The 57,671-nt window shown below is 38.9% G+C and carries 31 protein-coding genes (1 of these 31 running past the window's edge); 29 read left to right on the top strand and 2 right to left on the bottom strand.

Annotated features, from left to right (window positions below; all coding sequences use genetic code 11):
• A protein-coding gene (locus HT730_RS01080) for an EcoRI family type II restriction endonuclease (protein ID WP_023934038.1) crosses the window boundary here: on the bottom strand, window positions 1-321 show its start. The gene continues 519 nt to the left of window position 1, outside the view; the window shows 321 of its 840 coding nt (coding positions 1-321); its start codon is at window positions 319-321; the stop codon falls past the left edge of the window.
• 317 nt (window positions 322-638) lie between these two features.
• On the opposite strand from HT730_RS01080, the gene glpK reads away from it, so the two are divergent.
• From glpK to adcA, 12 genes are all read left to right on the top strand, one after another.
• Window positions 639-2,147, top strand: coding sequence for a glycerol kinase GlpK (gene glpK, locus HT730_RS01075; protein ID WP_049511829.1), 1,509 nt, complete (start codon window positions 639-641; stop codon window positions 2,145-2,147).
• 41 nt (window positions 2,148-2,188) lie between these two features.
• Window positions 2,189-4,015 (top strand): type 1 glycerol-3-phosphate oxidase, encoded by a 1,827-nt coding sequence (glpO, locus tag HT730_RS01070; protein ID WP_173306547.1) that lies wholly within the window; start codon window positions 2,189-2,191, stop codon window positions 4,013-4,015.
• Between the two features lie 69 nt (window positions 4,016-4,084).
• Complete coding sequence (locus HT730_RS01065) at window positions 4,085-4,789, top strand: MIP/aquaporin family protein (protein WP_173306546.1); 705 nt, start codon at window positions 4,085-4,087, stop codon at window positions 4,787-4,789.
• A 228-nt stretch (window positions 4,790-5,017) separates the two neighbouring features.
• Window positions 5,018-5,149, top strand: coding sequence for a teichoic acid D-Ala incorporation-associated protein DltX (locus tag HT730_RS01060; RefSeq protein ID WP_000813667.1), 132 nt, complete (start codon window positions 5,018-5,020; stop codon window positions 5,147-5,149).
• A gap of 20 nt (window positions 5,150-5,169) precedes the next feature.
• Entirely contained in the window at window positions 5,170-6,720 is a 1,551-nt protein-coding gene (gene dltA / locus HT730_RS01055; RefSeq protein WP_173306545.1) for a D-alanine--poly(phosphoribitol) ligase subunit DltA, read from the top strand.
• Window positions 6,717-7,961, top strand: a complete 1,245-nt coding sequence (dltB, locus tag HT730_RS01050; protein WP_173306544.1) for a D-alanyl-lipoteichoic acid biosynthesis protein DltB — start codon at window positions 6,717-6,719, stop codon at window positions 7,959-7,961. Before dltA ends, dltB begins: the two co-directional genes overlap by 4 nt.
• A gap of 13 nt (window positions 7,962-7,974) precedes the next feature.
• Window positions 7,975-8,214, top strand: coding sequence for a D-alanine--poly(phosphoribitol) ligase subunit DltC (gene dltC, locus HT730_RS01045; RefSeq protein ID WP_173306543.1), 240 nt, complete (start codon window positions 7,975-7,977; stop codon window positions 8,212-8,214).
• The gene (gene dltD, locus HT730_RS01040) at window positions 8,207-9,475 is read left to right on the top strand and encodes a D-alanyl-lipoteichoic acid biosynthesis protein DltD (RefSeq protein WP_173306542.1); all 1,269 of its coding nucleotides are present in this window, start codon (window positions 8,207-8,209) and stop codon (window positions 9,473-9,475) included. Before dltC ends, dltD begins: the two co-directional genes overlap by 8 nt.
• A 152-nt stretch (window positions 9,476-9,627) precedes the next feature.
• Window positions 9,628-10,068, top strand: coding sequence for a zinc-dependent transcriptional regulator AdcR (gene adcR, locus HT730_RS01035; protein ID WP_001249314.1), 441 nt, complete (start codon window positions 9,628-9,630; stop codon window positions 10,066-10,068).
• Complete coding sequence (locus HT730_RS01030; RefSeq protein ID WP_001269496.1) at window positions 10,068-10,772, top strand: metal ABC transporter ATP-binding protein; 705 nt, start codon at window positions 10,068-10,070, stop codon at window positions 10,770-10,772. Before adcR ends, HT730_RS01030 begins: the two co-directional genes overlap by 1 nt.
• Entirely contained in the window at window positions 10,765-11,571 is an 807-nt protein-coding gene (locus tag HT730_RS01025; protein WP_000950030.1) for a metal ABC transporter permease, read from the top strand. The genes HT730_RS01030 and HT730_RS01025 overlap by 8 nt, the downstream gene beginning before the upstream one ends.
• A 9-nt stretch (window positions 11,572-11,580) precedes the next feature.
• On the top strand, window positions 11,581-13,086 hold the full coding sequence (gene adcA, locus HT730_RS01020) for a zinc ABC transporter substrate-binding lipoprotein AdcA (protein ID WP_173306541.1): 1,506 nt from the start codon (window positions 11,581-11,583) through the stop codon (window positions 13,084-13,086).
• A 1,536-nt stretch (window positions 13,087-14,622) separates the two neighbouring features.
• Here adcA and HT730_RS01015 read toward each other — a convergent pair.
• A complete protein-coding gene (locus HT730_RS01015; RefSeq protein WP_173306540.1) occupies window positions 14,623-15,396 on the bottom strand; it encodes a DeoR/GlpR family DNA-binding transcription regulator in 774 nt (257 codons plus the stop codon).
• Between the two features lie 175 nt (window positions 15,397-15,571).
• Between HT730_RS01015 and HT730_RS01010 the strand changes: the two genes are divergently transcribed.
• From HT730_RS01010 to HT730_RS00930, 17 genes are all read left to right on the top strand, one after another.
• Window positions 15,572-16,975 carry a rhamnulokinase family protein gene (locus HT730_RS01010; protein ID WP_173306539.1) on the top strand — a complete coding sequence of 468 codons (1,404 nt, stop codon included), beginning with the start codon at window positions 15,572-15,574 and terminating at the stop codon, window positions 16,973-16,975.
• Between the two features lie 28 nt (window positions 16,976-17,003).
• Complete coding sequence (locus HT730_RS01005) at window positions 17,004-18,296, top strand: ABC transporter substrate-binding protein (protein ID WP_050220529.1); 1,293 nt, start codon at window positions 17,004-17,006, stop codon at window positions 18,294-18,296.
• A gap of 86 nt (window positions 18,297-18,382) precedes the next feature.
• On the top strand, window positions 18,383-19,312 hold the full coding sequence (locus HT730_RS01000; protein WP_078140508.1) for a sugar ABC transporter permease: 930 nt from the start codon (window positions 18,383-18,385) through the stop codon (window positions 19,310-19,312).
• A 2-nt stretch (window positions 19,313-19,314) separates the two neighbouring features.
• Window positions 19,315-20,154, top strand: coding sequence for a carbohydrate ABC transporter permease (locus HT730_RS00995; protein WP_049522255.1), 840 nt, complete (start codon window positions 19,315-19,317; stop codon window positions 20,152-20,154).
• Window positions 20,151-21,470: an alpha-L-fucosidase gene (locus tag HT730_RS00990; RefSeq protein ID WP_173306538.1), complete on the top strand. Its 1,320-nt coding sequence runs from the start codon at window positions 20,151-20,153 to the stop codon at window positions 21,468-21,470. Before HT730_RS00995 ends, HT730_RS00990 begins: the two co-directional genes overlap by 4 nt.
• Window positions 21,471-21,475: 5 nt before the next feature.
• On the top strand, window positions 21,476-23,347 hold the full coding sequence (locus HT730_RS00985) for an alpha-N-acetylgalactosaminidase (RefSeq protein WP_173306537.1): 1,872 nt from the start codon (window positions 21,476-21,478) through the stop codon (window positions 23,345-23,347).
• Between the two features lie 21 nt (window positions 23,348-23,368).
• Window positions 23,369-25,582, top strand: a complete 2,214-nt coding sequence (locus tag HT730_RS00980; protein WP_173306536.1) for an alpha-galactosidase — start codon at window positions 23,369-23,371, stop codon at window positions 25,580-25,582.
• A gap of 13 nt (window positions 25,583-25,595) precedes the next feature.
• The gene (locus HT730_RS00975; RefSeq protein ID WP_173306535.1) at window positions 25,596-28,613 is read left to right on the top strand and encodes a glycoside hydrolase family 98 domain-containing protein; all 3,018 of its coding nucleotides are present in this window, start codon (window positions 25,596-25,598) and stop codon (window positions 28,611-28,613) included.
• Window positions 28,614-28,627: 14 nt separating this feature from the next.
• The gene (locus tag HT730_RS00970; protein ID WP_173306534.1) at window positions 28,628-29,356 is read left to right on the top strand and encodes a class II aldolase/adducin family protein; all 729 of its coding nucleotides are present in this window, start codon (window positions 28,628-28,630) and stop codon (window positions 29,354-29,356) included.
• Window positions 29,357-29,368: 12 nt separating this feature from the next.
• Window positions 29,369-31,135, top strand: coding sequence for an L-fucose isomerase (locus HT730_RS00965; protein WP_173306533.1), 1,767 nt, complete (start codon window positions 29,369-29,371; stop codon window positions 31,133-31,135).
• Between the two features lie 145 nt (window positions 31,136-31,280).
• The gene (locus HT730_RS00960; protein ID WP_173306532.1) at window positions 31,281-32,432 is read left to right on the top strand and encodes an iron-containing alcohol dehydrogenase; all 1,152 of its coding nucleotides are present in this window, start codon (window positions 31,281-31,283) and stop codon (window positions 32,430-32,432) included.
• 129 nt (window positions 32,433-32,561) lie between these two features.
• The gene (locus tag HT730_RS00955) at window positions 32,562-33,461 is read left to right on the top strand and encodes an SPFH domain-containing protein (protein WP_316043876.1); all 900 of its coding nucleotides are present in this window, start codon (window positions 32,562-32,564) and stop codon (window positions 33,459-33,461) included.
• Window positions 33,462-33,663: 202 nt separating this feature from the next.
• Window positions 33,664-38,613: a ZmpA/ZmpB/ZmpC family metallo-endopeptidase gene (locus tag HT730_RS00950; protein WP_173306531.1), complete on the top strand. Its 4,950-nt coding sequence runs from the start codon at window positions 33,664-33,666 to the stop codon at window positions 38,611-38,613.
• A 430-nt stretch (window positions 38,614-39,043) separates the two neighbouring features.
• Window positions 39,044-42,832 (top strand): sugar-binding domain-containing protein, encoded by a 3,789-nt coding sequence (locus HT730_RS00945; RefSeq protein ID WP_173306530.1) that lies wholly within the window; start codon window positions 39,044-39,046, stop codon window positions 42,830-42,832.
• A 1-nt stretch (window position 42,833) separates the two neighbouring features.
• The gene (locus tag HT730_RS00940) at window positions 42,834-44,522 is read left to right on the top strand and encodes an alpha-L-fucosidase (RefSeq protein ID WP_173306529.1); all 1,689 of its coding nucleotides are present in this window, start codon (window positions 42,834-42,836) and stop codon (window positions 44,520-44,522) included.
• A 100-nt stretch (window positions 44,523-44,622) separates the two neighbouring features.
• Complete coding sequence (locus tag HT730_RS00935; RefSeq protein WP_173306528.1) at window positions 44,623-45,498, top strand: Rpn family recombination-promoting nuclease/putative transposase; 876 nt, start codon at window positions 44,623-44,625, stop codon at window positions 45,496-45,498.
• A 701-nt stretch (window positions 45,499-46,199) separates the two neighbouring features.
• Window positions 46,200-57,533, top strand: coding sequence for a DUF1542 domain-containing protein (locus tag HT730_RS00930; protein WP_173306527.1), 11,334 nt, complete (start codon window positions 46,200-46,202; stop codon window positions 57,531-57,533).
• Window positions 57,534-57,671: the final 138 nt, after the last annotated feature.

Genomic DNA, 57,671 nt, shown 5'->3' with positions numbered 1-57,671 from the left:
AACTACACGCCAACTGCCTGAATCATCTTTTACCTCAATGATACCGCCGTCAGGAATAATACTTGCATTCTGTGTAAATAAAGTTTTTCCTAAATCTTTATCCAGCTTACTAAGATAATGATTAATCTCCTTTTTACTAACTGATTTTCTAAATCTAAACTCTAACATCGGATATAATTCCTCTAGTTTCGATTTTACTAGATGAGAGATAGTGCCTACGGCAATATCATGAGATTTTGCATCTTCTCCGAATATACCTACTACTCCTCTTGAATCTTTATGTTGGTTAGTTAGACGATTAGATTGATTCTTTTTAGCCATAAAATTCTCCCCTTTTTTATATTTTGAGGTGTTTTTAGTTATTAACAATATTATATCACACTATGAATGGGTATTAAATAATTGCATTATGTAAACTTTTCATATCGTAAATCTTAGCAAAAATACTCTTATTAGCTACTTCTTCATTAAAATAGGTTATTAAATCTAACTTTTGAGGTCTTTTTTGTGAAATTCACACAATCTCCTCACATTTTTTTAAAAATTAAAAAAAGTTGATGAACAAGAAAGCGCTTTATTTTGTATACTAGTTAGTGTAAAGAGGAAACACCTCAAGATCTTTATCAGGAGGACAGCACATGTCACAAGAAAAATACATTATGGCCATTGACCAGGGAACTACAAGTTCTCGTGCCATTATTTTCAACAAAAAAGGAGAAAAAGTTAGCTCGAGTCAAAAAGAGTTCACTCAGATTTTCCCTCAGGCAGGTTGGGTTGAGCACAATGCCAATGAAATTTGGAACTCTGTTCAGTCAGTTATTGCAGGTGCTTTCATCGAAAGTGGTGTCAAGCCAAATCAAATCGAAGCAATCGGGATTACCAACCAACGTGAAACAACGGTTGTCTGGGATAAGAAAACAGGACTTCCTATCTACAACGCAATCGTTTGGCAATCACGCCAAACTGCTCCTCTGGCTGAACAACTGAAAAGCCAAGGTTATGTGGAAAAATTCCATGAAAAGACTGGTTTGATCATCGATGCTTACTTCTCTGCTACCAAGGTTCGTTGGATTTTGGATCATGTAGAAGGCGCTCAAGAGCGAGCAGAAAAAGGGGAATTGCTCTTTGGTACCATCGATACTTGGTTGGTTTGGAAATTGACTGACGGTGCGGCTCACGTGACGGACTACTCAAATGCAGCTCGTACCATGCTTTATAACATTAAAGAACTCAAATGGGATGATGAGATTTTGGAAATCCTCAATATTCCGAAGGCTATGCTGCCAGAAGTTCGTTCTAACTCTGAAATTTACGGTAAGACAGCCCCATTCCATTTCTACGGTGGAGAAGTGCCAATCTCAGGTATGGCTGGTGACCAACAAGCAGCCCTCTTTGGACAGTTGGCCTTTGAACCAGGTATGGTTAAAAATACTTACGGAACAGGTTCTTTCATCATCATGAATACTGGTGAAGAAATGCAGTTATCTGAAAACAACCTCTTAACAACCATTGGTTACGGAATCAACGGCAAGGTTTACTATGCCTTGGAAGGTTCTATCTTCATCGCAGGAAGTGCTATTCAGTGGCTTCGTGATGGACTTCGCATGGTTGAAAATTCACCAGAATCTGAAAAATACGCTCGTGATTCTCACAATGATGATGAAGTTTATGTCGTTCCAGCCTTTACAGGACTAGGAGCACCATACTGGAACCAAAACGCTCGCGGTTCTGTCTTTGGATTGACTCGTGGAACAAGTAAAGAAGACTTTATCAAGGCAACTTTGCAATCTATTGCTTATCAAGTGCGTGACATCATCGACACCATGCAAGTGGATGCGCAGACAGCTATCCAAGTCTTGAAAGTAGACGGTGGTGCAGCTATGAACAATTTCCTCATGCAGTTCCAAGCTGATATTTTGGGAATCGATATCGCACGCGCCAAAAACTTGGAAACAACAGCTTTGGGGGCAGCCTTCCTAGCAGGTTTGTCAGTAGGTTACTGGAAGGACTTGGATGAGTTGAAACTCTTGAATGAGACAGGAGAACTCTTTGAACCATCTATGAATGAATCTCGCAAGGAACAACTCTACAAGGGCTGGAAGAAAGCTGTGAAAGCAACCCAAGTCTTTGCGGAAGTAGACGACTAATACTGGAAGAATAAAGCGACTTAGTTAGAAAGTGTGTAAATATGGAATTTTCAAAGAAAACACGTGAATTATCAATCAAAAAAATGCAGGAACGTACCTTGGACCTCTTGATTATCGGTGGAGGAATCACCGGTGCTGGTGTAGCTTTGCAGGCGGCAGCTAGTGGTCTAGATACTGGTTTGATTGAAATGCAGGACTTCGCAGAAGGGACATCCAGCCGTTCAACAAAATTGGTTCACGGCGGTCTTCGTTACCTCAAACAATTCGACGTAGAAGTGGTATCAGATACAGTTTCTGAACGTGCTGTAGTTCAACAAATCGCACCACACATTCCAAAACCAGATCCAATGCTCTTGCCAGTTTACGATGAAGATGGAGCGACTTTTAGCCTCTTCCGTCTTAAAGTAGCTATGGACTTGTATGACCTTTTGGCAGGAGTTAACAACACACCAGCTGCTAACAAGGTTTTGAGTAAGGAAGAAGTCTTGGAACGCCAGCCAAACTTGAAGAAAGAAGGTTTGGTAGGAGGTGGGGTTTACCTTGACTTCCGTAACAACGATGCGCGTCTCGTGATCGAAAACATCAAACGTGCCAACCAAGATGGTGCCCTCATTGCCAACCACGTGAAGGCAGAAGGCTTCCTCTTTGACGAAAGTGGCAAGATTACTGGTGTTGTAGCCCGTGATTTGTTGACAGACCAAGTCTTTGAAATCAAAGCTCGTCTGGTTATCAATACGACAGGTCCTTGGAGCGACAAGGTACGTAATCTGTCTAATAAGGGAACGCAATTCTCACAAATGCGTCCAACTAAGGGAGTTCACCTAGTCGTGGATTCAAGCAAGATCAAGGTTTCACAGCCAGTTTACTTTGATACAGGTTTGGGTGACGGTCGTATGGTCTTTGTTCTCCCACGTGAAAGCAAGACTTACTTCGGTACAACAGATACAGACTACACAGGTGATTTGGAACATCCAAAAGTGACTCAGGAAGATGTAGATTACCTACTTGGCATTGTCAATAACCGCTTCCCAGAAGCTAACATTACCATTGATGATATTGAAAGCAGCTGGGCTGGTCTTCGCCCATTGATCGCAGGCAATAGCGCTTCTGACTACAATGGAGGAAATAATGGAACCATCAGTGATGAAAGCTTTAACAACTTGATTGCGACTGTTGAATCTTATCTCTCTAAAGAAAAAACGCGTGAAGACGTCGAGGCTGCTGTCAGCAAGCTTGAAAGCAGTACCTCTGAGAAACATTTGGACCCATCTGCAGTTTCACGTGGTTCGAGCTTGGACCGAGACGATAATGGTCTCTTGACCCTTGCTGGTGGTAAAATCACAGACTACCGTAAGATGGCTGAAGGAGCTATGGAGCGCGTGGTTGACATCCTCAAAGCAGAATTTGACCGCAGCTTTAAACTGATCAACTCGAAGACTTACCCTGTTTCAGGTGGGGAATTGAACCCAGCAAATGTAGATTCAGAAATCGAAGCCTTTGCGCAACTTGGAGTGTCACGTGGTTTGGATAGCAAGGAAGCTCACTACCTAGCAAATCTCTATGGTTCAAATGCACCGAAGGTCTTTGCCCTTGCTCACAGTTTGGAACAAGCGCCAGGACTCAGCTTGGCAGATACCTTGTCCCTTCACTATGCAATGCGCAATGAGTTGGCTCTGAGCCCAGTTGACTTCCTTCTTCGTCGTACCAACCATATGCTTTTTATGCGTGATAGCTTGGATAGCATCGTTGAGCCAGTTTTGGATGAAATGGGACGATTCTATGATTGGTCAGAAGAAGAAAAAGCAGGATACCGTGCGGATGTCGAAGCAGCTCTCGCTAACAACGATTTAGCAGAATTAAAAAATTAAGAAAAAATAAAAGAGGTGGAGGGTAGGACTCCTTGTCGCCCGCCCCTTCTTTTTAATGGAGACAGAAAGATGATGAATGAATTATTTGGAGAATTTTTAGGGACTTTAATCTTGATTCTTCTAGGAAATGGTGTTGTTGCTGGTGTGGTTCTTCCTAAAACCAAGAGCAACGGCTCAGGTTGGATTGTGATTACTATGGGTTGGGGGATTGCAGTTGCGGTTGCAGTCTTTGTATCTGGCAAGCTCAGTCCAGCTCATTTAAACCCAGCTGTGACAATTGGTGTAGCTTTAAAAGGTGACTTGCCTTGGGCTTCCGTTTTGCCTTATATCTTAGCCCAGTTCGCAGGGGCTATGCTCGGTCAGATTTTGGTTTGGTTGCAATTCAAGCCGCATTATGAGGCAGAAGAAAATGCAGGCAATATTTTGGCAACCTTCAGTACTGGGCCAGCCATCAAGGATACTGTATCAAACTTGATTAGTGAAATCCTAGGAACTTTTGTATTGGTATTAACAATCTTTGCTTTGGGACTTTATGACCTTCAAGCAGGAATCGGAACATTTGCGGTGGGGACTTTGATTGTCGGTATCGGTCTATCACTAGGTGGGACAACAGGTTATGCCTTGAACCCTGCACGTGACCTTGGACCTCGTATCATGCACAGTATCCTTCCAATTTCAAACAAGGGAGACGGAGATTGGTCTTACGCTTGGATTCCTGTTGTGGGACCTGTTATCGGTGCAGCCTTGGCAGTTCTTGTGTTTTCCCTTTTCTAGTTTAGAAAATAATTATGTTGATAAGAGCTTGAGATGAAAATCTCGGGTTCTTTTCTTTTAAAATATGCATAGAAAAACCGTATAATCCTTAAAATAAACTGAAATCTACTGAAAATCTACGGCAAACAATTGAAAAATTACCCTAGAAAGTGGTACAATAGTAGAAAAATACTATAGTAAGAGTCTATCTTATTTAGCAAAAATTACAGAAATGAATGGTTTTTCTTGATGAAACAGAGAAAAGAATTGTACCTCTTTCTTGGTCGGACAGCCTTGTATTTTCTTATCTTTCTAGGGCTGCTTTACTTCTTTAGCTATCTTGGTCAGGGTCAAGGAAGCTTTATCTATAATGAATTTTAACTTGAAGGAGAATCCCTATTGTGTCAAATAAACCAATAGCAGATATGATTGAAACCATTGAGCATTTTGCTCAGACACAGCCTAGCTATCCTGTCTATAATGTTTTGGGTCAGGAACACACTTATGGCGATTTAAAGGCTGATTCGGATAGTTTGGCTACAGCCATTGACCAACTAGGCTTGCCTGAGAAGTCTCCTGTGGTTGTTTTTGGTGGCCAAGAATATGAAATGTTGGCAACCTTTGTAGCGCTGACTAAGTCAGGTCATGCCTACATTCCAATTGATAGCCATTCGGCCTTGGAGCGAGTTTCATCTATTTTAGAAATAGCAGAGCCAAGTTTGATTATTGCCATCTCAGACTTCCCATTGGAGCAGGTTTCTACACCGATGATGACTCTAGCTCAGGTTCAAGAAGCCTTTGCTCAAGGGAATAACTATGAAATCACGCATCCAGTCAAGGGCGATGATAACTACTACATTATCTTTACTTCTGGTACGACTGGTAAGCCAAAGGGAGTGCAGATTTCCCATGATAACCTCCTCAGCTTTACCAATTGGATGATTACGGATAAGGAATTTGCGACGCCAAGTCGTCCGCAAATGCTGGCTCAGCCACCTTATTCTTTTGATCTGTCTGTCATGTACTGGGCACCGACCTTGGCACTGGGTGGTACGCTTTTCGCTCTTCCTTCAGCCATCACTCAGGACTTTAAGCAACTCTTTGCGACCATCTTTTCATTGCCAATCGCTATCTGGACCTCAACCCCTTCTTTTGCAGATATGGCCATGTTGTCAGAAGACTTTAATAGTGAGAAAATGCCTGGAATCACGCATTTCTACTTTGATGGCGAAGAATTGACGGTTAAAACGGCTCAAAAACTGCGCGAGCGTTTCCCAAATGCCCGTATTATCAATGCTTACGGCCCAACAGAAGCGACAGTAGCCCTGTCAGCAGTTGCTGTGACAGACGAGATGTTAGCGACTCTCAAACGCCTACCAATCGGCTATACCAAGGCTGATTCTCCAACCTTTATCATTGACGAGGACGGCAATAAATTGCCAAATGGTGAACAGGGAGAAATCATTGTTTCTGGGCCAGCTGTTTCAAAAGGCTATATGAACAATCCTGAAAAAACAGTGGAAGCCTTCTTTGAATTTGAAGGGTTACCAGCCTATCACACAGGCGATGTGGGAACCATGACAGATGAAGGCTTGCTTCTCTACGGCGGACGCATGGACTTCCAGATTAAGTTCAACGGTTACCGCATTGAGTTAGAAGATGTCTCTCAAAACCTCAACAAGTCTCGCTATATCGAGTCTGCTGTTGCAGTTCCGCGTTATAACAAGGACCACAAGGTGCAAAATCTATTGGCTTATGTCATCTTGAAAGACGGTGTCCGTGAACAGTTTGAGCGTGATATCGATATTACCAAGGCTATCAAGGAAGACTTGACAGATATTATGATGTCTTATATGATGCCGTCCAAATTCCTTTACCGAGACAGTTTGCCACTGACTCCAAATGGAAAGATTGACATCAAAGGATTGATTAACGAGGTGAATAAGAGATGATGGAGTTCTTTCAACAGCTTCCTCATTTAGAGCCATACGGCAATCCTCAGTATTTTCTCTATGTGATTGCTGCAAGTTTACCCATCTTTATCGGTCTCTTTTTCAAGAAACGCTTTGCCTGGTATGAAGTACTGGTTAGTCTCTTCTTTATCGTCACCATGTTGGTAGGTGGGAAGACCAATCAGTTGGCTGCCTTGGGTATTTACCTTTGCTGGGAAATATTGCTCCTGCTTTTCTACAAGCATTATCGAAAAAGCAAGGATGGCAAGTGGGTCTTCTACTTAGTTAGTTTTCTGTCCCTCCTTCCGATTATCTTTGTCAAGGTGCAACCAGCTATCAATGGAACGCAGTCTTTGCTTGGGTTTTTGGGAATTTCTTACCTGACCTTTCGTTCGGTTGGGATTATCATCGAGCTGAGAGATGGAGTGATTAAGGATTCTACCCTCTGGGAATTCCTCCGTTTCCTTCTCTTCATGCCAACTTTCTCGAGTGGTCCAATTGATCGCTTTAAACGTTTCAATGAAAATTATCAGACCATTCCTGAGCGAGATGAGTTGATGGATATGCTGGATGAATCTGTTCGCTATATCATGTGGGGCTTTTTGTACAAGTTTATCCTAGCTCATGTTTTAGGAGAAACTTTACTACCTCCTCTGAAGAATCTAGCTTTGCAGTCAGGTGGCTTCTTTAACCCCTATGCCGTGGCAGTTATGTATACCTTTGGTCTGGAACTTTTCTTTGACTTTGCAGGTTATTCTATGTTTGCCTTAGCCATTTCAAATTTGATGGGAATTCGTAGCCCTATCAACTTTAACAAACCTTTTTTATCAAGGGATTTAAAGGAATTTTGGAATCGCTGGCACATGAGCCTCTCTTTCTGGTTCCGTGACTTTGTCTTTATGCGAATGGTCATGGTGTTGACCAGAAAGAAGGTCTTTAAAAATCGTAATGTAACTTCAAGTGTGGCCTACATTGTAAATATGCTAATTATGGGATTTTGGCATGGAGTGACCTGGTACTACATTGCCTATGGACTCTTTCATGGATTAGGCTTGGTCATCAATGACGCTTGGATTCGCAAGAAAAAAACGCTCAATAAGGAACGGAAAAAAGCAGGGAAAGCTGCTCTACCTGAGAATCGCTGGATTCAGTTGCTTGGCATGGTTGTCACCTTCCATGTCGTCATGCTGTCATTCTTAATCTTTTCTGGATTCTTGAATGATTTATGGTTTAAAAAATAAAAGGAAATAAAATATGGATATCAAATCAGAAGTTATCGAAATTATTGATGAGTTGTTTATGGAAGATGTTTCTGACATGATGGATGAAGATCTTTTTGATGCAGGTGTCTTGGATAGTATGGGAACGGTTGAGTTGATTGTAGAGATTGAGAACCGTTTTGACATTCGTGTCCCTGTAACAGAGTTTGGTCGCAATGACTGGAATACAGCTAATAAAATCATAGCTGGTATTGTGGAGCTACAAAATGCTTAAACGCTTATGGATGATCTTCGGACCGGTCTTGATAGCTGGTTTGTTGGTTTTTCTGCTCATTTTCTTTTATCCTACTGAGATGCATCATAATCTAGGAGCTGAAAAGCGTTCAGCGGTGGCTACTACTATCGATAGTTTTAAGGAGCGAAGTCAAAAGGTCAGGGCGCTATCTGATCCAAATATGCGTTTTGTTCCTTTCTTTGGCTCCAGTGAATGGCTTCGTTTTGACGGTGCTCATCCTGCGGTATTAGCTGAGAAATACAATCGCTCCTACCGTCCTTATCTTTTAGGACAGAGGGGAGCTGCATCGCTTAACCAGTATTTTGGGATGCAACAGATGCTGCCACAGCTGGAGAATAAACAAGTTGTGTATGTTATCTCACCTCAGTGGTTCAGTAAAAATGGCTATGAGCCAGCAGCTTTTCAGCAGTATTTTAATGGAGACCAGTTGACCAGTTTTCTGGAACATCAATCTGGAGATCAGGCTAGTCAATATGCAGCGACTCGCTTGCTGCAGCAGTTTCCAAACGTAGCTATGAAGGATCTGGTTCAGAAGTTGGCAAGCAAAGAAGAATTATCGACGGCAGACAATGAAATGATTGAATTATTGGCTCGTTTTAATGAGCGCCAAGCTTCCTTTTTTGGTCAGTTTTCGGTTAGAGGCTATATCAACTACGAGAAGCATGTATCTAAGTATTTAAAGACCTTGCCAGATCAGTTTTCTTATCAAGCCATAGAAGATGTTGTCAAAGCAGATGCTGAAAAAAATACTTCCAATAATGATCTGGGAATGGAGAATGATTTCTATAATAAGCAGATCAAGAAGGATTTGAAGAAATTAAAGGATTCTCAGAAAAACTTTACCTACCTTAAATCACCGGAGTATAATGACCTGCAGTTGGTGTTAACCCAGTTTTCTAAATCTAAGGTAAACCCGATTTTTATCATTCCACCTGTTAATAAAAAATGGATGGATTATGCTGGTCTACGAGAGGATATGTACCAACAAACGGTGCAGAAGATTCGCTACCAGTTAGAGAGTCAAGGTTTTACCAATATAGCAGATTTTTCTAAGGATGGCGGGGAGTCTTTCTTTATGAAGGACACCATTCACCTTGGTTGGTTGGGTTGGTTGGCTTTTGACAAGGCTGTTGATCCTTTCCTATCCAATCCCACACCAGCTCCGACTTACCATCTGAATGAGCGCTTTTTCAGCAAAGACTGGGCGACTTATGATGGAGATGTCAAGGAATTTCAATAGATCATAATATAGAAGAGTTCAAGAATGAAGCTGATTTTTACGTTTTTTCTTGACTCTTTTTTTGCTTGTGATATAATTAACTGGTAAATAAAATTCTACAGAATAGTATTTTTCTCTTAAAAAAGAGAAGTTCAAAAGGAAAGGAGTCAGATATGAGACAGCTAGCGAAGGATATCGATGGCTTTTTGAATGAGGTGATTTTACAGGCGGAAAACCAACATGAAATCCTAATAGGTCACTGTACTAGTGAGGTGGCCCTGACCAATACTCAGGAGCACATTCTCATGCTCTTGTCGGAGGAATCTTTAACAAATTCAGAGTTAGCTCGTCGCCTCAATGTCAGTCAGGCGGCAGTTACCAAGGCCATTAAGTCTTTGGTCAAGGAAGGGATGTTGGAAACATCTAAAGATCCTAAGGATGCGCGTGTGATTTTTTATCAGTTGACTGACTTGGCTCGTCCAATCGCTGAGGAGCACCATCATCACCATGAGCATACACTTTTAACCTATGAACAAGTGGCGACTCAGTTTACTCCAAATGAACAAAAAGTGATCCAGCGGTTTTTGACTGCTTTAGTAGGAGAAATCAAATAATGAGATACATTACGGTAGAGGATTTATCCTTCTATTATGACAAAGAGCCCGTTCTTGAACATATCAATTATAGTGTTGATAGTGGGGAATTTGTTACCTTAACGGGGGAAAATGGGGCAGCTAAGACGACACTGATCAAGGCCAGTCTTGGAATTCTCCAACCACGCATTGGAAAGGTGACTATTTCAAAGACAAATACGCAGGGTAAGAAATTGAGAATAGCTTACCTTCCTCAACAGATTGCCAGTTTTAATGCTGGTTTTCCAAGTACGGTTTATGAATTTGTCAAGTCGGGTCGCTATCCGCGAAAAGGCTGGTTCCGTCGTTTGAATGCTCATGATGAGGAGCATATCAAGGCTAGTCTGGACTCAGTTGGTATGTGGGAACACCGAGACAAACGCTTGGGGTCTCTATCTGGAGGACAAAAGCAGCGAGCGGTGATTGCGCGTATGTTTGCTTCGGATCCAGATGTGTTTATCCTAGATGAGCCGACAACGGGAATGGATGCAGGAAGTAAAAATGAATTTTACGAACTTATGCACCACAGCGCCCATCATCATGGCAAGGCTGTTTTGATGATTACCCATGACCCTGAAGAAGTTAAGGACTATGCGGACCGCAATATTCATCTAGTCCGTAACCAAGACTCGCCATGGCGTTGTTTCAACGTTCATGAGAATGATCAGGAGGTGGGTCATGCTTAGTTTGTTATCTTATGACTTTATGCAGCGTGCCTTTCTGGCCGTTATTGCCATGAGTCTTTTCTCGCCAGTTCTTGGAACCTTCCTTATCTTGCGCCGTCAAAGTTTGATGAGCGATACCCTCAGTCACGTTTCCCTGTCAGGAGTAGCCTTTGGTTTGGTTCTGGGGATTTCTCCGACTATTTCCACTATTGCCATTGTCTTGATTGCGGCGGTCTTTCTGGAGTATCTCCGTACGGTTTACAAGAGCTTTATGGAAATCGGGACAGCTATCCTCATGTCAACAGGTCTGGCTGTTTCTCTGATTGTCATGAGCAAGGGTAAAAGCTCTAGTTCTATGAGTTTGGATCAGTACCTTTTTGGTTCAATCGTGACTATCAGTGAGGAGCAGGTCATTTCCCTCTTTGTCATTGCAGCGGTTGTTTTGATCTTGACCTTCCTCTTCCTTCGTCCAATGTATATCCTGACCTTTGATGAGGATACGGCCTTTGTGGATGGCTTGCCCGTTCGTACCATGTCCATTCTTTTTAACATGGTGACAGGGGTGGCCATTGCCCTTATGATTCCTGCTGCGGGAGCTCTTCTGGTATCGACCATTATGGTCTTGCCAGCTAGTATTGCCCTGCGTCTGGGGAAAAACTTTAAATCGGTTATGCTGCTTGCCAGTGCTATTGGATTTTTGGGAATGGTGGCAGGACTTTACATTTCCTACTATGCAGAAACACCTGCAAGTGCAAGTATTACTATTATTTTTGTAACTGTTTTCTTGCTAATCAGTTTAGTAAGACGTTTTATCAAATAGGAGACTAAGATGAAAAAAATTAGCTTATTACTAGCCAGTCTATGTGCCTTGTTTTTAGTGGCTTGTTCCCATCAAAAACAGGCAGATGGCAAACTAAATATCGTGACAACCTTTTACCCTGTCTATGAATTTACCAAGCAAGTCGCAGGAGATACTGCTAATGTAGAACTCCTCATCGGTGCTGGTACAGAACCCCATGAATATGAACCGTCTGCCAAGGCAGTTGCCAAAATCCAAGACGCAGATACCTTCGTTTATGAAAATGAAAACATGGAAACATGGGTACCTAAATTGCTAGATACCTTGGATAAGAAAAAGGTGAAAACCATCAAGGCGACAGGTGATATGTTGCTCTTGCCAGGTGGTGAGGAAGAAGAGGGAGACCATGACCATGGAGAAGAAGGCCATCACCATGAGTTTGACCCCCATGTTTGGTTATCACCAGTCCGTGCCATTAAACTTGTAGAGCACATCCGTGATAGCTTGTCAGCAGATTATCCTGATAAAAAAGAGACCTTTGAGAAGAATGCAGCTGCTTATATCGAAAAATTGCAAGCCTTGGATAAGGCTTATGTAGAAGGCTTGTCTCAAGCCAAACAAAAGAGCTTTGTTACTCAGCACGCAGCCTTTAACTACCTTGCCTTGGACTATGGACTCAAACAAGTCGCAATCTCAGGCCTCTCACCAGATGCCGAGCCATCAGCTGCTCGTTTGGCAGAATTGACAGAGTATGTCAAGAAAAATAAAATCGCCTATATCTACTTTGAGGAAAATGCTTCACAAGCCCTTGCTAATACACTTTCAAAAGAAGCAGGTGTCAAAACTGATGTCCTCAATCCTTTAGAAAGTCTGACAGAAGAGGACACCAAGGCGGGAGAAAATTATATCTCTATCATGGAGAAAAACCTCAAGGCTTTGAAACAAACAACAGACCAAGAAGGTCCAGCTATCGAACCTGAAAAGGCAGAGGATACTAAGACAGTTCAAAATGGTTACTTTGGGGATGCAGATGTCAAGGATCGTACCTTGAGTGACTATGCAGGTAACTGGCAATCAGTTTATCCTTTCCTTGAAGATGGTACGTTTGACCAAGTCTTTGACTACAAGGCTAAGTTGACTGGTAAGATGACTCAGGCTGAGTACAAGGCCTACTATACAAAAGGCTATCAGACAGATGTGACTAAGATTAACATTACTGATAATACTATGGAATTTGTTCAAGGTGGACAAAGTAAGAAATTCACCTACAAGTATGTTGGTAAGAAAATCTTAACTTACAAGAAAGGCAATCGTGGCGTGCGCTTCCTCTTTGAAGCCACAGATGCAGACGCTGGACAATTCAAGTATGTTCAGTTTAGTGACCACAATATCGCCCCAGTTAAGGCAGAACATTTCCATATCTTCTTTGGAGGCACAAGCCAAGAAGCCCTCTTTGAAGAAATGGATAACTGGCCAACCTACTACCCAGATAACCTATCTGGACAAGAAATCGCCCAAGAAATGTTGGCGCATTGATGAGAAATCGACTAGTTCATAGGAGCTAGTCGGTTTTTGGGTACTAGATGGCTAACTTCATTATAGATCTTTCAGAACTTTAAACAATAAATAAAACTCTTGAAATCTTAGCGCTTGTGTGTTAGAATAATTTTATCGGGTAAGGTTCATTAGAACACCAAATCCCTTAACTATTGCAGTAGTTAAGGGATTTTTTGGTATATTCTATAGTAATAGAAAAAGACCCTCTAAATTTTGTAGAGAGCCTTAAAAAATCAAAATAAAAAGATAACCCCAGGCACATAGGAATGCTCAACCTTTCAGTCTACCCCATTCTGGGACCCAGCGTTTATCCTTCACAAGTTATCTTATTGAGTTCATTATATCACACTTATGGAAAATGTAAAGAAATTTGTATAGTATTTTTAAATGAATTGATGAAAAATCAAATACCTTTCAGAACTAAGGAACTTTAAATAATAAATAAAACTCTTGAAATATCTGGGCTTATATGCTAGAATGTAGTTAGTGTATAAGGTTCATTAGAACACCAAAGCCCCTAACTACTGCCATAGTTAAGGGCTTTTTTGACGTATCTTAGCGATTTAACGGGTGTTGATAGGCTAGTCAGTCGGTCTACTTCTTACCATCTAGCCATTTGCAGACGAAATACAAGATAATTCCTGCTATAACATCCGCTATAATAGTAAGAGCAAGCTCAGGCATAAGGCTCATTAGTTTCACCTCCTCTCACGACCCCATAGGAACGTAATCGGTAACCGATGACCAAAATAGTATACCACACTAAATTTAGATCATCAAGGTCACTTAATGCTTGAACTATTGTAGATTATATGCTAGAATATAGTTAATTGATAAGGTTCATTAGAACACCAAAGCCCCTAACTAGTGCGATAGTTAAGGGCTTTTTTGACGTATCTTAGCGATTTAACGGGTGTTTATAGGCTAGTCACTCGGTTTACTCTTTACTATCTAGCCATCTGCAGACGAAATACAAGATAATTCCAGCTATAACATCCGCTATAATAGTAAGAGCGAGCTCTATGATAAGGCTCATTAGTTTCACCTCCTCTCACGAACCCATAGGAACGTAATCGGTAACCGATGACCAAAATAGTATACCACAATAAATTTAGATCATCAAGGTCACTTAATTCTTGAAATATAGGGTCTAGGCGACAAAGTCTTTAAAATCAGAAAAACGCATAATATCAGGTGTGCAAAAACTTGATACTATGCGTTTTATTGTGGGAAGGTTTACTCCATTTTCTCCTGAAATTGAGTTTTTGTCCAGCCTCTGTTTTTAGAATTGCTAAGAAAATAATGTCATGTGGTGAATATTTGTAAATCAGTCAGCAGACAGAACGAATACTCTTCGAAAATCTCTTCACATCAAGTCAGCTTCGCCTTGCCGTGTCCATGGGGGACTTGACTTTGTCAGCTCCATATACAACCTCAAAACAGTGTTTCGAGCTGACTTGATCAATTTTCAAATCTGTACTTTGAGCAACCTGAGACTAGCTTCCTATTTGATTTTCATTGACTATCAGAAACCCATTCTCCATCAAATAATTCTACTGCGTCTAATAATTTTTGATCTGGCAAGGTGTCAGAAATAAAGGTTGTGTATTTGGAGAGGGGATTAATTTTAAAAAATCCAGTCTTGTAAAATTTAGAACTATCAATCAGTAAGATGGTTTCATGGGCTTTGTCAATAATATTCTTTTTTGAAATAGCTTGGCTGAGAGAAGCTTCATAAACATATTGGTCATCAATACCTCTTGCTGAACAAAATGCTAAATCGATATTAAAGTGATCTAATAAAGAATTTTCTTTATCATAGTTGACCACGGAACAGGATTGATGTTTGACCTCGCCAGATGTGATAAAGATTTTGGAGCTATCTCTAACAGTCTCAGATAGGGTTTGTGCTGTATGTAGACCATTTGTAAAAATAATTAGATTATCTAGTTCGGCGAGATGAGGACAGAGTTCGTAGACAGTCGTACTGGAATCAAGATAAATACACATGCCTGACCGAATAAAGTCTTTAGCGAGACTAGCGATTAGTCTTTTTTGCCGCGTACTTTCTCCTTCACGTATTTGATGAGAAAGTTCAATTGTGTTCATAGAGGACAGGGTCACGTATCCGTGCTTTCTTTTGATAAGACCTTGATTTTCTAAGAAAATTAAATCACGACGTAAGGTACTTGTGCTGGAGAAAGTGATTTCTGCCAGCTCTTTTACGGCAATTCTTTTTTTCTTTTTGATAATTTCAATCAATTCAAGTACACGTTCATCTTTTATCATAAGCTCCTCCTAATTTATCATTTCAACTATATTATAGCACAAATTGGAGGAATTTGAATTATTTTTATGAATATTGGGTTAACATTTGAATATTATTCAAGTAAGCGTTCACATATTGAAAAAATAAAATATGGGGATTATAATAAAGTTAATCAAGGACGAAGAGAGAAGAAAAATGGAAGCGGTTTTAGCAATAGATTTAGGTGCGACTTCTGGAAGAGCAATCGTTGGTTACCTTTCTGAAAATAAACTAGTAATGGAAGAAATAAATCGCTTTTCTAATCTACCTATTAGAGTAAAAGGGCATTTATCTTGGGATGTTGACTTTCTACTAGCTAAAATTCTTGAAAGCATCCGCTTGGCTAATACTAGTTACAAGATTTTATCTATCGGTATTGACACATGGGGAGTTGATTTTGGACTGATTGATAATGAAGGTAAGCTGTTATCACAACCTGTTCATTATCGTGATGAAAGAACAAAGGGAGTGTTAAAGGAAATATCTGAAATTACTGAATTAGAAAAACTGTATTCAGAGACAGGAAATCAGATTATGGAGATAAATACCTTGTTTCAACTCTTTAAGGCACGTCAAGAATCTCCTGACTCTTTCTATAAGACCAATAAGATTCTTTTAATGCCAGATTTGTTTAATTATCTCTTGACAGGTAAGTTTGCTACAGAAAAAAGTATTGCTTCAACAACGCAACTCTTTGATCCGAGGAGTCAAAATTGGAATCAGAATATCTTAAAACTATTTGAATTGGATTCATCTTTACTTCCTGAAATTGTTTCAGAGGGAAATGTCCTTGGAAGGATAAAAGAGGAGTATGGTTTAGGAGATATTCCTGTTGTGAATGTTTGTAGCCATGATACAGCCAGTGCGATTGTCTCAGTTCCTAAGACAGAAGGTAGTTTATTTATTTCATCAGGTACTTGGTCTTTAGTTGGAGTGGAGCTTTCTTCACCTGTTCTTAGTACCGAATCCTTCAGTTATGGATTTACAAATGAAGTCGGTAAAGATGGAGTGATTACATTTCTGAAGAATTGTACAGGGTTGTGGATCATAGAGGAGCTAAGACGTTCATTTGAGCGAAGAGGAAAAGCCTATTCTTTTGACGATATTAAAACAATGGTAGAAAAAGAACCCGAAGTTCTTCCTTTAATTGATACTGAAGAATCTCAATTTGCTATTGAATCAGATATGTATACTACTTTGATAGAATATCTAGAGCATCGTTATGGTACCAGAAAATGGACAGATGGACAGTTATTCAAGATTGTCTATGAAAGCTTAGCAGAAACGTATAGGAAAACGATAGAGTTATTAGAAGAACTAACTCATAAGTCTTATAAAAGGATATATGTGATTGGAGGAGGTGCTAGAGCCAGTTACTTTAATCAAATGATTGCTGATAGAACTGGTAAAGAGGTTCTTACAGGTTCAACTGAGGCTACAGCTGTAGGGAATATTTGTATACAGCTATTAAGTCAAGGTAAAATAAACGAGGATACAGGGTTAAAGGATATTATGACAAATATTGCTGATACACAATATTATTATCCTCAGCTATCATAAACAAAAATAAAAAAACGGAGGTTTTGTCATGAACAAAAAAAGTCTTTTGAAATGCGCTGTTATCGGGTTAGTAGCTACCCTTGGTTTAGCAGCTTGTGGAACATCTAAGGATGCAAGCGGTGGAAGTTCTTCTGGTAAAGAAGTATTAGAATTTTATCATGGGTATCATCATAGTGAAGATGAATGGCCTGTAGCTAAGACTATGCGAGATTTATATGATAAATTTGCAGAAGAACATAAAGATAGTGGTGTAGAATTTAAACCAATTCCTATAAATGGTGATTTGAAGGATGTAATGAATAACAAGGTTGCTAGTGGTGAATTTCCAGATGTGATTGACCTAGCAGGTAATGCAGTATCATTAGCTGCAATTGAACAAAAACTTGTTTTAGATTTGAAACCATATATCGATTCAAATAAGCTTGAAAAAAATGTTGGTTTGAACTATAAACAAAACCAAAAAGATGGAAAAATTTATACAGTTCACGAACAGTTATTTACAATGGGTTTGTGGTATAACAAGGATATATTTGCAAAAGCAGGTGCTAAAACACCTGATCAGTGGAATACTTGGGAAGATTTTACACAAGCAATGGCTACTGTGAGAAAGCAAGATGGAGTGTATGCATTTGGTGCTGGAGAACCATCTATTCGCTTGTTTAATACAGTCTTAGGAACCACAGAAAATGGGCGTAAATTATTAGACAAACCATTAACAAAAGAAGGAATCGAATCTAAAGAATTTGCAGATGCTTTGAAAATGGTTATGAAAGAAATTCAAGCTAATGGTTCTAAGAATGCTGGTGGCGATGCTAATGCTTATTCTAAAGACTTCCAAGAAGGTAAATCTGCAGTCTTCTTTAATGGTGTGTGGGCTTCTGGTGAGATGTCTAAGAACCCAAGTCTTGCACCTGGAATCTATCCTGCAGGTGTAGCAATTAGTTCTTCTGGAGGTGGTATCACTATCTCAAGTAAGATGTCTGAAGCTAAACAAAAACTAGCTCTTGAGTTTTTGAAATATATGACTAGCGATGATGTACAAAAAGTAATTTTTGAAAAAGTAGGAGCAAATCCTTCTGATGAAAATGTAAATGTAAAAGAACTTTCAGAAAAGAGTTCAGAAGCTACTACTAAAATTTTAGGACAAGCAATCACTCAAGTTAAGAATGCAAAAGTAGTTGTTCCAACTGTAAGTGATGTTTGGGGTGGCGATGTACACACAGCTATTATCAATGCATTGACAGAAAGTGCTGCTGAAAATGTAGATGTTGATCAAAAAGTGAAATCTACTCAAGATGTGTTGAAATCATTGATTGGTTAATTGTTTTAGGGAGTGGAAACGAAGCTCAGTTGGCACTGCCAACTGAGCTTGATTTTACTCATATAGTTGAAAAAAGGAGTTTGTTTATGGCACAAAAAGTTATGAGCCTACAAAATAGGAAGAATCAAAAAAGACGATTTATCTTTTTATTTCTTTTGCCAACGTTGATTTGTTTCTTTCTATTTTATTTTTATTCTGTAGTAACAATCTTTTTAACTTCATTTGCTAAATGGGATTATACAAATTTAAACACCCCTGAGTTTCTTGGATTTGATAAATTATTTGAAAATTATAGGTATGTTTTTAAAGAATACCCATTTTTTACAGAAGCTCTAATTAATTCTGTTCGTTGGGCTGTAATTGGTGTTATTATTCAAGTTCCTTTAGCTTTATCTGTTGCAATTACATTATCTAAGAAATTAAAAGGATGGAAGATATCTAGAAATCTTTATATTGTGCCTAGTATCATTTCTAGTGCTGCTATGGGATTGATTTTTCTTCAAATCTATAATCCAAACTATGGCGTTGTTAACCAAATTATTCATCTATTTAATCCATCGTTTAAAGATTCAGTACTGTTGACTCCAGGATTAAATATAGCTGCTATGACTGGCGCTTATATTTTCTTTGCAGGAGCATCAACCATTATGATTCTAGGGCAAATTTTTGCTATTCCAGAAGAAGTTCAAGAAGCTGCTATTTTAGACAATATTACTGGTTGGAGGAAAGAGTGGTATATTACGATTCCGATGATTAAGGGGACAATTAAAACTGTTTCAATTATGGCAGCAACTTCAGGATTTTTGCTCTATAACGAAGTATTCTTTTTGACAAATGGTGCTGCAGGAACAAAAAGTATCAGTTTTGTTATTCGAGAATTAGCGGTGGCTAGCTCACGAACTCAGTATGCTCGTGCAAATACAATTGGAGTTATACAAATCTTAGGTGGAATGTTGATTATCGTTTGTATTAATATTTTATTCAGAGAAAGAAAAAGACTGAAAGGTGGGAAATGATTATGAATACACATATAAATGGTATTAGTAAAAAAGGCAAAGTTCTTATATATGGTTATATGCTCCTTACCATTTTAATTTCCATTTTCCCTATTGCGTGGATCTTTTTATCATCATTAAAAGCAGATCCTATGAAAAATCCAGGTATTAGTTTACCAACTGACTTTACTCTTGATGGTTATATAAATGTTTTTACAAAACTTCATGTTTTCACTTACTTTTGGAATAGCTTTAAAGTAGTGTCTATATCAGTTATTATTAGCATTGTTATGATTTCCATGTCTTCATATGTTATTGCTAGGATGGAATTTAGAGGGAAGAAGTTAGTGACTTCTATGCTGTATTCTACTCTATTTATTCCAGCAACAGCTATGACTTTTCCAGTTTATAGATTAGTAAATGCGTTGGGGATTTATAATACCCCAGTTGCTCTAATTCTAGTCTACTCTTGTAGTGGAATTGCTATGAGTTTCTTCATTATAAAGAACTATTTTGAAATTATTCCAAAAGAATTGGAGGAGGCGGCAGAGATTGATGGTGCGACATATGCTCAAACTTTTTGGAAAGTGATGTTGCCAATTGCTAGACCTGGAATTTTAACAGCAGCAGTACTCGCCTTTATTAATAACTGGAATGAATATTATTGGGCATCTATGTTGGTGATTGATAAAAATGAATTAACAGTACCAGCATTACTAGGTCAATTTACTACAAGTTTTAATACTAATTATAATGGTCTTTTTTCAGCGATTGTTGTAATCGTATTACCACCAATCATTCTATTTGCATTTACAAGTAAATACTTTATTGAAGCTTTAGGAGGAGGAGCAGTAAAAGGATGAAACATACACTTGAAACTATCAATAGTAGAACTCAGTGGTTTAGAGAAGCAAGATTTGGGATGTTCATTCATTGGGGTTTATATTCTATTCCAGGAAAAGGGGAATGGATTCGTAGTCATCAGAAATTATCTATTGAAGATTATGAACCATATTTTCGAGCTTTTGATCCTAAGGAATATAACCCTAGAGAATGGGCTAAACAAGCAAAAGCTGCAGGGATGAAGTATATGGTTTTAACAGCTAAACATCATGATGGATTTTGTTTGTTTGATTCAAAATTTACAGATTATAAATCAACAAATACACCTGCAGGTAGAGATTTAGTTAAAGAATTTGTAGATGCCGTTCGAGCTGAAGGTTTAAAAGTAGGGTTATATTTTAGTTTGATTGACTGGTATCATCCTGATTTTCCTAAATATGCTGATCTAAATCATCCAATGAGAGGAAATGAAGCCTATCGAGATGAGAAAATTAACTTTGACCGTTATTTGGAGTATTTGCACAATCAAGTTAAAGAAATTGTAACTGGTTATGGTCAGATTGACATATTATGGTTTGATTATTCTTATGAAGACATGGTAGGTGAAAAATGGGGAGCTTCAAAATTAATAGACATGGTTCGTCATTATCAGCCAAACGTTATCGTAGATAATAGATTAGAAACATCAGGTGAAGGATTCGGAAGTATTGTTACAGATGAAATTACCTCTTATGCTGGAGATTTTGTTAGTCCAGAGCAAATTGTTCCTCACGAAGGTATTCGAAACTTTAAAGGTGAGCCTGTTCCTTGGGAACTTTGTCTAACTATGAATAACAATTGGGCTTATAATTCTACTGATTATCTATATAAGTCTAGTCAAACTTTGATAAGAAAGTTAGTTGAATGTGTTAGTAAAAACGGGAATATGATTCTTAATGTAGGCCCAGATGCTTTGGGAAGAATTAATGATCCAAGTAAGAAAATATTAGATGATTTTCATCAATGGATGTCTCGAAATGGTGAGGCAATTTATGGATGTAGTGGAGATGAAAATTTACCAAAACCAGATTGGGGATACTATACTCGTAACGGAAATACGGTTTATGCTCATGTATTTGAACAACCTATAGGTCCGTTAGCTCTTCTTGGTATTAGTAAAGAAAACGTAAAAAGAATGAGCTTTCTTCATGATGGAAGTGAGGTGAAAATTTCAGAAAGCTGGACGACCAATGCCTATAAAGGAATTTGTTTTGCACAGTTTGGAGAAGTTCCTCATTTTACCTATCCATTACCAGACTTGATTGATAGCGTAATAAAAATTGAGTTGAGAGAGTAGTTTATATGAAAATTGAAAATAAAAATGTAAGACGTAATTTCTTTTGGGTAGATGGTCGATTTTATACTACTGATATCGTAAACAAACGGGCAGGAGTAATGATAAAAAATGTTTCGAAAGAGGAATTTACCATTACATTGGAGAATGGTATAAAACTTTCTTCAAATCATTTTTCAGCAATCGTTAGGGAAGAGGGAGATAAGCGGATTGAGGTTTCTTTTGTTTATCCTTCCATTCGTTTACGTTTAATCTTTGAATCGAGGGATGATGTTCTTTCGAAACAATTAGTTTTAGAATCTTCTACTGAAGTTATTAAATCTGTAGAGGTAGAGAGTTTTGAGTTTGAAACAGAAGACCATATTTTCTATCCTAAAAGACAAGATTGTATTAAGGAAATGGCAAATTTTTCCGGTTATTATGTAGAATTGGGACAACCTGTTTATGCTAATTCTTTATTCTTAGGAATGGAATTTCCCATGTCTGAAAACAAGGTAGATTGTAGACATTATGTATCAAGGTATTACTTAGGAACGGTTATTAATCAAGAGAAAATTTTGTGGCCTTGTATTGTTGGGGGAGCAGGTTCCTATAAAAAAGAAGAGATTCAAGAGGCATTTTTTGAATATGTGGAAGGAATAGCTCAACCTAGTTATTTCCGTAAACAGTATAATTCCTGGTATGACCATATGACCGACATTACAGAAGCAGGTATTCTAAAAAGTTTTTCTGAGATTAGAGATGGATTTGAAAATCATGGAGTCCATTTAGATGCTTATGTTGTTGATGATGGTTGGACAAACTATCAATCAGTTTGGGAATTCAATCATAAATTCCCAAATGGTTTGAGAAATATTAAACATCTTGTAAATGGATTTGGTTCAAGCCTAGGATTATGGATTGGTCCCAGAGGTGGTTATAATGGGACGGAAATCATTATGAGTGATTGGTTGGAAGCACATCCAGAGTTAAGGATTGGCTCTAAAAATTATACTTCAAATGATGTAAACGTCGCTGATTTTAACTATCTCAATCAAATGAAGAAAAAGATGTTGGAATATCAAAAAGAATTCGATATCAGCTATTGGAAAATTGATGGCTGGTTACTTCAACCTGACAAACCTGATAAGAGTGGGTCGCATGGTATGTATACCATGACAGCGGTTTATGAGTTCTTAATTCAACTGTTGATAGATCTAAGAAAGGAGCGAGGAGGAAAAGATTGTTGGTTAAACTTGACTTCTTATGTAAATCCTAGTCCATGGTTTTTACAGTGGGTCAATAGTTTATGGATTCAAATATCTCAAGATGTAGGGTTTACAGAGAATGCAGGTAATGATATCAATCGTATGATTACTTACCGAGATATTCAGTATCAAGAATTTTTGGAAAAACGTGAGATACAGTTACCTATGTGGTCGCTTTATAATCATGAACCAATCTATGCTGTCAGTGCAAATACCTGGTACATGGATCATCAAATGTTTGCATCAATACCAGATTTTGAAGCTTATCTATTATTTATTTCAACAAGAGGGAACGCTTTTTGGGAGTTTCACTATTCTTTTGATATGTTTGATGAAGAACGCTGGAAAGCCAATGCTCGTGCCGTCAAATGGATAGAGGAGAATTATCAAACACTAAAATATAGTAAAAAAATAGGAGGAAGTCCTGAAAAATTTGAAATTTATGGTTATAAGTGTCACAATCAGAAGACTTCTACTGAAATTCTCTCTCTGAGAAATCCTGCTCAGATTAAACAAAAAATAAAAATAGAGAATCTTTCGATAGAGAATTTTACCAGAGTAATTGGAGATTTTACTATTCAAGAAGATGAGATAGAATTGGCACCGTACTCTATCGTGATACTGAAGAAGTAAAGAAAAAATTGTGAGGTAGAGATGACGATTTATATTAATAAGGACGAGACCGTTTTTCATTTGGAAATGAAAGATAGTAGTTATATTTTTAGAATTTTAGAAAATGGGGAACTTCAACATCTATATTTTGGGAAAAGGATTCATGTCAAGGAAAATTATAACCAATTGATGGCCTATGAAAAAAGAGGATTTGAAGTATCTTTTTCTGAAGAATTTGAGGATATTCAACAGTCTATGATACAAAATGAATATTCTTCATACGGGAAAGGAGATTTTCGGCATCCAGCCTTTCAAGTTCAAGGAATGAATGGTAGTAGGATAACGACACTAAAATATCAAGGTTTTGAACTTGAAAAAGGGAAAAATCGTCTTAACTATCTACCTTCAACATTTGATGATATTGGTCAGTGTGCGGAAACATTAACGATTATTTTAACAGATTCCATATTAGATTTAACTGTTAGACTAAATTACACAATTTTTCCGGAATACAATGTCTTAGTTAGAAATACGGAATTTTTAAATAATAGCAATAATAAGTTGACTCTTTTGAAAGCAATGAGCTTACAGCTAGATCTACCTGATAGTCAATATGACTTTATTCAATTTTCTGGAGCATGGCTGAGGGAACGTCAGTTATATAGAACTTCGCTTAGACCAGGTATTCAAGCAATAGATAGCTTGAGATACTCATCAAGTCCTCAGCAAAATCCTTTCTTTATGCTATCAAGGAGGGAAACTACCGAGCATAGTGGTGAGGTTTATGGTTTTAACTTTATCTATTCTGGAAATTTTCAAAATATGATTGAAGTTGACCATTTTGACACAGCTAGAGTAACGGTAGGAATAAATCCAGTAGAATTTCGTTTTTTATTAAATCCTGCCGAAAGTTTTGTGACACCAGAAGCAATTGTGACCTATTCTGATCAAGGGATGAATCAGATGAGCCAACAACTATCAGATTTTTATCGACATCATTTAGTTAATCCTAATTTTTCTCAAGCTAGTCGTCCTATAATACTCAATAGTTGGGAAACATTTTATTTTGACTTGAGTACAGAAAAAATTTTAGATTTAGCAAAGGCTGCTAAAGATTTAGGGATAGAATTATTTGTACTGGATGATGGTTGGTTTGGTCATAGGAAAGATGACAAAAGTTCTCTGGGTGACTGGGTAACAGATAGAAGTCGCCTTCCTGAAGGTATTGGATTTCTTGCAGATGCAATTCACAAAATAGGTTTACAATTCGGTTTGTGGTTTGAGCCTGAAATGATTTCTATTGATAGTGATTTGTACAAGAATCATGCCGATTGGACTATCCATTTGTTAGACAGAGAGAAGTCAGTAGGAAGAAATCAATATGTGTTGGATTTGACGAGACAGGAAGTTGTTGATTACCTTTTTGATTCTATTTCTAAAATCATAATCGAAACAAATCTGGATTATATCAAATGGGATATGAATCGTCATATAACAGATATTTATAGTATTGAACTTGATTCTGAACAGCAGATGGAATTTGGTCATCGATATATCTTAGGTCTTTATCAGTTATTAGATCGTTTAATAACTAAGTTCCCTTCAGTTCTATTTGAATCTTGTTCTTCAGGTGGTGGACGTTTTGATTTAGGACTTATGTATTATGCACCGCAAGCGTGGACGAGTGATGATACGGACCCGATAGAACGGTTGAAAATTCAGCATGGAACTTCTTATGGATATTCTCCATCAATGATGACAGCCCATGTTTCTATTTCTCCAAATGAACAAAGTGGAAGACAAACGAGTTTGGACACTAGGACAAATGTAGCTTATTTTAGTTATTTCGGTTATGAATTAGATGTTACGAGATTGTCGGTAGAAGAAAAAGAACAAGTGAGAGAACAAATTCAGTTTTATAAAAAATATCGTTCATTGTTTCAATATGGGGATTTTTATAGGATAAACAGTCCTTTTAGTTGTGATTCTGCTAGTTGGCAAGTTGTTTCAAAGAATAAATGCCAGTCGATTTTACTGTATGCTCAATTGAATAGTAAGTTGAACCCAGGTTATACAAGAGTTTATTTTAGTGGTTTAGATAAAGATAAATGCTATTCCGTCTCTGGATTTGATGAGTTCTTTTATGGAGATGAATTAATGAATGCTGGAATAAAAGTCAGTTTAAGTAATTTAGCACTATGTGTTCCAGAATATCTTACAAAATTATTTGTTATTGAGGAAGTTGTATGTAAATAATGAGGAAATAAAAATGGAAAATAAAAAAATAGCAAAACAGATTTTAATAGCTACGGCTGTTTTAACAAGTTTTTTAGGAAGTAAATTGGTTTATGCAGATGTAGTCCAAAGTAATTCTAATGACAGAGCTAGTACTGAAACTGCTAGAGTAACAGTGAATAACTTAAGAAAACCAATTACTAAAGATCAAGAAACTGATACGGAGATGACATATCTTTCAGATATGGATTGGTCTTCTGCAACTCATGGTGATGTAGATAAAACAAAAACAGTACAAAAAGATGCTCCATTTACAACAGGAAATAAAGGAGAACATACTAAAATTTCATTGCTTACTTCTGACAATAAAGTTAAGTATTTTGATAAAGGAATAGGGACAGTCGCAGATTCCCCGTCTGTAATCAGCTATGATATTAGTGGTCAAGGATTTGAAAAATTTGAAACTTATATAGGAATTGATCAAAGTGCTAATAGTTCTAGAGCAGACCACGCAGTAGTGGATAAAATAGAAATAGAAATAGATGGAGAAGTAGTTTATTCCAGTAATGTAACTAATCCAGATGGATTCAGATATAATACCCAGGCACAATTTATTAGTGTGACAATTCCACAAAACGCTAAAAAAATATCCTTAAAATCATTCTCAGGAGAACATACATGGGGTGATGAAGTTGTATTTGCTGATGCTAAACTTATTAAAACTGTTAGTACTCAAACTATAACTCCAGATCTTCTTAATAAAGGAATTAATGGAGGAGTATATCTTTCTGATTTAGAATGGGTTGATGCTACTCATGGTGATGACGATAAATCAAAAACAGTTCAGAAAGATAAACCGTTTACACCTGGTAATAACGGTGCAAATAATAAAATAAAATTATTAATTGACGGGAAGGAAATAGAATTTAATAAAGGATTGGGAACTGTAGCAAGTAACCCGTCTAGTATAAAATATGATGTTTCGGGTGCTAATGTTACAAGATTTATTTCCTATGTCGGAATTGATAGGAGCGCCAATCATTTAAATTCAGATTACGCAGATATTCAAAAATTTGAAGTTGTTGCGGATGGTAAAGTCATTTACTCATCAGATTCAAAATATCCGAAAGGAATTAAGTATGATACATCGGCATTTCTGGTTGATGTTGAAATTCCAAAAGATACACAGACGATAGAACTTAAATCATATTCAGGAAAACATACATGGGCTGACGAATTGGTTTTAGGTGGAGCCTTGTTTATGGCAAATGGTAAATTTAAGAATCCTAATGATTGGTCAGAAGTTGATAAACGTCGTGAAATTAATAATGAACATCCGTTACTTATGATGCCTTTATATGCTAACGGAGAAGAGTTTAACAAAGGGAAATATACTTTTTGGGGAGGAGATACATTAACAGGTAAGTGGGAGCATATACCAGATGACTTAAAACCATATACTGTTATACAATTACATCCAGATGATCTTCCTAAAAGAGATGGAGCTGCTAGAGATTTTTATGAACATATGTTAGAAGAAGCAGCGAAATATGTAAATCCTAAGACTGGAAAAAATGAACCAATTCCAGTTATTCTGACGGTTTACACTGCTGGTAATATGCCTTATTATACTTCGGCACATTGGTTAAGTACCAGCTGGATTGATAAAATGTATCAAAAATATCCAAATTTGCATGGTATTTTCAGTACAGAGAATTATTGGATTTGGGCAAATGATATTGAAAATAAGGCGGCAGATTACTTAAAAGTATCAGCTAAAAATGGAGGATATTTTATATGGGCTGAACAAAATAATGGTTCTGCAATAGAAAAAGCATTTGGAAAAAACGGTAAGATAGCATTTCAGAAATCTGTTGATAAGTACTGGAAGAACCTTATTTTCATGTTCAAAAATACACCTGCTGCCGAGGGAAATGATTCAACTACAGAAAGTTATATGAAGGGACTTTGGCTATCAAATCATACTTATCAATGGGGTGGTTTGATGGATACTTGGAAGTGGTATGAGACAGGTAAATGGAAACTGTTTGCAACTGGTAATATCGGAAAAAGTCAAGGAGATAGACAATGGTTGACTGAACCAGAGTCTATGCTAGGAGAAGAGGCTTTAGGGGTTTACCTTAATGGAGGTGTAGTTTATAATTTTGAACATCCAGCTTATACCTATGGTGTAAATAATAAAGAAAGCTTACTCTTTAGCGAAGTAATAAAAGAATTTTTTAGATATGTAATAGCACATCCAGCACCATCTAAAGAAAAGGTACTTGAGGATACAAAAGTATTCATACATGGAGACTATTCAAATAAAGGAAATGGTAAGTTCTTTGTAAACGTAAATACTGATAGAGAACAAACTCCATTATACATGACTGGTCGTTATAATGTTATTCCAGCTATTCCAGGTATTTTAAAAACAGATAAATTGAAAGAGTCTGTTTCTGGTAATCGTATTCAGATTAAGGAGATCACTTCCCCAGAATTTAGCTCTACTCAGGCTAGAAAAGAATACTTGAATAAGCTGTATCCTACGAATTATGATGGAGATATCTTTGCTCAGAAATTAGATAATAGATGGTTTGTCTATAATTACAAGGTAAATGAGAATGTTAAACAGACTGGAAAATTAAAATTTAATTCTTTAGAAATGGATGTTGAATTTGAACCTCATACCTATGGTATTTTTGAGAGAATAAGTAATGGATTGAAAGTGAATTTAAATAATTTTAGAACAAATAAAGATTCACTATGGTCTAATGCTCAAGATGCAAATCAGGCAAGGAAACTACCACAATTGACCAAAAAAGGTGCGATTAAGTGGATTGATGAACATTATATCAAAGATACTCAGTTTGGAGAGAAAAGGGTTACAAAGATAGTATTAAGAGGTATAGATAAACTTCCTACTATTCATTCATTAACAGGAACAAATAATTCCTATGATCAGCCATCTCTCAATTTTGATCAGAAAAATCATACGGTTACTATTACCATTAACAGTAACGGAAATCTTGAATTCGAACTTCATTTTTAGAAAGGAGTGAGTTTATGTCTCAAGATGAAAAATTAATTCGTGAACAGATTTGTGATGTTTGTCATAAGATGTGGCAACTTGGTTGGGTTGCTGCAAACGATGGGAATGTATCTGTTCGATTAGATGAGGATACCATTATTGCAACTCCTACTGGCATCAGCAAAAGTTTTATTACTCCAGAAAAGCTGGTGAAGTTAAATCTCAAAGGAGAGATTTTAGAAGCAGAAGGTGATTACCGGCCTTCTAGTGAAATTAAAATGCACATTCGTTGTTACGAAGAACGTGAGGATGTCCGTGCGGTTGTTCACGCGCATCCACCGATTGCAACAGGATTTGCTCTTGCACATATTCCTTTAGATACTTATTCACTAATTGAGAGCGCGATTGTGGTTGGGGCAATTCCTATAACTCCATTTGGAGTTCCGTCTACAATGGAAGTGCCAGAAGCAATTACACCTTATTTACCAGATCATGATGTCATGCTATTAGAAAATCATGGAGCTCTGACTGTCGGAAGCGATGTCATTACAGCATACTACCGTATGGAAACTTTAGAATTAGTAGCAAAGACAACCTTCCATGGAAGAATGTTACTGTCTACAAAAGGTATTGAAGAACAAGAAATTGCTCGTCCTACTTTAGAACGTCTATTCTCAATGCGAGAAAATTATAAGGTTACAGGTCGTCACCCAGGCTACCGTAAATATAATGGCGATGGTAGTATGAAAGAAACAGAAAAATAAGAGGAAAGTATTATGATCCAACATCCACGTATTGGTATTCGTCCGACTATTGATGGTCGTCGTCAAGGTGTACGCGAATCACTTGAAGTGCAAACAATGAACATGGCTAAAAGTGTGGCAGATCTTATTTCAAGCACATTGAAATATCCAGATGGGGAACCTGTGGAATGCGTGATTTCTCCATCTACCATTGGTCGTGTTCCAGAGGCAGCAGCTTCACATGAGTTGTTTAAAAAATCAAATGTTTGCGCAACAATTACAGTTACACCATGCTGGTGTTATGGTAGTGAAACTATGGATATGTCTCCAGACATTCCTCATGCTATTTGGGGATTTAATGGGACAGAACGTCCAGGAGCTGTCTATCTTGCAGCTGTACTAGCTTCACATGCTCAAAAAGGGATTCCAGCCTTTGGGATTTATGGTAGAGATGTTCAAGAAGCTAGTGATACAGATATTCCAGAAGATGTCAAAGAAAAACTTTTACGTTATGCGCGTGCAGCTCTTGCAACTGGCTTGATGCGAGACACTGCTTACCTATCAATGGGTAGTGTATCAATGGGTATTGGTGGTTCTATTGTGAATCCAGATTTCTTCCAAGAATACCTAGGAATGAGAAATGAATCTGTAGATATGACGGAATTTACACGCCGTATTGACCGTGGTATTTATGACCCAGAAGAGTTCGAACGTGCTATGGTTTGGGTAAAAGAACATATTAAAGAAGGTGTTGATCGCAATCGTGAAGATTTGATTCTTTCTAAAGAAGAAAAAGAAAAACAATGGGAATTTGTTGTAAAAATGTTCATGATTGGTCGAGATCTTATGCAGGGGAATCCTCGTTTAGCAGAGCTTGGTTTTGAGGAAGAAGCAGTTGGTCACCATGCTTTAGTAGCTGGTTTTCAAGGTCAACGTCAGTGGACAGACCATTTTCCAAATGGAGATTTTATGGAAACTTTTCTCAATACTCAGTTTGACTGGAATGGTATTCGAAAACCATTTGTATTTGCGACAGAGAATGATTCACTAAATGGTGTGTCTATGCTCTTTAATTACTTATTGACGAATACCCCACAAATCTTTGCTGACGTGCGTACTTATTGGAGTCCAGAGGCTGTTAAACGTGTAACGGGACATGCTTTAGAGGGGCGTGCTGCAGCTGGATTCTTACATCTAATCAACTCAGGTTCTTGTACATTGGATGGTACAGGTCAAGCTACTCGAGATGGCAAACCTGTTATGAAACCATTCTGGGAGTTGGAAGAAAGTGAAGTGCAGGCTATGCTTGAAAACACAGACTTCCCACCAGCAAACCGCGAATACTTCCGTGGAGGAGGATTCTCAACTCGCTTCTTGACGAAGGGGGATATGCCAGTAACAATGGTACGTCTCAATCTTCTAAAAGGGGTTGGTCCAGTGCTACAAATTGCAGAAGGTTACACACTTGAACTTCCTGAAGATGTTCACCATACTTTAGATAATCGTACAGATCCAGGATGGCCAACTACTTGGTTTGCTCCACGTTTGACAGGAAAAGGTGCATTCAAGTCTGTCTATGACGTCATGAATAATTGGGGAGCTAATCACGGAGCGATAACATATGGACACATTGGTGCAGACTTGATTACCTTGGCTTCTATGTTGAGAATTCCTGTCAATATGCATAATGTACCTGAGGAAGATATCTTTAGACCTAAAAATTGGTCCTTATTTGGAACAGATGATCTAGAATCAGCAGACTATCGTGCATGTCAGTTGTTGGGGCCACTACATAAATAAAATTTGTTTATATAGGAGGTGAACTTACGTCCCTCCTATCCTTTTAAAAACATTTGTTAGATATTTCACAAATAATTGAAAACGAATACAAAAAGTAATATAATGATGTTAAATATATAGCGCGAAGGCGCAGGAGGAAAATTATATGGCTACATTTTATGTTCCGGCAGTCAACCTTATTGGTAAAGGTGTTGTAAATGAAGTGGGTCCTTATATCAAGGAACTTGGCTATAAAAAGGCACTTTTGGTGACAGATAAGTACATCGAAGGCAGTGACATTTTGCCTAAGGTTTTAAAACCGCTAGATACAGAAGGAATCGAATATGTCATCTTTAGCGATGTAGAGCCAAACCCTACTTGTAAGAATGTCACAGATGGGGTAGCTGCTTTGCAAGAACATGGCTGTGACTTTATCATCAGTCTTGGTGGGGGTTCTCCACAGGATGCAGCTAGTTGTATTTCTATCATAGCTACAAATGGTGGGAAACCACAGGATTATGAAGGGCTTCATAAGTCTGCTAAAAAAGGCTTGCCAGTTGTGGCTATCAATACAACGGCAGGAACTTCTGCAGAAATTACTATTAATTATGTGATTACTGATGAAGAACGCAAGGTTAAGATGGTAATGGTTGATAAGAATAGCCTTGCTCTTATCTCTGTTAATGACCCTGAACTCATGCTTTCCAAACCTCAAGCTTTGACTGCAGCGACAGGTATGGATGCTCTGACTCACGCTGTTGAAGCTTTGGTAACACCTGGTGCTTATGATGTAACCAAGAAACTGTCTATTGGTGCTATTGAGCTTATCAAGGAATATCTTCCTCGTGCCGTAGCAAACGGACACGATATTGAAGCGCGTGAAGGTATGGTCAATGCTATTTTCCTTGGTGGTATGAGCTTTAATAATGCTGGTCTTGGTTATGTTCACTCAATGGCTCACCAACTCGGTGCAGTATATAATTTGCCACACGGTGTTTGCTGTGCTATGTTGCTACCAGTTATAGAACGTGAAAATGCTAAACGTGTACCAGAAGCTTTTCGCAATGTTGCTAAAGCCTTGGGACTTCATGTAGAAGGTAAATCAGATCAAGAATGTGCCGATTATGCAATTGCTGAGATTGAGAAGCTTTCTGAGACAGTAGGTATTCCTAAGAAATTGACTGAACTTGGTATTGAAGAAAAAGATTTCGACTTTGAATACCTTTCTAAGAATGCCTTGATTGATGCCTGCGCACCAGGAAATCCATTTATGCCAACCTTAGAAGAAACGATTGCCTTTTATAAAGAGTTGTTTTAGCAAGAGATTGGACGACAATAGGACAATTCACCTCTAATTATTGACATTTCAGGAAAAATCGCAGTAAAAACGGTACAGCCTTCTTTAAATGTGCTATAATACTAGAAAAATACTTGTGGAGGTTCCATTATGGCAATATTTTTCATGATTTTTCTGATTGTTTGTGTGCTCCTATTGCTGATAGTCACATTGAGTACGGTTTATGTGGTTCGTCAGCAGTCGGTGGCGATTATTGAACGCTTTGGGAAATACCAAAAGGTTTCCAATAGCGGTATTCATATTCGCTTGCCTTTTGGGATTGACTCGATTGCGGCGCGGATTCAGTTGCGATTGTTGCAAAGCGATATTGTGGTTGAGACCAAGACCAAGGACAATGTGTTCGTTATGATGAATGTAGCGACTCAGTACCGTGTCAATGAGCAGAGCGTGACAGATGCCTACTATAAACTCATGCGTCCAGAATCTCAGATTAAATCTTATATTGAAGACGCCCTTCGCTCTTCTGTTCCAAAATTAACCTTGGATGAATTGTTTGAGAAAAAAGATGAGATTGCCCTTGAAGTTCAACACCAAGTAGCAGAAGAAATGACCACTTACGGCTATATTATTGTGAAAACCTTGATTACCAAGGTCGAACCTGATGCAGAAGTTAAGCAATCCATGAATGAAATCAATGCGGCGCAACGTAAGCGGGTCGCAGCGCAAGAATTGGCTGAAGCCGATAAGATTAAAATTGTCACTGCAGCTGAAGCCGAAGCAGAAAAAGACCGCCTTCATGGTGTGGGGATTGCCCAACAACGAAAGGCGATTGTGGATGGATTGGCAGAGTCTATCACTGAACTCAAGGAAGCCAATGTTGGCATGACAGAAGAGCAAATCATGTCTATCCTCTTGACCAACCAGTATTTGGATACTTTGAATACCTTTGCCTCTAAAGGAAATCAAACCATCTTTTTACCAAATACGCCAAATGGTGTAGATGATATCCGAACACAAATCTTGTCAGCCCTCCGTGCTGAGAAGAAATAATAGACTAAAGAGCTTGGCAACAGGCTCTTTTTGTATTGTTTTTGTTAAGAAAAACAAAGAACATTGATATACATTTAACTAAAAATTATTGTATATTGTCTACTTTAATTAGGAATGATAAGAGAATAACTAGAAAGATTTGTGAATACAGACTATTTCTGATATACTAAATATACAGTAATAATGAATGATGGGAGATGGGATGAAAGAATTTCAATTTGAGAGAAAGCAGCGTTTTTCTTTGAGGAAATATGCAATAGGAGCTTGTTCGGTCTTGCTAGGAACGAGTTTATTTTTTGCTGGTATGGGTGCTCAACCTGTACAGGCTACAGAAACGAGTTCAAAACTAATTTCAAGTCATTATTTGGATGAGCAGGATTTATCTGAAAAGCTGAAATCTGAGTTGCAATGGTTTGAAGAAAATAAAATTGAGGTAAAAGAGGGAAAAGAATACTATTTTGTCTATCGAAAATTGGCTACAAGATTACCAGAAACAGGTCTGTTTTCTAATGATGGGATGTTTATCTTGGGGGCAGGATTATTATTGCTTTCCTTCACTTTAATCAAGAGAAAAAAGGGAGCGTCTTACTTCCTTGTGAGCGTCTTTGCTGTTGGTGGATGGGGAGTATCCATCTCTGCTATTGAAAATCTGGTAGAATTGCAACCAGCCCTTGTTAAAAGGGTAGAAGGTCAGTTTTTACCAAGTCCTGAAAGAGTTCAAGGATATGAATTTACGGGATATTATTTGGTCAGAGATAGTGCTAGCAAGGAACTTACTGTTGATAAGGTAGAGTCGCCAGCATTATCTCAAAAGGAGGACAGTTCAGAACCTCAATCTAAGAAGATTATACCACAGACTGCATCTCATTTTAGCTCGACTGAAGATCTTGTGCAATCTCCTCAACCATCCTACGCAGTTGAGAAAATTGTTGAAGCTCCTGTAAGCCAACAAGCACCTGCTGAAATTGGATCTATAGGGGCTAAGGAGGAAGTTGCAGGAAATCCCCAAGGAGAACAACCGAAAGCAGAAAATAATAGTGATTATAAAACAAGTCCTGAGGAAGGTGTGTTAAATGCCACAGTAGAGAAACCAGAATTGCTAGTCACTACAGAGAAGGTTGCTTTCCAAACGATAGAACAAGAAGATGCAACCTTAGCTAAAGGGCAAACTAAAGTTGTTCAAGAAGGTGTTGTTGGTGAACGCACCATCTATACGGAAGTCACTATCGTTAACGGGGAAAAATCTAGCAAAGTTATAGAAAATATAATCACAAAAGAGCCGGTGGACAAGGTGATTGCAGTTGGGACTAAGGAAGAAGTTGCACCAAAACCAACACAACCTGTAACTCCAGAGCCAGAGGAAGTTCAACCAGTTCAACCTGAAAAAATTGAGAAAAAACCAATAGTAGAGAATGAAACGGAGACAAAACCAGCTGATGGAATAGGACAACCAAGACCAGGAGCAGAAGAAACGCCGGGTACAGAAGCAACACCCGGCGAGAAACAAACACCTGACAAACCCGAAGCCGAGCCGAAGCAACCAGAACCAGCACCCCCAGCCGTGGAATCAGGGGGTGAGGAAAATCAAACTCTTGCCCCACAAGGTACTGAGTCTAAGCAACCATCTAAAGAAACTGCTGAGACCAAAGATTCTGAACCAGCACCCCCAGCCGTGGAATCAGGACGCGAAGAAGATCAATCTCCTGCGGAACAAAAGGGTGAGGAGAACCAGCTGGAGAATCCAGTTGAGGGGGTCAAAGATGTTGGTGAGTCTACCCCACAAGAAACCCAAAAACAACTAGAGCAACCGGAACAAACGGCTCCATCTCCAGAGGTCAACCCAAGTCAAGGAAACGAACCAGAACCAGCTGTTCAGCCTGAACCCTTAGCTCCCCAAGAGCAACCAACTGTCTCAAGTCCAGTAACGAAAGAAAAAGTATTGGAATATAATACAACATATAAAGCTTCACCAGCCTTAAATTACAAAGAGCAACGAGTAGAAGTAGCAGGCGAAAATGGTAAGGAAGTGACAACTACTTCTTACAGTTTTGATGAAAGTACTGGGAAAATAGTAGAAAACACTTCAACAAAGATAGAAAAACATCCAGTAGATAGAGTTGTTAAGGTTGGGAATGTAGAAGAAACAACCTCAACAACCAAAAGAGGTGAACAGTTTGTCGCGGATGAGTCACTTGATAAAGGTGTCAAAGAAGTCAGAAATCAAGGTCAGGACGAAGAAACGACAACAATAAAAGTTTACAAAGTAAATGAACAAACAGGAGACTTGACTAAGCCGACTGTAACGACAAAAGTCGCTAAGCCAATGCAAGCGAAAATAACGGCAGTAGGAACAAAACCAACAGTTCAATCACAAGAAACTCCTTTTAAAACAATTTATAAAGCAGACTCAACGTTGAAATATAATGAAAAACAAGAAGAAACTCCAGGAGAAAAAGGTCGTATAGTATCAACTACTAAATATACAGTAAATCAAGAAACAGGAGCTATCTCAGAAGAAACTACAACTGAAAATATTCCAGCTAAAGATAGAGTTGTTAAAGTTGGAAATGTTGAGAAAATAGTAAAACCTATAGAAATTGTAGAGGTGAAAAAAGATGCCCCTGAACTTCCAAAAGGAAAAGAAGTAGTTGAAGATACAGGTGAACAAGGTGAAACAACAATAACTAAAACTTATAAAGTTAATCCGGAGACAGGAGAGTTAACAAATCCAGTAGAGAAGACTGAAACAACTAAAGCTATGCGCCAAAAAGTAATCTTGGTTGGTACTAAAGAAGACAAACCACATCTATTGCAAGAAAATAGCGAGTTAGAAAATGCAGTGGATGTGACGGAAGCTAGTAGAGAAATGAAGGCTGTAGACTTCTTAACAGATGAAAAAATAAAAGCGCAACTAACTCCGCCTGCTTTAGAAATAGACCGCGATTTTTATAAAAAACGCAGTGAGTTGAAAAAAACGCAGCCGCAGATAAGGGATGATGAAGTAAGAGAAATTCTACGAAAAGAATATCTTGAAAAATTATCGATTAAAGAAACACTCGATGCGACTAAAACCGATTTAGAAGCTAGTTTGAAAAAAGTTGTGGCGCATACCTTGAGTATTTTAGGTGACAATCAACAAAATAGAGAAAAAGTAAAAGGTGATATTGAAGCTAATAAAGAGAAAATATTACTAGGGTTATCCTATATCAATCGTTTTTATAATATTGATTTTGGAGATACCAACATCCGTGATATTCTAGCTTATAATCCAAGCTCATTTGGTAAGAAAGAGGTTACTGCTTTAGATTGGTTAACACACCTTGGGTCTATGAGTTATGATGAATTAAGATTAACCAATAGTCCAAAAACATTTGAGAAATACTTCGGAAAAATCACAGATAAACCAACGCTATTAGATTTCCTAGATTACAATAGAACTACATTCACTAATATGGATGGCGATACGTGGTTGAAGAAAGCGACTAAAGCTATCGTAGTTGAAAAAGCTTCGAAAGAAAAACCTGATGAAAAAGTAGACTTATATACAAAATTAACTACCCCTCCTGAGAAATATGGAGCTGAAAATCGTCAAATAGAAAGTAGAAGACAACAAAATGTAGCTACATTATTAGGGTTGGTAAATATCAAAGAGCCAAGCGTGTATGCTATAACTAACATAGCGACGGTAACCTACGGAAACATCGGAACGTATATGGATACTTCTTTAGAGAAAACCAATAAAGCTAAGTATACCGAAGAGCTTAATAAGGTTAAAGAATTGATAGAATTAACTGCGACAAGACAGGCTGATTATATCGATACTCTATATCGAATTACAAAAGAAGAAAATCGTCCGAAACTGATTACAAATAGAGTGATTGTCGATACGATGAAAAAATATACGACGAATACGTCTGCTGGAATAGCGACAACATGGTCTAAAGAATCAGGATCAACAGCGGATAAAGGGGTTAAAGACTTTATGACACCTCTAGGATTGTATTCACCATCGCAAAATGTAGGTGCAGAAGCCAATGGAGTGGGTGTCCGTTACTTTATAGATAGAGTTCTTGATGATAGAGGTTCAGCGACTTACTCTCACGAAATGACGCATTTATTAGACAGAACAGTACTGTTTAATAATCATGGTCGTCGAGATGGTACAGCGGCAGAGTTTTATGCTAGAGGAATCTTCGAGAATTCATACACACCAGAGACAGATACATATTTCAACTTAAACTTCGTTTACGATGAAAGTAAGAAAAATGGCTTTTACAACAAAACACCAGATAGATTCAAAACAGCTGCAGATTTGAAATCTTATATGCATGGAAGTTTTGATGTGTTATATAGTTTAGATTATTTAGAGGCAGAAGCAACAAAGCAACTTTCAGCAGAAGACAAGACGAAATACTTCAAGAAAATAACTCCGATAAATTCAACTGGGACTAGAACACCCGTAACATATACAAACCAAGCGGTTAAAGCTACGCATAACAGTGAAAAAATCTCAGAAATCACACTGGCAGAAGCGGAAAAATTAACTGATATCAATAGCTTAATCGATAATAATATTTTAGTGAACCGCTACATAATAAATGGATTCAACGCTAAAGGTGATGTTAAAGCTAATGGATATTATTTAGTAGATATGTTTGATACAATTTTTGGAGTTAGTCAAAATGACTCTGGTATGAGTGGGGACATCACCTTTAGAAAACAAGCATTTGAATTGATGGCTGCTTTGGGCTATTATGAAGGATTTGTTCCTTATGTGTCAAATCAGTTTAAAGTAGAAGCAGAAGCGGCAGGAAAACCATTATCCGATAAGTATATTTTTGAAAAAATTCTAGGAAAAACATATGCGGAGTTCAAAAAAGAACAAATTAATGAGCGTGTTACAAAATTAGATAGACTAAAACCAATTACGATAAATTACAATGGAAAACAACAAGTAATTGATAGTAAAGAAAAATTACAAGAGCTTATGAATAAAGCTGTACGTGAAGAAATGACTCAAATAAATCAAGGTAACACAACGGCTCAGAGACTTTCATTTATAGAAACTCCAGTTCAAAAACTGAAAAAAGCGATTTATAAAGCTCATCTCAAAGCTTCAGATGACTTTAGACAGTCGATTTACAATAGTTAAGACAAAAGGGACATCTCTCTGGAATGAACATTCAGAGAGGTGTTTTTTTGGCTCTTGTAAGGTTTGATACTCAATGAAAATCAAAAAGCAAACTAGGAAGCTAGCCGCAGGTTGCTCAAAGTACAGCTTTGAGGTTGCCAGATAAAACTGACGAAGTCAGCTCAAGACATGGTTTTGAGGTTGCAGATGAAACTGACGAAGTCAGTAACTATACGCACGGCAAGGCGACGTTGACGTGGTTTGAAGAGATTTCAGAAGAGTATTGTTTCTTGAAAATTACAGTTTGCTTGAACATGGAGTGATGTTCAGACTTTTCCACAAATTATAGAATCTTTTCTGAGTATTTAGGGAGTGATAGAGGAAATCTTGAAAGCGCTTTTGTTTTGTGCTATAGTCAAGTCAATAGACTTGTTTAAAGAGGAATGCTTGTATGAGAAGAGAAGAAGTTTTACGGAATCACTGGTTTTTTAGTCAGGAGGTGGGGAAAGAAGAAGCCTTGGCACCGGATTTTCAGAGAGAAAATTGGCAGGCTATTCAAGTGCCACATGACTGGAGTATTTACAATGATTTTGACCAGTATTCGCCAGCGCAAAATGAGGGTGGTCAGTTAAACGGGGGTCAGGCTTGGTACCGGACGCAGTTTTACTTGGAAGAAGATGCCAGTCTTGTATCGGTGCGTTTGCTCTTTGATGGAGTTTACATGAATGCCCAAGTCTATATCAACGGGCAAGTGCTGGGCTATTATCCCAATGGCTACACACCTTTTTCTTATGATATTACGCCTTATCTAAGAAATGATGGGACAGCCAACCAGCTTGCGGTTTTTGTGGAAAATCAGCAACCTAGCAGTCGTTGGTACTCGGGTAGCGGTATTTACCGAGAAGTAGAATTGTTGATTACAGATGCAGTTCATCTGGATTTATATGGGATTAAGATAGAAAGTCCCAAGCTCAAAGAGCAAAGGCAATCTTGGGTGGAAACCCAGCTTACAAGTAAGGTTTCAAATGATGGACTTCAGTCCGTGTCGGTGTATTTGGAGCAGAGTATCTGGTATGATGGACAACAGCTGTCAGACTGGCAGGCGACAGACTCTCTAGTGATTGAGTCTGGGGACAAATATTCTTTCCAACAAGCGATATCAATTTTTCAACCCTTGCTTTGGGATATTGACCATCCTCATCTCTATCAGTTGAAGACTCGCATCTACAAAAATGGCATTTTGGTTGATGAAGAAGAGGAGACATTTGGTTACCGCTATATGGATTGGCAAGCGGATAAGGGCTTCTTTCTAAATGGCCACTGGTTGAAGATTCATGGGGTTTGTTTGCACCATGACTATGGAGCGCTGGGAGCTGTGGAAAATAGGTCCGCTGCTGAGAGACGATTGCGCCAGATGAAGGAAATGGGCGTCAATGCGATTCGAATCACCCATAATCCAGGCAGTAGCATCTTGCTGGATGTGGCTGCTAAAATGGGGCTACTCATCCAAGAAGAAGCCTTTGATACCTGGTATGGAGGCAAGAAAGAATATGACTATGGTCGCTTTTTTGAGGAAGAAGCGACTCATCCAGAAGCGAAGGTAGGCGATTTTTGGTCAGATTATGATTTGCGCACCATGATTGAGCGTGGCAAGAACAATCCAGCGATTTTTATGTGGTCCTTAGGAAATGAAGTTAGTGAAGCAAATGGCGATGCTCATTCATTGAAGACGATCAAACGCTTGCTAGGAAGGGTCAAAGAAGTGGATGATAGTCGTTTTGTGACCATGGGAATGGATCAATTCCGCTTTGGAGATGGGTCTGGAGGTCATGAAAAGATTGCTGATTTGCTGGATGTGGTGGGCTTGAATTACTCAGAAGACAATATTGATGGGATTCGCAAAAGACATCCCAAGTGGCGACTTTACGGGTCTGAAACCTCATCGGCTACCCGAACGCGTGATAGCTATGTTCGCCCAGATAAGGAATGGGTTGGGGATAATCGCCGCGTGCGGAATTTTGAACAGTCAGACTATGGCAATGATCGAGTTCCTTGGGGGAAGACAGCGACGACTTCTTGGATAGCAGATAGAAATCGTCTAGACTATGCAGGTCAGTTTATCTGGACAGGAGTGGACTATATTGGTGAGCCGACTCCTTGGCACAACCAAAATGACACGCCTGTCAAGAGTTCCTATTTTGGGCTTGTGGACACGGCAGGAATTCCAAAAAATGACTATTATCTCTATCAAAGTCAGTGGTTGGACATAGATCAGCATCCCATGGTTCATATCTTACCCCACTGGAATTGGGAAATCCACAAGAGTTATCAACAAGTTGTGGATAAGTATGGGGATATCCCTGTTCGAGTGTATTCAAATGCCTGTTCTGTAGAGCTATTTCTAAATGGAAAATCCCAAGGCAGAAAGACTTTTCAGGAGAAATGGACTTCAGATGGTAGAAAATACCAAGAGGGAGAAGGTTCTGATCAACTCTATCTTGAATGGCGTTTGGCTTATCAACTAGGAGAATTGCATGCTGTGGCCTATGACCGTCAAGGTCAGCTTGTGGCAGAAGATAGGGTGGTGACTGCAGGTAAGCCAGCCAAAATCGGGTTACATGCCGAGAAAACAAAACTGGAACCAGATGGGCAAGACCTCCTTTATCTCTATTTTGATGTATTGGACAAGGATGGAAATTGGGTGCCGACTGCTTCCAATCAGCTTCATTTTGAAATTGAAGGCCCTGCTCGTATTGTAGGTGTGGATAATGGTAGGCAGGCCAGTCGTGAACGTTACCAAGCCCAGAAAAATGGTCGGTTTAAGCGGAAAGCCTTTCATGGCAGAGGTGTCCTCTTAGTTCAGAGCTTGGAGCAGGTAGGTCAAGTGAGAGTAAAGGCCAGTGCCGGAGGGCTAGAGCCAGCAAGTTTTGATCTCTTAGTGGGAGAGGCTTTGGCTTGCCAGCCAGTGAAAAATCAGCGCTTATTTGAGATTCGAGTGGATAAGCAGGCAGGATTACAAGAAGGGAATTCCCCAGCCATTGGACTTTATCCACAAACTGTGGATAACCCTGTGAACAAGGTGGGGAATAGTGAAGTGATTTGGGAGACGAGTGGCAGTGCCCATGCCATTATCAAGCAGGGGATGCTTCATTGCTTGTCTGCAGGCGACTTGGCGATTCACGCCATTTATCAAGGGAAGACCTATCAAACTCATTTGCAGGTCGCAGAAAATACCTCACTAGGACAGGCACTTTCTGTACGACCACTTCGCTTGTATACAGCTAAGGGAACTTATCCACAGCTGCCATCTTCAGTTTTGGTGGACTATGAGTTCAGGGGTGCACAACGAGTCAAGGTTGTCTGGGAGGAAATTCCTAAAGAAGATATAGCAAGCTTTCATGAATTTACGGTATCTGGCCAGCTAGAGGGTTTGGATTTAAAGGCTTCTGCTCAGGTTTGTGTCCAAGGGATTTGCGCTATTGAGCCTGAAAGGGTTTGGACGCTTGTCAAGGAAGCCCCACACTTACCAGATCGAGTCAAGCTAGTCTTATCAGATGGCAGAAGAGATACGGCCAAGGTGACTTGGGCTGAACTTGATTCTCAAATCTATGCTCAGGTAGGAGAAAGTGTGCTCACAGGGCAGGTAGCGGGCTGTGAGTTGCCAGCAACAGTCACCATTCATGTGACAGATGCCAGTGTAGATGGCGAAGTTATTTCCAATCAGTGGACAGGGTCCGACTTGCCTCTGGTCTTTGCTTCTCACTCAGAGCCAAATCATCCAGCCTCTTACCTCAATGACAAGGTCATTGCTCGGAAAAAATCGACAGCCAATACTTGGATTACCAAGTCAGAGCAAGCCAGCGTGGGCATTCTTTTTGGAGATGCAGGGATTTTAAAACCGCGATTTGTGGATAACGTGACCTTGTATTATGTTGAAAATCAAGAATATGTGGCTGTTGAGCCGACCTTTATTGATTATTACATAGGGAATGAGCCTAGCTTGCCTCGGACTCCAAATCATTTGGACAAGGATTCTCTGCTCAAGCAAGAGGAGAATTGGCAACCTGTATCAGGCATCCGAAAAGTTTCAAGCGAAAAGGCTGAAGAGCTTCGTTTTGAATTTGATAAGGTGGAAACCTATGCCCTTCGTCTTCGATTTGAAGGCTTGGCAAGCCCTCTAGCGTTAACAGAATTGCAAGTACATGCCAAAAAAGTAAAGAAAAATGTAGATAGGAAGTAATATGGTAAGAGAAATAAAACCGCATGGCCCCTTGCCTAGTCAGACCCAGCTAGCTTATTTAGAGGATGAACTAGCAGCATTTATACATTTTGGGCCCAATACCTTTTATGACCAGGAATGGGGGACAGGTCAGGAGGATCCTGAACGCTTTAATCCGACAAGGTTAGATGCGCGTGAGTGGGTTCGCGTGCTCAAGGAAACGGGCTTCAAAAAGTTGATTTTGGTGGTCAAACACCACGATGGCTTTGTCCTTTATCCGACAGCTCACACAGATTATTCGGTCAAAGCCAGTCCTTGGAGGAATGAAGAGGGGGACTTGCTCCTTGAAGTTTCCCAAGCTGTCACAGAGTTTGATATGGATATGGGGGTCTACCTATCACCCTGGGATGCCCACAGCCCCCTCTATCATGTGGACCGAGAAGCGGACTATAATGCCTATTATCTGGCTCAGCTGAAGGAGATTTTATCAAATCCTGCCTATGGAAATGGAGGGAAATTTGCTGAGGTCTGGATGGATGGTGCCAGAGGAGAGGGCGCTCAAAAGGTCAATTATGAATTTGAAAAATGGTTTGAAACCATTCGTGAACTGCAGGGCGATTGCTTAATTTTTTCAACAGAAGGTGCTAGTATCCGCTGGATTGGCAATGAACGAGGGTATGCAGGTGATCCACTATGGCAAAAGGTGAATCCTGACAAACTAGGGACAGAAGCAGAGCTGGACTATCTTCAGCATGGAGATCCCTCGGGCACGATTTTTTCAATCGGAGAGGCAGATGTTTCCATCCGGCCAGGTTGGTTTTACCATGAGGACCAGGATCCTAAGTCTCTCGAGGAGTTGGTTGAAATCTACTTTCACTCGGTGGGGAGAGGAACCCCGCTCCTACTTAATATTCCGCCAAATCAAGATGGGCTCTTTGATGCAAAGGATATTGAACGACTTTATGAATTTGCGACCTATCGCAATGAGCTCTATAAAGAAGATTTGGCTCTGGGAGCTGAGGTATCTGGTCCAGCTCTTTCCGCAGACTTTGATTGTCGTCATCTGACAGATGGCCTTAAGACCAGCTCTTGGGCAAGCGATGCAGACTTGCCCATCCAGTTAGAACTCGACTTAGGATCACCTAAAACTTTTGATGTAATTGAGTTAAGAGAAGATTTGAAACTAGGGCAACGAATCGCTGCTTTTCATGTGCAAGTAGAGGTAGATGGTGTCTGGCAGGAATTTGGCATGGGCTTTACAGTTGGTCATAAGCGCCTCCTGCGAGGGTCGTTAGTAGAGGCACAGAAGGTGCGCGTGGTCATTACAGAGGCACAATCTATGCCTGTATTGACCAAGATTGCCCTCTATAAAACTCCTAGCTTATCAAAACAAGAAGTTGTTCAGGGACTAGCATTTGCAGAAAAAAGTCTAGCTGTAGCAAAGGGAGAGACTCTTCATTTTAAGGTTGAACGTAGCGAATGTAACACTCCTTTGGAGGCTAAGATTTCGATTCAACCGGGGACTGGTGTGCATGGTGTCGCCTATCAGGACGAGATTCAAGTCCTTGCGTTTCAAGCTGGGGAAAGCAAAAAAGATTTGACCATACCAACCCTGTATTTTGCTGCTGATAAGACCTTGGATTTCTATCTGAATCTGACTGTTGATGGACAGCTGATTGATCAAGCTCATATTTTAGTTGAAACGAGATAAAATATCTTCACAATTCATTTCCTTTCCGAATAAATAGATAGAACCATCGAATCTAACAAAATTAGATTTAAAACTATGGTATAATAAGAGGAGGAAATGGATGACTTTAAGACATCCGGGCATCAGCCCAACCAATGACTTGGTAGCTAAGAAAATTTTCAGCAATCCAGAAATCACTTGTCAATTTATCCGCGATATGCTGGACTTGACAGCAAAAAATGTAACCATTTTGGAGGGAAGCAATATTCACGTCTTGCCTTCTTTACCCTACTCGGCACAGGATTTCTATACCAGTATTGATGTCTTAGCTGAGTTGGACAATGGAACCCAAGTTATCATTGAGATTCAAGTGCATCATCAGAATTTTTTCATCAATCGCCTGTGGGCTTATCTGTGCAGTCAGGTCAATCAAAACCTAGAAAAAATTCGCCAACGAGAAGGTGATACACACCAGAGCTATAAACACATCGCACCAGTATACGCTATCGCAATTGTCGATAGTAATTACTTCTCAGATGACTTGGCTTTTCACAGTTTCAGCATGCGCGAGGATATGACAGGTGAGGTCTTAACTATCACAAATAACGGACAAGAAAATCATCTGGTTAAGATGGCGTTCTTGGAATTAAAAAAATACAGAGAAACCAGCAAAGACGAGGTTCGCAAGCCGTGGTTAGAGTTTTTCGGCAACAAACCCTTTACCCAACAACCTGAGCGAGCCATCAGCCAAGCAGACCAACTGCTAGACTACAAGAGCTGGTCCGAGGAGGACAGGAAAATGTTTAGTCAACTACGTATGCGTGAAGAACAAGCCTTGTTAGCACAGGACTATGCCTTGGAACAAGCGGAGGAGCGTGGTCGAGCTGAAGGTGGTTTCGCGATGTTAGCAAATCTAGTTCGTCAAGGTCTTCTGACACCTGAGATTGCCAGTCAGCAATTAGGCATGACTGTGGCTGAGTTTGAGGCATTGCTGTAAATAGGAACAGATGACATGTTGCCAAAATGAGGTAGCATGTTTTATTTTAGCTTTAGTTGTTAGTTGCAACAGGCAGACCAGCCAGAGAATGCTAATACTTTTAGGTCGTAATTAGGATGTGGAAGTCAGTCATATTTCTACGGTGAGGCGACTCTGGCGTGTTTAGCCTTTGAATTTTAAGAGAATAGTGCATATGAGAGATAGGGTCTGGTTCTGTTGGGCTCTGCTAGAAAGCTATCAGAGAATCTGAGCATTTAACTGACAGGTTCTATTTTTGGAAGAAAAAAAGCCAAAAACCTAAAAATCCTTGTATATTTATTTTACGAATATTTTGTTCAAAAAAACAAGAATAGTTCCTTTTAGGTATCAAAGTTATCTGCTTTTCAAAATAAAAAGAATTTATTCAAATTCATTTCCGAATTTTAGTTTTCAAGGAAATATAACAATATATAGAAAATTAAAGCATTTTCCTGATTTTAAAGTTAAAAAATTCATAATTTTGGTTATAAAAACGAACGAATTGTAAAAATTGTCTGAAAATGTTTTTTTTTAAGTAAATTTGATGAGCATTTAGTTTGCATATATATCACTTATCATGTACAATGAAGAAGTAAAGTATCACATGCAAAACCTCGTCCATGGCGAGGAATCTTTGCATGTAGATATGGACATAAAAAATATTTTTAAGGAGAACACAATAAGTGGAGAAGAAATCGCCTATGAGTCGTGTTGAACGCTCGCACCGTGAAAAAGTCACACGTTACTCAATCCGTAAATATAGTTTTGGAGCAGCCAGTGTAGCAGTTGCTGCCCTGTTCATGTTCTTGGGAAATGGAGCTGTATCAGCTAATGAGTTAAGCAAACAAGAGACATCTCTAGCAGCTCCAGGGCTAGCCTCTGAACATGAGGGACCACAAGAAGCAGAAAGTGCTTCGGTAGTAGCACCAGCTTCTGATGCCCAATCAACTCCAGCAGCACAACCAGTCGTAGAAGAACCAGCAAAACCAGCTGCACCAGAAGTAACAACTCCAGCTTTGGACAAAAAGCAACTTGAAAACTACATTTCAGAAGTTAAATCAAAACTTTCTGCAGGTACGTATGCTAATAAAACAGAGGAGAGCCTTGCTCTTTTGAATGGTGAATTGGCTTCTGCTGAGTCTGTACTCGCTTCTGCAACTAGTCAAGATGAATTGAACGTAGCTTACAGAAACCTTGTCACTACAGTAAGCTCAAAATTAAAAAACAAACCAAAAGATTCAAAAGACGCTCCGAAAGTAGATACTACTAACGGACAACCAACTGTAGGTAAAAAAGCAGAAAACACTGAGAAAAAATCAGAATCTAACGCAATCGAAAACACAGGTTTAAACGACCCACGTAACGATAAAGAGATTGATAAAGAGAATGCTTTCCGTACAGAAGCGACAGCTACAACTCATGCACCTACAACGGTAACTTCAGGGAATTTAAGTTATACTATAGAATTTTCTAATGATAAGACAAAAGAAGTCTATGCTTATAACGAAGAAGATACAGACATTGAGATTTCTGTAAATTCAACAACTGGTAAAAAACTAAAAGAAGTGACAGTTAAAAAAGGAAGTGGTCAGTATTTAGATGGAAGACCTATATCTTCGCCTATTAAACCAGTAGAAACAGATGGTTTCGGATGGTCGTACAGTTCAATTACAAGTCCAACAACAGGACCAGTAACAGTACGTGTAACAGGAAAACCAAATGAGACATTTAAAACAAATCCGAAAGTTGGATATACTAAACAAGAAAATCAAAATGCAGTATTAGGGGATAGATATTTACATATTGTTGATGAAGATGGAGACAAAATATCAGGTGGTACAAACTCATCTAATCCAGGTTACTTCAAAATGGTTGTTAAATCTCAAACATACAAATACAGCATCCAGCAACCAGAAAACAATGCGAATAAAATTGGTGTTTCAGATATTAACAACTTAACGGAAACTGATATTCAGAAAATTAAAGACCAAATCAAAATTGGATATTCTACAACTAGCCAAGATGCTAGACTAGAATCTAAAAAAGGTCAAGATTTAGATAATCAAGCTTCTGTAGTGAAAAGTATTGACGTAAATGGACAAACTATCACTGTAACCTATAACGATGATTCAACAGACACAGCTTCAATTTCTGATGTGGCACGTACCAATAACGCACCAACAGTCGAAATTCCATTCTCTGATGCTGCAACAAAGCAGGTTTATGTTTATGGAGGAGAAGAAAATTCATTTGATATTAAATTCAAAGATGACTCAGGTAAGATCAAGAGTGCTGCAGTAGTTCAAGGTGGGAATAATGCATTTAATAAAGTAGAAGGTGAAGAAAATAAAGTAGATGTTGAGTGGGGATACACTGCGAACTTTATTGATGCTGAAACAACAGCAACAGAAGATTCACCGGCAATTATTAGTTATTCAGGAATGCCTGGAGGTAAGCTAACAAATAAACAATTAGAAACAGCCAGAACTAAAGGTTTAGTGTTAGGTAAGCGATATGCAACAGCGGCTGACTTAGATAATGCAATAATTAAAAATACTGCTCGAGGTAATTCGTTCCAAACAGACCCAGGAGCATTTGAAGTTGTATTGAAACCACAAACTCAAAAGTATGACATCCAAACACCAGCAGAAGCTGATAAAGTAGCAGTGGATGACGCGTCAGATGTGAGTGAAGCAGAATTTAATAAAATCAAAGATAAGATTAAGATTGAATACTCTAAAAATAACATCGATGCTCGTCTAGCTGATAAAAAAGGTCAAGCTGTAGAAAATCAAGCAGACCGTATCACAAGCATTAAAAAAGTTGATAACAATGTAGTTGTAACCTATAAAGATGGTTCAACAGACACTAGACCATTGACTGATTTTGCACGTACGAACAATGCTCCAGAAGTAACAATCCCTTACTCTACAACTGCAAATGGTAAAAAAGATGTCTATATTTATGCTAATGAAGATATCAATATCGATATTAAATATACAGATGATTTAGGTAAGATTAAATCTGCAACAGTTAAAAAAGGTGGAAACAATGATTTAAGTGCAACTGCGAATCCTGCAGTTTTAGATAACGAATATGATATGACTTTAACGCCAATTACTGCAGAAACAGTAGCGACAGCTGAAAATCCTGCAATTGTGAAAATTGGTGGTAAGGTAACGAAAGAGACACCTAAACTTGACGCGGCTAAATTCCCTAAAGGTGATAATGATGAATATCGTCTAGTAACTCGTTATGCAACTGCAACTGACACAGATGGAAAAGAAATTCGTAATGTTGCTAAAGGTTCTTCATATGAAACTGACCCAGGTTCATTCAGTATTGTATTAAAATCTCAAACGAAAAAATATGACATTAGAGAGTTGGCTGATGCTGAGAAACCGGTGGTATCAAACATTGATAATATTCCAGCAGATGAGTTAGCTAATATTAAAGAAAATCTTCCATTAGAATACTCTAAGAAAAATGAAGATAAGAACTTAGAAGATAAAAAAGGAAAAGCAGTAGAAGCTGAAAATGCTAAGAAGGTTGTAAAAGATCTTGTTCAAGAGGGTACGAACTTAGTAGTAACTTATCAAGATGATTCTAAAGATACAATTCCTGTAGAGAAAGTTGTGAAATTAGATAAACAACCAGCTATTGATGCGGTTACTAACAAAGCGACAGAACAAATCGCAGCTATCAATGGTAACGATAAGTTAACACCAGCTGAAAAAGAAAAAGCTATTGCTGAAGTTAATAAAGATAAAGACGCAGCATTAGAAAAAATCGCTGATGCAACAAATGCAGCAGATATAACTGCAGGTAAAGATGAAGGTACTGGTGCTGTAGCGAAAGTAAATCCAATCGGTAAAGAAAAAGCTAAAGAAGAAATCGCTAAGACTTTGGAAGCTAAGAAGGATGCTATTGCGAACAATGATAGCTTAACACAAGCCGAGAAGGAAAAAGCTAAAAAAGATGCTGAAGACAAGGCAGCCGCCGCCCTTGCTGAAATCGAAAAACAACCAGCAACAGCAGAAACAGCAGCTGCGGCAACAGCAGCTCAAACTACTGTAAATGAAAAACAAGCTGAAGGAACCAAAGAAGTTGCTAAAATCAACCCAATCGGTAAACAAGCAGCATTAGACAAAATCGATGAAGCTTTAAAAGCTAAAGAAGCAGAAATGGATGCCCGCACTGACCTAACAGAGGAAGAAAAGGCAGAAGCGAAGGCAGAAGCTAAAAAACTTGCTGATGCTAAGAAAGCTGAAATTAAGGATAAAAATGATAATGCAGAAACGCCTGAAGCAGCTACACAAGAGCAAGGTAAAATCGATACAGCAGGCGATACTGGAAAAACACAGGTAGAGGGTGTTACTAAACCTGCTGCTAAAAAACCAGCAGCTAAAACAGCGGTAGAAACTACAGCCGCTGCTAAAAAGCAAGAAATTGCTCAAGACGCAGCCTTGACTGAAGAAGCTAGAGCAAAACTTCAAGCTGAGGTAGATGCTGTTAAGAAAGCTTCGGAAGAGGCAATCGATGGTGCTAAGAAAAATGCCGATGTTGATAACGCTAAGAAATCAGCAGAAGCAGCGATTAAAGCCATCAACTCTGCTCGTTTACCAGCGAACAAGGTAATTGCTGAAAATCCAACAGCCTTAAATGAGGATGAACGGAAAAAACTAGAAGATGCTATTAAAGCAGTAAACCCTCCTGGAACGACGGTAGTTGTTAAGGATGATGGAAGTGCTGAAGTAACCTTACCAGGGAAGCAAGCACCTGAAACATTAAAACAAACAGACCTAACAAAAGATGTAAATGCTTTAGATACTGCAGGTGGTGGCAACAACATCAACCGTCCAACGGATAAAGTGATTGTTGGAAATCCTGAAAGTTTGACAGATGCAGATAAAGAAAACATCAAAAAAGCTGTTCGTGAAGTAAATCCTAATGCTGTTGTGACAATTGATGACAATGGTACAGTAACGGTTTCAACACCAGAAGGAAATACAGCAGGATTTACAGCCAAAGAATTGGTGCGTACTTTAGCTGATGCAGCAAATCCTGATTCAGGTAATGCAGGTGTTCGTAAGCCAGCAGATAAAAAAGTTGGACTAGCGACAGACCCGGCAGCACAAGCTGAAGTAACTGAAAAACTGAAAAAATTAAATGGTGGCGACGAAAAAGTTAAAGCTGTTAAATATGACGATGAAGGAAATGCAACAGTAGTTCTTAAAGACGGAACAATTGCGACAATTCCAGCAGGTGACTTATTCAAGACAGAAGAAGATGCTAAGAAAGCAAACGGTGGCGATGACATCAATAAACCGAATGCTCAAACAGTTGTAGAAGATATTGCAGCATTACAAGGTGAAGCAAATAAAGAAAAACTTGATAAAGTAAAAGCTGAAATTAAAGCAAAAGTTGAAGCTGTAAATCCAGGTGCAGTTGTAGTAGTTGACGACCAAGGAAACGCAGTTGTAACAACACCAGAAGGTAAAACAGCAGTTATTGACGCAGATGATTTAATTAAAAAACCTAATGAAACATCAACTGCCAAAGCTGGTAACAACATCAACACCCCAGCTGACAGAGTACGTGTTGATAACAGTAAGCAATTAACAGACCCTGAACTTGCTAGAATTAAAGCAGCAGTTGAAGCAGTGAACCCAGATGCTACAGTAGTAGTCGATGACCAAGGAAATGCGACTGTAACAACTAAAGATGGTAAAACTGCAACAATTCCAGTGGCAGATTTAGTCAAATCAGATGCGGATAAAGAGAATGTTAACGGTGGAAACCAAGTAAACACTCCAGCTGATAGAGTAGTGGTGGACAGTACAGATGCACCATTACCACAAGAAGTTACAGACGCTATTAAAGCTAAAATTCAAGCAGTAAATCCAGATGCAACAGTTGTTGTAGATGAAAAAGGAAATGCAACAGTAACAACGAAAGACGGAGCTGTGGCAACAATCCCAGCGAGCGATTTAGTAAAAGCTAAAGCTGACTTAGCTGACCCAGCGAAACAAGATGCTGTCAACAAACCAGCAGACAAAGTAGTAGTGGATCCAGCTTTAGTAGATGATCCAAATGCAGATTTAAGTGCCGCTAAAGATGCTATTAAAGCAGCTGTAGAAGCAGTAAATCCAGATTCTACTGTAGTAGTTGATGACAAAGGAAACGCAACAGTAACAACACCAGAAGGTAAAACTGTAGTGATTCCAAAAGCTGACTTAGTGAAGAAAGAAGCTGACAAAGAAACTGCTAAAGCAGGAAATAACATCAACAAACCAGTAGACAAAGTAGTTGCTGCTAAAGATGCCTTAACTCCTGAAAATATCGCAGCAATCAAGGCTAAAGTTCAAGCAGTAAACCCAGATGCAACAGTAGTAGTTGATGCAAAAGGAAATGCAACAGTAGTTACACCAGACGGTCAAACAGCAACAATTCCAGTAACTGACTTAGTGAAATCTCCAGAAGAAGCTAAAGATGAAAAAGCAGGAAACAACGTCAACAAACCAGCAGATAAAGTAGCAGCAACAAAAGCTGATTTAGCTGATGATGCGAAGAAAGCAGACGTTAAAGCTAAAATCAAAGCGGCTGTAGAAGCAGTGAACCCAGAAGGTTCAAAAGTATTCGTAGACGACCAAGGAAATGTGACTGTAACAACTCCAGATGGTAAAACAGCGACAATCCCTGTTGAAGATCTTATCAAAGATACAACTCAACCAAATGCAGGAAACAAAGTAAACACTCCAGCAACGAAAGTGGTTGTAACAGATCCTGCTAATATCAAGGCTGATGAAGATAAGATTAGAGCAGAAATTCTTAAAGTTAACCCAGGTGCAACAGTTGCATTTGACGACAAAGGAAACGCAACAGTAACAACGAAAGATGGAGCTGTAGCAACAATTCCAGCATCTGATTTAGCAAAAGATGCAGCTGACTTAACTAAGCCAGACAAGCAAGATGAAGTTAAGAAACCAGCAGATAAAACACTTGTTAAGAAAGCAGGTAAATTAACTCAAGCTGAAAAAGATGCAATCAAAGCAGAAATCGCTAAGGTAAATAGAGATCCGAAGACAACTATCGTAGTTGATGACGAAGGAAATGCAACAGTTACAACTCCAGAAGGAAAAACTGTAGTAATCGCCAAAGAAGACTTAGTGAAATCTCCACAAGAAGTTGATGGTGCAAAAGCAGGAAATAACATCAACAAGCCAGCGGATAAAGTAGCGGCAGCGGCGGCAGATTTAGTTGGACCGAATAAAGATGAAGTTAAAGCTAAAATCCAAAAAGTGGTTGAAGCAGTAAACCCAGGTGCGACTGTCTTTGTTGATGACCAAGGAAACGCAACAGTAACAACACCAGACGGTAAGACAGCAACAATCCCAGTTGAAGACTTATTGAAAGATCCAGCAGCTAAAGAAACTCCATCAGCAGGAAACAAAGTAAATACTCCAGCTGAAAGAACAGTAGTAGCAAATCCAGCTGAATTAACTGATGCTGAAAAAGCTAAGATTACTGCAGCAATTCAGGCGGTAAACCCTGAAGGAACTAAAGTTGTATTTGACGAAGCAGGAAACGCAACAGTAACAGTACCAAATCAAGACGGAACTACAGCTATAGCGACAATCCCTGTAAGTGATTTAGTGAAATCAAATGCTAAAGAAGACTTGGAAAATGCAGCGAAACAAGATGCGGTTAAGAAACCTATCGATCAAACAGTAGTTGCTGATAAAGATGCATTAACTGATGAAGACCGTAAAGCTATTAAAGCTAAAGTTGCAGAAGTTAACCCAGGAGCAACTGTAGTAGTTGATGATAAAGGAAACGCAACAGTAACAACACCAGACGGAAAAACAGCAGTAATTCCAGCGGATGATTTAGTGAAAACTGATGATGAAGTATTAAGCGATCCAAAAGCAGGTAACGTTATTAACAAACCAGCAGATCGAGTGTTTGTTAAAGATGGACAAATCACGGATGATGTTAAAGCGAAAATCGCTGCTAAAGTTCAACGTATAAATCCAGGTTCAACAGTATTCGTAGATGAAAATGGAAATGCGACAGTAACAACACCAGAAGGTAAAACTGCAACAATTCCAGTAGCTGATTTAACGAAGACTGACGCTGATAAAGAGAAAGTGAATGCAGGAAATAAAATCAATTCACCAGCAGACAGAGTCTTAGTCAAAGACAGAGATAAATTGACAGCGGAAGATATTCAAGAAATTGAGAAAAACATCTTAGAAGTTAACCCAGGAGCAACAGTAGTATTTGATGCAAAAGGAAATGCGACTGTTAAGAATGCAAATGGAGACATCGCAACAATCCCTGTAGAAGCCTTAGCGAAACCAAAAGCAGATCTATTAAAACCTGAGAAACAAGATTTAATTAAGAAACCTGTTGATAAGGTATTAGTAACAGATCCAGCTAACGTGGATAAAGAGGCTATTAAGAAAGCTGTTGAGGAAGTGAACCCAGGTTCAACGGTTGTTGTTGATGACAATGGAAATGCAACGATAACTACAGAAGATGGTAGAAGCTTTGTAATTCCAGCAAAAGATTTAGTGAAAACTGCAGAAGAAGCTAAAAATGCAAAAGCTGGAAATAACATTAACAAACCAGCTGATAAAGTAGTAGTAGCTGATCCAACTAAACCATTATCTCCAGAAGAGAAAAAAGCGATTGAAGCTAAGATTAAAGAAGTTAATCCAGATGCAAAAGCGATCTTCGTAGATGATAAAGGAAATGCAACGGTAACTATAGAAGATAAAGATGGTAATACGGAAACAGCAACAATTCCAGCGGCAGATTTAGTAACAAGTCAAGAAGAAGCTAAACAACCAAATGCAGGAAACAAAGTTAACACACCAGCTGACAAAGTAGTTGTAAGCGATCCAGATCATTTATCAGACCAAGATAAAGCTAAGATTACAGAAGCAATCAAAGCGGTAAATCCAGAAGCTAAGGTGGCGTTTGACGACAAAGGAAATGCAACGGTAACAACTAAAGATGGAGAAGTTGCAACAATTCCAGCGGCAGATTTAGTGAAAACTCCAGAAGAAGCAGCGAAACCAAATGCAGGAAACAATGTCAATACACCAGCAGATAAGACTGTAGTAGCAGATCCAAACTCATTAACTGATGATGAGAAAAAAGCAATCGCAGCTAAAGTAGCAGAAGTTAACCCTGGTGCAACTGTAGCAGTAGACGACAAAGGAAACGCAACAGTAACAGTGAATGGTAAGACAGCGGTCATTCCAGCGGCGGCATTAACTAAGACAGCAGATTCAGCTAAAGAACCAAACGCAGGTAACGACGTAGTTAAACCAGCTGACAAGACAGTTGTAGAAGATCCAGAATCATTAACAAAAGACGAGCAAGATGCAATCGCAGCTAAAGTTAAATCTGTGAATCCAGAAGCTAAAACTGTAGTTGTTGATGACCAAGGAAATGCAACAGTAACAACTAAAGATGGTAAGACCGTGGTTATCCCAGCGAAAGATTTAGTGAAAACAGCAGAAGAAGCCGCTAAGCCAAACGCAGGAAACGATGTCAACACACCAGCAGATAAGACAGTCTTGGATCCAAATGACTTAGAAGCATCTAAGAAAGCAATCGAAGACAAAGTTAAAGCTGTAAATCCAGGAGCAACTGTAGTAGTAGACGACCAAGGAAACGCAACAGTAACAACTAAAGATGGTAAAGTAGCAGTAATTCCAGCGAAAGATTTAACTAAGACAGCAGATTCAGCTAAAGAGCCAAACGCAGGAAACGACGTCGTTAAACCAGCCGATAAGACTGTAGTAGCAAATCCAGACTCATTAACACAAGATGAGAAAGATGCAATTGCAGCTAAAGTTAAAGCAGTAAATTCAGATGCGACTGTAGTAGTAGACGACCAAGGAAATGCAACAGTTACACCTAAAGATGGAAAACCAGTTGTCATTCCAGCATCAGACTTAACTAAGACAGCAGCAGACGCAGCTAAACCAAACGCAGGAAACGACATCGTTAAACCAGCAGATAAAACTGTAGTAGCAAATCCAGAATCGTTAACAAAAGATGAGAAAGATGCAATTGTTGCTAAAGTTAAAGCAGTAAATCCAGGTGCTGAAGTTGTAGTAGACGACCAAGGAAACGCAACAGTAACAGTAAATGGTAAGACAGCGGTCATTCCAGCGGCGGACTTAACTAAGTCGTCAGATGCAGAAAAAGCACCAAAAGCAGGAAATGACATTGTTAAACCAGCTTCTAAGACAAAAGTTGCAAATCCAGACTCATTAACAAAAGATGAGAAAGATGCAATTGCAGCTAAAGTAGCAGCCGTCAATCCAGGTTCAACTGTAGTCGTAGACGACCAAGGAAATGCGACAGTAACTCTTCCAAACGGTAAGACAGCAGTTATCCCAGCATCAGATTTAACAAAATCTGAAAAAGATGTGAACGATGGCAAAGCTAAAGACAATGCAGTTACACCAGCCTCTAAGACAAAAGTCGCGAACCCTGAGAAATTAACTGACGCTGAGAAGAAAGCAATCGAAGACAAAGTTAAAGCAGCAAATCCAGGCGCAACTGTAGTAGTTGACGATAAAGGAAATGCAACTGTAGTGAAAGATGGCAATGTTTCAGTTATCCCATCAACAGACTTAGTTAAAGTTGAAGATGATGCTACGAAACCAAATGGTGGTAACGATGCAAACACACCAGCAGCTAAGACTGTAGTAGCAGATCCAACTCAACTTACAGATGAAGAAAAAGCAGCTGTTAAGAAAGCTGTAGCAGCAGTAAACCCAGGATCAACTGTAGTAGTAGACGATAAAGGAAACGCAACAGTAACCAAAGGTGACGGAACAGTTCTTAACATCCCAGCTTCAGACTTAGTAATCCCAGCAGAAAAATTTGCTGACGAAGCTAAGACTGCTAAAGTGAAAACACCAGCTATCCGTACATTAGTTGGAGATAAAGAAAACTTAACAAAAGACGAAAAAGACGCTGTTAAGAAATCAATTGAAGCAGTCAACCCAGGCGCAACTGTAGTAGTAGACGATAAAGGAAACGCAACAGTAACAATGCCAGACGGTTCTACAGCAACAATTTCTAAAGAACAACTAGTGAAAGATAAAGAAGCTGTTTCTAAATCTAAACACGGTGGAGATAATCTTGATATCGACTTGAGTAAAGTAGAGGTAGCAGACCTTGCTAATATTACTCCAGAAGAAAAAGCGAAATTCCAATTCAAGGTTCTAGGTGCTATCACAAATGTAGAAGAATTCGATCTTGATGCTTACATTAAATCAACAGATAAAGATGGAAACACAGTTTACACATCTAAAGATTCTAAAGTGAAAATTACAATCGACAAAGATGGTAATGCAACAGTCGAAAAAGATGGTAAGAAAGAATTAGCTATTAACATTGATAAAGCTGGAAATGTAACAATCGTTACAAAAGAAGGCCAAGTATTAGCAATTCCAAGAGATGACGCATTCAAACAACGTCCATATGTACCATCAAATGGTGGAGGTAATAACGGAGCTGCTAACACTGACGCAAAAGTGGATAAAGCTAAGTTAGAAGGTGCTATCCATCAATTAGATGAATTGTTCATCCAAGAATCAGCTAAGCTTGATGCAGAAACTGCAAAAGAAGCGACTGACTTATTGGCAGACGCTAAGAAAGTATTTGCAGATCCGAAAGCAAGCCAAGATGAAGTGGATGCAATGGTGAAACGTATCGAAGACTTTATGGCGAAAGTTGCTCCAGCAACTGACCCTACAAGCCCAGCTAAGGATCAAGCTGCTCAAACACCAGCTGTAGCTCCAGCTACAACTCAAGCAGCAGCTAATGCTAGCCAAGAAGCAGCGGCAAATGCGCGTAAAGCAGCTAAAGAATTACCAAATACAGGTACAGCAGATTCTACTGTAGCTATGGTAGCAGCTGCCGCAAGTGCATTACTTGGTCTTGGTCTTGCAGGCCGTCGTCGTAAAGAAGACGAAGAAGCTTAATTGGTAGATTGTTTGATAATTATCAGATAATAAATCCGATTTTCAAAGCTTAAACTCTTCGAAAATCAAATTCAAACCGCGTTAGCTTCGCCTTGCCGTACTCAAGTACAGTCTACGGCTAGCTTCCTAGTTTGCTCT

Source organism: Streptococcus sp. k-628, from assembly GCF_013277475.1.
In the GTDB taxonomy this organism is placed as follows: Bacteria; Bacillota; Bacilli; order Lactobacillales; family Streptococcaceae; genus Streptococcus.
Note: the sequence above shows the minus strand (reverse complement) of the source record. Positions and strands in the feature narration are given on the sequence as shown.

Bases quoted from the DNA above. Each gene is read 5' to 3' on its own strand.
- adcR (WP_001249314.1), top strand. From the start codon at position 9,628: ATGAGACAGCTAGCGAAGGATATCGATGGCTTTTTGAATGAGGTGATT.
- HT730_RS00945 (WP_173306530.1), top strand. From the start codon at position 39,044: ATGAGAAGAGAAGAAGTTTTACGGAATCACTGGTTTTTTAGTCAGGAG.
- HT730_RS00985 (WP_173306537.1), top strand. From the start codon at position 21,476: ATGAAAATTGAAAATAAAAATGTAAGACGTAATTTCTTTTGGGTAGAT.
- HT730_RS01015 (WP_173306540.1), bottom strand. From the start codon at position 15,396: ATGATAAAAGATGAACGTGTACTTGAATTGATTGAAATTATCAAAAAG.
- HT730_RS00960 (WP_173306532.1), top strand. From the start codon at position 31,281: ATGGCTACATTTTATGTTCCGGCAGTCAACCTTATTGGTAAAGGTGTT.
- HT730_RS00935 (WP_173306528.1), top strand. From the start codon at position 44,623: ATGACTTTAAGACATCCGGGCATCAGCCCAACCAATGACTTGGTAGCT.
- HT730_RS00975 (WP_173306535.1), top strand. From the start codon at position 25,596: ATGGAAAATAAAAAAATAGCAAAACAGATTTTAATAGCTACGGCTGTT.
- dltC (WP_173306543.1), top strand. From the start codon at position 7,975: ATGGATATCAAATCAGAAGTTATCGAAATTATTGATGAGTTGTTTATG.
- HT730_RS00995 (WP_049522255.1), top strand. From the start codon at position 19,315: ATGAATACACATATAAATGGTATTAGTAAAAAAGGCAAAGTTCTTATA.
- HT730_RS00965 (WP_173306533.1), top strand. From the start codon at position 29,369: ATGATCCAACATCCACGTATTGGTATTCGTCCGACTATTGATGGTCGT.
- HT730_RS00955 (WP_316043876.1), top strand. From the start codon at position 32,562: ATGGCAATATTTTTCATGATTTTTCTGATTGTTTGTGTGCTCCTATTG.
- HT730_RS01060 (WP_000813667.1), top strand. From the start codon at position 5,018: ATGAAACAGAGAAAAGAATTGTACCTCTTTCTTGGTCGGACAGCCTTG.
- adcA (WP_173306541.1), top strand. From the start codon at position 11,581: ATGAAAAAAATTAGCTTATTACTAGCCAGTCTATGTGCCTTGTTTTTA.
- HT730_RS00940 (WP_173306529.1), top strand. From the start codon at position 42,834: ATGGTAAGAGAAATAAAACCGCATGGCCCCTTGCCTAGTCAGACCCAG.
- HT730_RS00950 (WP_173306531.1), top strand. From the start codon at position 33,664: ATGAAAGAATTTCAATTTGAGAGAAAGCAGCGTTTTTCTTTGAGGAAA.
- HT730_RS00990 (WP_173306538.1), top strand. From the start codon at position 20,151: ATGAAACATACACTTGAAACTATCAATAGTAGAACTCAGTGGTTTAGA.
- HT730_RS01010 (WP_173306539.1), top strand. From the start codon at position 15,572: ATGGAAGCGGTTTTAGCAATAGATTTAGGTGCGACTTCTGGAAGAGCA.
- dltB (WP_173306544.1), top strand. From the start codon at position 6,717: ATGATGGAGTTCTTTCAACAGCTTCCTCATTTAGAGCCATACGGCAAT.
- HT730_RS01065 (WP_173306546.1), top strand. From the start codon at position 4,085: ATGATGAATGAATTATTTGGAGAATTTTTAGGGACTTTAATCTTGATT.
- HT730_RS00970 (WP_173306534.1), top strand. From the start codon at position 28,628: ATGTCTCAAGATGAAAAATTAATTCGTGAACAGATTTGTGATGTTTGT.
- HT730_RS01030 (WP_001269496.1), top strand. From the start codon at position 10,068: ATGAGATACATTACGGTAGAGGATTTATCCTTCTATTATGACAAAGAG.
- dltD (WP_173306542.1), top strand. From the start codon at position 8,207: ATGCTTAAACGCTTATGGATGATCTTCGGACCGGTCTTGATAGCTGGT.
- HT730_RS00980 (WP_173306536.1), top strand. From the start codon at position 23,369: ATGACGATTTATATTAATAAGGACGAGACCGTTTTTCATTTGGAAATG.
- HT730_RS01005 (WP_050220529.1), top strand. From the start codon at position 17,004: ATGAACAAAAAAAGTCTTTTGAAATGCGCTGTTATCGGGTTAGTAGCT.
- glpO (WP_173306547.1), top strand. From the start codon at position 2,189: ATGGAATTTTCAAAGAAAACACGTGAATTATCAATCAAAAAAATGCAG.
- HT730_RS01025 (WP_000950030.1), top strand. From the start codon at position 10,765: ATGCTTAGTTTGTTATCTTATGACTTTATGCAGCGTGCCTTTCTGGCC.
- HT730_RS01000 (WP_078140508.1), top strand. From the start codon at position 18,383: ATGGCACAAAAAGTTATGAGCCTACAAAATAGGAAGAATCAAAAAAGA.
- glpK (WP_049511829.1), top strand. From the start codon at position 639: ATGTCACAAGAAAAATACATTATGGCCATTGACCAGGGAACTACAAGT.